General features: G+C 69.8%; 55 protein-coding genes and 1 pseudogene. 32 read left to right on the forward strand and 24 right to left on the reverse strand.

The window, feature by feature from the left end; translation table 11 throughout:
• Nucleotides 1-80: 80 nt before the first annotated feature.
• The gene (locus ACFWQC_RS23795) at nt 81-788 is read right to left on the reverse strand and encodes a GNAT family N-acetyltransferase (protein WP_378683797.1); all 708 of its coding nucleotides are present in this window, start codon (nt 786-788) and stop codon (nt 81-83) included.
• A gap of 69 nt (nt 789-857) precedes the next feature.
• Between ACFWQC_RS23795 and hemW the strand changes: the two genes are divergently transcribed.
• Nucleotides 858-2,069, forward strand: a complete 1,212-nt coding sequence (gene hemW / locus ACFWQC_RS23800) for a radical SAM family heme chaperone HemW (RefSeq protein WP_378683800.1) — start codon at nt 858-860, stop codon at nt 2,067-2,069.
• Nucleotides 2,070-2,159: 90 nt separating this feature from the next.
• Nucleotides 2,160-2,354, forward strand: coding sequence for a PspC domain-containing protein (locus tag ACFWQC_RS23805; protein ID WP_160028221.1), 195 nt, complete (start codon nt 2,160-2,162; stop codon nt 2,352-2,354).
• A 7-nt stretch (nt 2,355-2,361) separates the two neighbouring features.
• On the opposite strand, the gene ACFWQC_RS23810 is transcribed toward ACFWQC_RS23805, so the two are convergent.
• On the reverse strand, nt 2,362-3,210 hold the full coding sequence (locus ACFWQC_RS23810; RefSeq protein ID WP_378683804.1) for a DUF3097 domain-containing protein: 849 nt from the start codon (nt 3,208-3,210) through the stop codon (nt 2,362-2,364).
• A 19-nt stretch (nt 3,211-3,229) separates the two neighbouring features.
• Entirely contained in the window at nt 3,230-3,502 is a 273-nt protein-coding gene (locus ACFWQC_RS23815; protein ID WP_378683807.1) for a hypothetical protein, read from the reverse strand.
• A 197-nt stretch (nt 3,503-3,699) separates the two neighbouring features.
• Here ACFWQC_RS23815 and hrcA point away from each other — a divergent pair, with 197 nt between their 5' ends.
• The 9 genes from hrcA to ACFWQC_RS23860 all read left to right on the forward strand — a co-directional run bounded on the left by hrcA (nt 3,700) and on the right by ACFWQC_RS23860 (nt 11,612).
• Nucleotides 3,700-4,749, forward strand: coding sequence for a heat-inducible transcriptional repressor HrcA (hrcA, locus tag ACFWQC_RS23820; protein ID WP_378683810.1), 1,050 nt, complete (start codon nt 3,700-3,702; stop codon nt 4,747-4,749).
• 37 nt (nt 4,750-4,786) lie between these two features.
• Nucleotides 4,787-5,980: a molecular chaperone DnaJ gene (dnaJ, locus tag ACFWQC_RS23825; RefSeq protein ID WP_378683812.1), complete on the forward strand. Its 1,194-nt coding sequence runs from the start codon at nt 4,787-4,789 to the stop codon at nt 5,978-5,980.
• Nucleotides 5,981-5,997: 17 nt separating this feature from the next.
• Nucleotides 5,998-6,741, forward strand: coding sequence for a 16S rRNA (uracil(1498)-N(3))-methyltransferase (locus ACFWQC_RS23830; RefSeq protein WP_378683815.1), 744 nt, complete (start codon nt 5,998-6,000; stop codon nt 6,739-6,741).
• Nucleotides 6,742-6,800: 59 nt separating this feature from the next.
• Nucleotides 6,801-7,262, forward strand: a complete 462-nt coding sequence (locus ACFWQC_RS23835) for a Gmad2 immunoglobulin-like domain-containing protein (RefSeq protein WP_378683818.1) — start codon at nt 6,801-6,803, stop codon at nt 7,260-7,262.
• A gap of 15 nt (nt 7,263-7,277) precedes the next feature.
• On the forward strand, nt 7,278-8,330 hold the full coding sequence (locus tag ACFWQC_RS23840; RefSeq protein WP_378683821.1) for a winged helix DNA-binding domain-containing protein: 1,053 nt from the start codon (nt 7,278-7,280) through the stop codon (nt 8,328-8,330).
• Between the two features lie 91 nt (nt 8,331-8,421).
• A complete protein-coding gene (locus ACFWQC_RS23845) occupies nt 8,422-9,471 on the forward strand; it encodes a PhoH family protein (RefSeq protein ID WP_378683824.1) in 1,050 nt (349 codons plus the stop codon).
• Nucleotides 9,468-9,932: an rRNA maturation RNase YbeY gene (ybeY, locus tag ACFWQC_RS23850; protein ID WP_378683826.1), complete on the forward strand. Its 465-nt coding sequence runs from the start codon at nt 9,468-9,470 to the stop codon at nt 9,930-9,932. Before ACFWQC_RS23845 ends, ybeY begins: the two co-directional genes overlap by 4 nt.
• Nucleotides 9,933-9,949: 17 nt before the next feature.
• Nucleotides 9,950-11,293, forward strand: a complete 1,344-nt coding sequence (locus tag ACFWQC_RS23855; RefSeq protein WP_378683829.1) for a hemolysin family protein — start codon at nt 9,950-9,952, stop codon at nt 11,291-11,293.
• The gene (locus ACFWQC_RS23860) at nt 11,277-11,612 is read left to right on the forward strand and encodes a cytidine deaminase (RefSeq protein WP_378683831.1); all 336 of its coding nucleotides are present in this window, start codon (nt 11,277-11,279) and stop codon (nt 11,610-11,612) included. The genes ACFWQC_RS23855 and ACFWQC_RS23860 overlap by 17 nt, the downstream gene beginning before the upstream one ends.
• A gap of 15 nt (nt 11,613-11,627) precedes the next feature.
• Here ACFWQC_RS23860 and ACFWQC_RS23865 read toward each other — a convergent pair whose 3' ends face one another.
• On the reverse strand, nt 11,628-11,927 hold the full coding sequence (locus ACFWQC_RS23865) for a hypothetical protein (RefSeq protein WP_378683833.1): 300 nt from the start codon (nt 11,925-11,927) through the stop codon (nt 11,628-11,630).
• 122 nt (nt 11,928-12,049) lie between these two features.
• Here ACFWQC_RS23865 and ACFWQC_RS23870 point away from each other — a divergent pair, with 122 nt between their 5' ends.
• Together ACFWQC_RS23870 and ACFWQC_RS23875 are read left to right on the forward strand one after the other, a co-directional pair.
• Nucleotides 12,050-13,441 carry an FAD-binding oxidoreductase gene (locus ACFWQC_RS23870; RefSeq protein WP_378683836.1) on the forward strand — a complete coding sequence of 464 codons (1,392 nt, stop codon included), beginning with the start codon at nt 12,050-12,052 and terminating at the stop codon, nt 13,439-13,441.
• Nucleotides 13,438-14,763 (forward strand): class I SAM-dependent methyltransferase, encoded by a 1,326-nt coding sequence (locus ACFWQC_RS23875; RefSeq protein ID WP_378683838.1) that lies wholly within the window; start codon nt 13,438-13,440, stop codon nt 14,761-14,763. Before ACFWQC_RS23870 ends, ACFWQC_RS23875 begins: the two co-directional genes overlap by 4 nt.
• Before the next feature lie 62 nt (nt 14,764-14,825).
• On the opposite strand, the gene ACFWQC_RS23880 is transcribed toward ACFWQC_RS23875, so the two are convergent.
• The gene (locus ACFWQC_RS23880) at nt 14,826-15,587 is read right to left on the reverse strand and encodes a hypothetical protein (protein ID WP_378683841.1); all 762 of its coding nucleotides are present in this window, start codon (nt 15,585-15,587) and stop codon (nt 14,826-14,828) included.
• A gap of 434 nt (nt 15,588-16,021) precedes the next feature.
• Here ACFWQC_RS23880 and ACFWQC_RS23885 point away from each other — a divergent pair, with 434 nt between their 5' ends.
• Complete coding sequence (locus ACFWQC_RS23885) at nt 16,022-16,558, forward strand: pyridoxamine 5'-phosphate oxidase family protein (protein ID WP_378683843.1); 537 nt, start codon at nt 16,022-16,024, stop codon at nt 16,556-16,558.
• 1 nt (nt 16,559) lies between these two features.
• The gene (locus tag ACFWQC_RS23890; RefSeq protein WP_378683846.1) at nt 16,560-16,898 is read left to right on the forward strand and encodes a VOC family protein; all 339 of its coding nucleotides are present in this window, start codon (nt 16,560-16,562) and stop codon (nt 16,896-16,898) included.
• 31 nt (nt 16,899-16,929) lie between these two features.
• On the opposite strand, the gene ACFWQC_RS23895 is transcribed toward ACFWQC_RS23890, so the two are convergent.
• The gene (locus ACFWQC_RS23895) at nt 16,930-17,337 is read right to left on the reverse strand and encodes an isomerase (RefSeq protein WP_378683848.1); all 408 of its coding nucleotides are present in this window, start codon (nt 17,335-17,337) and stop codon (nt 16,930-16,932) included.
• An 86-nt stretch (nt 17,338-17,423) separates the two neighbouring features.
• Here ACFWQC_RS23895 and ACFWQC_RS23900 point away from each other — a divergent pair, with 86 nt between their 5' ends.
• From ACFWQC_RS23900 to era, 3 genes are read left to right on the forward strand one after another with little or no spacing between them, the layout of a single operon-like run.
• Nucleotides 17,424-18,224 carry a helix-turn-helix domain-containing protein gene (locus ACFWQC_RS23900; protein WP_378683851.1) on the forward strand — a complete coding sequence of 267 codons (801 nt, stop codon included), beginning with the start codon at nt 17,424-17,426 and terminating at the stop codon, nt 18,222-18,224.
• Nucleotides 18,225-18,276: 52 nt separating this feature from the next.
• Entirely contained in the window at nt 18,277-19,071 is a 795-nt protein-coding gene (locus ACFWQC_RS23905; protein WP_378683853.1) for a siderophore-interacting protein, read from the forward strand.
• Complete coding sequence (gene era, locus ACFWQC_RS23910; protein ID WP_378683856.1) at nt 19,068-20,015, forward strand: GTPase Era; 948 nt, start codon at nt 19,068-19,070, stop codon at nt 20,013-20,015. The genes ACFWQC_RS23905 and era overlap by 4 nt, the downstream gene beginning before the upstream one ends.
• A 36-nt stretch (nt 20,016-20,051) precedes the next feature.
• Here the strand turns inward: era and ACFWQC_RS23915 are convergent, their stop codons facing one another.
• The 4 genes from ACFWQC_RS23915 to ACFWQC_RS23930 form a co-directional block, all read right to left on the reverse strand.
• Nucleotides 20,052-20,870 carry a septum formation family protein gene (locus ACFWQC_RS23915; RefSeq protein ID WP_378683859.1) on the reverse strand — a complete coding sequence of 273 codons (819 nt, stop codon included), beginning with the start codon at nt 20,868-20,870 and terminating at the stop codon, nt 20,052-20,054.
• A gap of 2 nt (nt 20,871-20,872) precedes the next feature.
• On the reverse strand, nt 20,873-21,706 hold the full coding sequence (locus ACFWQC_RS23920; RefSeq protein WP_378683862.1) for a septum formation family protein: 834 nt from the start codon (nt 21,704-21,706) through the stop codon (nt 20,873-20,875).
• 61 nt (nt 21,707-21,767) lie between these two features.
• The gene (locus ACFWQC_RS23925) at nt 21,768-22,268 is read right to left on the reverse strand and encodes a flavodoxin family protein (RefSeq protein WP_378683865.1); all 501 of its coding nucleotides are present in this window, start codon (nt 22,266-22,268) and stop codon (nt 21,768-21,770) included.
• On the reverse strand, nt 22,268-22,666 hold the full coding sequence (locus ACFWQC_RS23930; protein ID WP_355018161.1) for a pyridoxamine 5'-phosphate oxidase family protein: 399 nt from the start codon (nt 22,664-22,666) through the stop codon (nt 22,268-22,270). The genes ACFWQC_RS23925 and ACFWQC_RS23930 overlap by 1 nt, the downstream gene beginning before the upstream one ends.
• Nucleotides 22,667-22,860: 194 nt before the next feature.
• Here ACFWQC_RS23930 and leuA point away from each other — a divergent pair, with 194 nt between their 5' ends.
• Entirely contained in the window at nt 22,861-24,621 is a 1,761-nt protein-coding gene (gene leuA / locus ACFWQC_RS23935) for a 2-isopropylmalate synthase (RefSeq protein ID WP_378683868.1), read from the forward strand.
• On the opposite strand, the gene ACFWQC_RS23940 is transcribed toward leuA, so the two are convergent.
• On the reverse strand, nt 24,602-25,564 hold the full coding sequence (locus ACFWQC_RS23940) for a DMT family transporter (protein ID WP_378683871.1): 963 nt from the start codon (nt 25,562-25,564) through the stop codon (nt 24,602-24,604). The two genes, leuA and ACFWQC_RS23940, sit on opposite strands and share 20 nt — an antisense overlap.
• A 67-nt stretch (nt 25,565-25,631) precedes the next feature.
• Between ACFWQC_RS23940 and ACFWQC_RS23945 the strand changes: the two genes are divergently transcribed.
• Nucleotides 25,632-27,008: a PLP-dependent aminotransferase family protein gene (locus ACFWQC_RS23945; protein WP_378683874.1), complete on the forward strand. Its 1,377-nt coding sequence runs from the start codon at nt 25,632-25,634 to the stop codon at nt 27,006-27,008.
• Nucleotides 27,009-27,014: 6 nt separating this feature from the next.
• On the opposite strand, the gene ACFWQC_RS23950 is transcribed toward ACFWQC_RS23945, so the two are convergent.
• A complete protein-coding gene (locus tag ACFWQC_RS23950) occupies nt 27,015-28,730 on the reverse strand; it encodes a protein kinase (protein ID WP_378683877.1) in 1,716 nt (571 codons plus the stop codon).
• A 78-nt stretch (nt 28,731-28,808) separates the two neighbouring features.
• Nucleotides 28,809-29,624 carry an ion transporter gene (locus tag ACFWQC_RS23955; protein ID WP_378683879.1) on the reverse strand — a complete coding sequence of 272 codons (816 nt, stop codon included), beginning with the start codon at nt 29,622-29,624 and terminating at the stop codon, nt 28,809-28,811.
• A gap of 123 nt (nt 29,625-29,747) precedes the next feature.
• Between ACFWQC_RS23955 and recO the strand changes: the two genes are divergently transcribed.
• The 3 genes and pseudogenes from recO to ACFWQC_RS23970 all read left to right on the forward strand — a co-directional run bounded on the left by recO (nt 29,748) and on the right by ACFWQC_RS23970 (nt 32,562).
• Nucleotides 29,748-30,476, forward strand: coding sequence for a DNA repair protein RecO (recO, locus tag ACFWQC_RS23960; protein WP_355018167.1), 729 nt, complete (start codon nt 29,748-29,750; stop codon nt 30,474-30,476).
• A 342-nt stretch (nt 30,477-30,818) separates the two neighbouring features.
• Nucleotides 30,819-31,628 (forward strand): annotated as a pseudogene (locus ACFWQC_RS23965) (YibE/F family protein); the annotation flags it as partial.
• A gap of 139 nt (nt 31,629-31,767) precedes the next feature.
• Nucleotides 31,768-32,562 (forward strand): isoprenyl transferase, encoded by a 795-nt coding sequence (locus tag ACFWQC_RS23970; RefSeq protein WP_378683882.1) that lies wholly within the window; start codon nt 31,768-31,770, stop codon nt 32,560-32,562.
• Here ACFWQC_RS23970 and ACFWQC_RS23975 read toward each other — a convergent pair.
• The 8 genes from ACFWQC_RS23975 to bioB form a co-directional block, all read right to left on the reverse strand.
• Nucleotides 32,559-32,981, reverse strand: a complete 423-nt coding sequence (locus tag ACFWQC_RS23975) for a Fur family transcriptional regulator (protein ID WP_378683885.1) — start codon at nt 32,979-32,981, stop codon at nt 32,559-32,561. The two genes, ACFWQC_RS23970 and ACFWQC_RS23975, sit on opposite strands and share 4 nt — an antisense overlap.
• A complete protein-coding gene (locus ACFWQC_RS23980) occupies nt 32,968-33,987 on the reverse strand; it encodes a metal ABC transporter permease (RefSeq protein ID WP_378683888.1) in 1,020 nt (339 codons plus the stop codon). The genes ACFWQC_RS23975 and ACFWQC_RS23980 overlap by 14 nt, the downstream gene beginning before the upstream one ends.
• On the reverse strand, nt 33,987-34,820 hold the full coding sequence (locus ACFWQC_RS23985) for a metal ABC transporter ATP-binding protein (RefSeq protein ID WP_378683891.1): 834 nt from the start codon (nt 34,818-34,820) through the stop codon (nt 33,987-33,989). The genes ACFWQC_RS23980 and ACFWQC_RS23985 overlap by 1 nt, the downstream gene beginning before the upstream one ends.
• Complete coding sequence (locus tag ACFWQC_RS23990; RefSeq protein WP_378683894.1) at nt 34,817-35,773, reverse strand: metal ABC transporter substrate-binding protein; 957 nt, start codon at nt 35,771-35,773, stop codon at nt 34,817-34,819. The genes ACFWQC_RS23985 and ACFWQC_RS23990 overlap by 4 nt, the downstream gene beginning before the upstream one ends.
• Nucleotides 35,774-35,784: 11 nt before the next feature.
• Nucleotides 35,785-36,432: a dethiobiotin synthase gene (gene bioD / locus ACFWQC_RS23995; protein ID WP_378683897.1), complete on the reverse strand. Its 648-nt coding sequence runs from the start codon at nt 36,430-36,432 to the stop codon at nt 35,785-35,787.
• A gap of 115 nt (nt 36,433-36,547) precedes the next feature.
• Entirely contained in the window at nt 36,548-37,666 is a 1,119-nt protein-coding gene (locus ACFWQC_RS24000; RefSeq protein WP_378683900.1) for an 8-amino-7-oxononanoate synthase, read from the reverse strand.
• A 1-nt stretch (nt 37,667) separates the two neighbouring features.
• A complete protein-coding gene (bioA, locus tag ACFWQC_RS24005) occupies nt 37,668-38,975 on the reverse strand; it encodes an adenosylmethionine--8-amino-7-oxononanoate transaminase (RefSeq protein ID WP_378683902.1) in 1,308 nt (435 codons plus the stop codon).
• Nucleotides 38,956-40,131 carry a biotin synthase BioB gene (gene bioB, locus ACFWQC_RS24010; protein ID WP_378683905.1) on the reverse strand — a complete coding sequence of 392 codons (1,176 nt, stop codon included), beginning with the start codon at nt 40,129-40,131 and terminating at the stop codon, nt 38,956-38,958. Before bioB ends, bioA begins: the two co-directional genes overlap by 20 nt.
• Nucleotides 40,132-40,249: 118 nt before the next feature.
• Here bioB and ACFWQC_RS24015 point away from each other — a divergent pair, with 118 nt between their 5' ends.
• The 3 genes from ACFWQC_RS24015 (at nt 40,250) to uppS (ending at nt 42,717) form a co-directional block, all read left to right on the forward strand.
• On the forward strand, nt 40,250-41,485 hold the full coding sequence (locus ACFWQC_RS24015) for an alpha/beta fold hydrolase (RefSeq protein WP_378683908.1): 1,236 nt from the start codon (nt 40,250-40,252) through the stop codon (nt 41,483-41,485).
• Between the two features lie 66 nt (nt 41,486-41,551).
• Nucleotides 41,552-42,025: a hypothetical protein gene (locus ACFWQC_RS24020; RefSeq protein ID WP_378683911.1), complete on the forward strand. Its 474-nt coding sequence runs from the start codon at nt 41,552-41,554 to the stop codon at nt 42,023-42,025.
• Complete coding sequence (uppS, locus tag ACFWQC_RS24025; protein ID WP_378683913.1) at nt 42,022-42,717, forward strand: polyprenyl diphosphate synthase; 696 nt, start codon at nt 42,022-42,024, stop codon at nt 42,715-42,717. The genes ACFWQC_RS24020 and uppS overlap by 4 nt, the downstream gene beginning before the upstream one ends.
• Nucleotides 42,718-42,726: 9 nt before the next feature.
• Here uppS and ACFWQC_RS24030 read toward each other — a convergent pair whose 3' ends face one another.
• A complete protein-coding gene (locus ACFWQC_RS24030) occupies nt 42,727-43,629 on the reverse strand; it encodes a hypothetical protein (protein ID WP_378683915.1) in 903 nt (300 codons plus the stop codon).
• Nucleotides 43,630-43,789: 160 nt separating this feature from the next.
• Here ACFWQC_RS24030 and ACFWQC_RS24035 point away from each other — a divergent pair, with 160 nt between their 5' ends.
• Complete coding sequence (locus ACFWQC_RS24035; RefSeq protein WP_378683917.1) at nt 43,790-44,446, forward strand: HAD family hydrolase; 657 nt, start codon at nt 43,790-43,792, stop codon at nt 44,444-44,446.
• Between the two features lie 3 nt (nt 44,447-44,449).
• Here the strand turns inward: ACFWQC_RS24035 and ACFWQC_RS24040 are convergent, their stop codons facing one another.
• Together ACFWQC_RS24040 and ACFWQC_RS24045 are read right to left on the reverse strand one after the other, a co-directional pair.
• Entirely contained in the window at nt 44,450-44,782 is a 333-nt protein-coding gene (locus ACFWQC_RS24040; protein WP_378683920.1) for a hypothetical protein, read from the reverse strand.
• 152 nt (nt 44,783-44,934) lie between these two features.
• Entirely contained in the window at nt 44,935-45,804 is an 870-nt protein-coding gene (locus ACFWQC_RS24045; RefSeq protein WP_378683922.1) for a hypothetical protein, read from the reverse strand.
• A 183-nt stretch (nt 45,805-45,987) separates the two neighbouring features.
• Between ACFWQC_RS24045 and ACFWQC_RS24050 the strand changes: the two genes are divergently transcribed.
• The 5 genes from ACFWQC_RS24050 to ACFWQC_RS24070 all read left to right on the forward strand — a co-directional run bounded on the left by ACFWQC_RS24050 (nt 45,988) and on the right by ACFWQC_RS24070 (nt 51,793).
• Complete coding sequence (locus tag ACFWQC_RS24050) at nt 45,988-47,388, forward strand: glycine--tRNA ligase (RefSeq protein WP_378683925.1); 1,401 nt, start codon at nt 45,988-45,990, stop codon at nt 47,386-47,388.
• 94 nt (nt 47,389-47,482) lie between these two features.
• Nucleotides 47,483-48,166 carry a hypothetical protein gene (locus ACFWQC_RS24055; protein ID WP_378683928.1) on the forward strand — a complete coding sequence of 228 codons (684 nt, stop codon included), beginning with the start codon at nt 47,483-47,485 and terminating at the stop codon, nt 48,164-48,166.
• 51 nt (nt 48,167-48,217) lie between these two features.
• A complete protein-coding gene (gene dusB / locus ACFWQC_RS24060) occupies nt 48,218-49,369 on the forward strand; it encodes a tRNA dihydrouridine synthase DusB (RefSeq protein WP_378683931.1) in 1,152 nt (383 codons plus the stop codon).
• A 234-nt stretch (nt 49,370-49,603) separates the two neighbouring features.
• A complete protein-coding gene (locus ACFWQC_RS24065; RefSeq protein ID WP_378683934.1) occupies nt 49,604-50,509 on the forward strand; it encodes a mucin-2 protein in 906 nt (301 codons plus the stop codon).
• A gap of 300 nt (nt 50,510-50,809) precedes the next feature.
• Nucleotides 50,810-51,793, forward strand: coding sequence for a mucin-2 protein (locus ACFWQC_RS24070; protein WP_378683937.1), 984 nt, complete (start codon nt 50,810-50,812; stop codon nt 51,791-51,793).
• The last annotated feature ends 117 nt before the right edge of the window (nt 51,794-51,910 follow it).

Genomic DNA, 51,910 nt, shown 5'->3' on the forward strand with positions numbered 1-51,910 from the left:
GGCGGCGCCGCCCGCCGCGCGGCGCCGCCCCCCGGGCCCGGGCGCCCCCCCCCCCCCCCGACGGGGGTGACGCCTCGGTGCTAGCCGGTCGCGCCGAAGAGCTCGAAGGTCGTACGCCGCCGCTCCTCGAACCCGAGACCGAGGTAGACCGAGATGGCGCCGGTGTTGGCGACCGAGGCGTGCATCAGCGCGCGAGAGCCGCGGGCGTGGATGTCGGCGGTGACCGCCAGGACGAGGCGGCTGGCGAGGCCGCGGCCGCGTGCCTCGGGCGCGGTGCAGACGGCGCTGATCTCGATCCAGCCGCCCGGGTGCATCCGCTGGCCGGCCATCGCGACGAGGCGGCCCTCGTGGCGCAGCCCGAGGTACGTACCCATCGTGTGGGTCGACTTCTCGAACGGTCCCGGCTCGGTGCGGGCGACGAGGTCGAGCATCTCGGGGACGTCGGCATCCCCGAGCACGACCGCCTCGGGATCGGGCGCGGCAGCGACCCGCGCCGTCTCGACGAGCTGGACCCCTTCGCCACCGCCGACCAGTTCCCACCCGTCCCCGCAGACACCGGCGGCTCCGGTGATCAGCGCGGTCCCACCGGGACCGACCGCCGCGGCCAGGTCGCGCCATGCCTGAGCCGAACTCGGGTCGGAGACGGCGGCGAAGGGCGAGACGTTGGGACGGTAGCGACGAGCGAGTCCCGAGCCCTCGGCGAGCGAGGCGTGCGCACCGGTCAGCGAGTGCCAGACCGGGTTGTCGAGAACATCGTCGAGAAGAAGATCAGGCTGCGAGACGGGCACGCCGGAATTTTCCCACCACCCCTCCCGTGACGGTTAACCCTTTTCGACAGGTGGATCGATAATGGAGGGGTGCCTTCTGCTCTGCCTCCCGGCGACCCCGCCCCCACCGACGGGTCACTGCCGGCCGAATCGCTGAGCACGCTGGGGGAGAAGGGGCTGGGCTTCTACGTCCACGTCCCGTTCTGCACGGTCAGATGCGGCTACTGCGACTTCAACACCTACACCGCGATCGAGCTTGGCCCCGGCGTGAGCCGTCAGACGTACGCCGACCAGGCCATCGAGGAGATCCGGCTGGCGCGCCGCGTGCTGGGTGAGAGTGACAAGCAGGTCGACACCGTCTTCTTCGGCGGCGGCACCCCGACCCTCCTCCCGGCGCAGGACCTCACCAGCGTCCTCGGTGCCATCAAGGACGAGTTCGGTCTCGCCGACGACGTCGAGGTGACGACCGAGGCCAACCCCGACTCCGTCGACCTGGACTACCTGCGCACGCTGCGCGAGGGCGGCTTCACCCGGCTCAGCTTCGGCATGCAGTCGGCCGTCCCCCACGTACTGAAGACCCTCGACCGCACCCACGACCCCGAGCGGGTCCCGCTGGTCGTGGAATGGGCGCGCGAGGCGGGCTTCGAGCAGGTCTCCCTCGACCTCATCTACGGCACCCCGGGCGAGTCGGTCGACGACTGGCGCACCAGCCTCGACACCGCGCTCGCCAGCAACCCCGACCACGTCTCGGCCTACTCCCTCATCGTCGAGGACGGCACCGCCCTGGCCCGAAGAGTCAGAAGAGGCGAGATCGAGATGCCCGACGAGGACGACCTCGCCGACAAGTACGAGCTGGCCGACGCCACCCTGCGAAAGCACGGCCTGACCTGGTACGAGGTCTCCAACTGGGCCGCCGGCGAGTCCCAGCGCTGCCGCCACAACATGCTCTACTGGCAGGGCGGCGACTGGTGGGGTGTCGGTCCCGGCGCCCACAGCCACGTCGGCGGCACCCGGTGGTGGAACGTCAAGCACCCCAAGGCGTACGCGGACCGCATCGGCGCCGAGCAGAGCCCCGCCCACGCCCGCGAGATCCTCGCCGAGGAGGACCGGCGGGTCGAGCGCGTCCTGCTCGAGCTGAGACTCGCCGACGGCCTCCCGTCAGACGCCCTCGACGACGAGGGCCGCGCCGCTGTTCCGGAGCAGGTACGCCGCGGTCTGGTCACCGTCGCCGACGACACGATCTTCCTCACCGAGACCGGCAGGCTCCTCGCCGACGCGGTGGTCCGAGACCTGCTCCCCTGAGTGTCCCTGAGTCCCGGGACCTTGGTCCTGATCGAAGGATCAGGGGTGATCCTGATTGGTAAAGGGCACTCGACAGGGGAGAGTGGAGCCATGGCAACCACAACTCTTTCCCGTCCCAGCAACGACAAATGGATCGCCGGTGTCTGCGGCGGCCTCGGCCAGCGTTTCGGCATCAACTCGAACCTGATCCGGCTGGCCTTCGTCATCTCCTGCCTGCTCCCCGGACCGCAGTTCATCGTCTACATCGTGCTGTGGATCATCATGCCGAAGAAGTCGTCCTACTGAGGGAGCGTCAGACGGGCTCGGTCACGAAGTCGATCAGCTCCTCGACCCGCCCGAGCAGGGCGGGCTCCAGGTCGCCGAACGAGTTCACCCGTCCCAGGATGTGCTTCCAGGCCCGGGCGATGTCGGCCTGATCGCGGTGGGGCCAGCCCATGTGCTGGCAGATGCCCTTCTTCCACTCGATCGACCGCGGCACGTTCGGCCAGGCCTCGAGCCCGAGCCGGCCCGGCTTGACCGCCTGCCACACGTCGATGAACGGGTGACCGACGATCAGCACGTGCTGGCCGACCGCGGAGCGCCGGATCGACTCCGCGATCCGGGCCTCCTTGGAGCCTTTGACCAGGTGGTCGACGAGCACCCCGACCCGCCGCTGCGGTCCAGGCTTGAACGAGACCAGGTGGTCGGCGAGGTCGTCGACACCGCCCAGATACTCGACGACGACGCCCTCGATCCGCAGGTCGTCACCCCAGATCTTCTCGACCAGCTCGGCGTCGTGACGCCCTTCGACGAAGATCCGGGACTCGCGCGCGACCCGCGCCTTGACGTTGTCCACGGCGACCGAGCCCGACGCGGTGCGGGTCGGCTTCGCCGGCGCCGTGCGGGTCACCGGGGGAGTGAGGATGACCGGCTTGCCTTCGAGCCAGAAGCCCGGCCCCAGCGGGAACGTACGCCGCTTGCCTTTTCGGTCCTCCAGGGTCAGCGTGTGCAGGTCGCGGTCGATCCGCACGATCTCACCGACGAAATCGGTCTCGACCTCCTCGACCACGGCGCCCAGCTCTGCGGGAGTCTCGACGGCACGCCCGTTCTTGGGCTTCTTCCAGTCTCCGGCCAGGACGTCGGAGCCGTAGCGATCGCTCATCCGGAGAACGCTACAAGGTTCAGCAGCGAGAACCGGTGAGCACGCGCCCGAGCTGCTCGAGAACCTCGTCCGGCGTGGCCGCGGTCTCCGGGAACCGGAAGGTCACGTGGTGGCCGCCGTCGAGGGTGATCCAGGAGACGTCGACGCTCTCGGCGGTGAGGTTGGAGAGGCGTACGCCCACGATGTGACGCGGCCGCAGCCCGAGTCGCGCCGAGAGCGAGCGGCACAGGTCCGCCTGGTGCTCGTCGTTGGTGTGGGCCGTGATGCGGACCAGCAGATCGTCGGCGATCATAGGACTCTCCAGTGGGGCGGAAACAGTGCAGCGAATGGCTCTAAGGTCAGCCTAACCTAAGGCTATCTCGATAGCGAGAGAAGTAATCCGTTCCACAGAGCGGAGCGGCCACCGGAAACTGGTGCCTGTGACGCGAACCGGTAGGATTGGCACTCGCACGGAATGAGTGCCAGGCAGCCAGGACGATAGGAGGGCAGATGCAGAACGAACGCAGGCTCTCCGTCCTCAGGGCGATCGTCGAGGACTATGTGAAGACCGAGGAGCCGGTCGGCTCCAAGGCGCTCGTGGAGCGTCACGGTCTCGGTGTCTCCCCGGCGACGGTACGCAACGACATGGCCGCGCTGGAGGAGGAGGGCTACATCACCGCCCCCCACACCAGTGCCGGCCGGGTGCCCACCGACAAGGGCTACCGGCTCTTCGTCGACCGGCTGACCACGGTCAAGCCGATGACCGCGGCCGAGAAGCGGGCGATCGCCGGCTTCCTCGAGGGCGCGGTCGACCTCGACGACGTCGTCAGCCGCTCGACCCGGCTGCTCTCCCAGCTCACCCGCCAGGTCGCGGTGGTGCAATACCCGACCCTGAGCCGCTCGACCGTCCGCCACGTGGAGCTGGTCGCGCTGGCCCCGACCAGGCTCCTCCTCGTGCTCATCCTCAGCACCGGCCGCGTCGAGCAGCGACTGCTCGAGGTGACCGAGGAGGTCTCCGAGGAGACCCTGGCCACGCTGCGCGCGAAGATCAACACCGCGGTCGCCGGCGCCGTCATCGCCGACGCAGGCGAGGCGCTGCGCGTGATCGCCCAGCCGGCCGACGCGCCCGCGGACGCGCCGCAGACGGATACATTGAAGGATGGGCTCGCCTCCGCTGTGGCGGAGGCCCTGATCGAGGCGATGAACGACCACCGCTCCGACGAGCGGATCTCCATCGGCGGCACCAGCAACCTGGCCCGCTTCGGCGACAGCTTCGACACCGCCGTACGCCCGCTCCTGGAGGCCCTCGAGGAGCACGTCGTCCTGCTCAAGCTGATGGGCGAGGCGACCGCGGGCGGACTGGTCACGGTGCGGATCGGTGCCGAGGGCCCCTACCAGGAGCTGTCGCAGACCAGCGTGGTCGCGACCGGCTACGGACCTGGTGACGAGGCGCTGGCCACGCTCGGCGTGGTCGGCCCCACCCGGATGGACTACCCCGGATCCATGGCGGCGGTGCGCGCGGTGGCGCGTTACCTCTCCCGGATCCTCGACGAGGCTTGAGCAGCAGACTCGACTTAAGAAAGAACGACGAACTTCGATGGCAGGAAGACGGACGTTGGACCCCTATGAGCTCCTCGGTGTCGACAAGGACGCCGACGACGCAACGATCAAGAAGGCGTACCGGAAGCTGGCGCGCCAGTACCACCCTGACGTCAACCCCGACGCCGAGTCGCAGGAGAAGTTCAAGGAGATCTCCCACGCCTACGAGGTGTTGAGCGACCCGCAGAAGCGGGCTGCGTACGACCGCGGTGGCGACCCGTTCGCGGGCGGTTTCGGCGCACAGGGCGCAGGCTTCTCGTTCACCGACATCATGGACGCCTTCTTCGGCGGCGCCGGTGCCGGCACCGGAGGCGCGGGGCGTGGCCCCCGTCCGCGCGTACGCCGCGGGCAGGACGCCCTCATCCGTCTCGACATCGACCTGGCCGAGGCCGCCTTCGGTGTCACTCGCGACCTCAAGGTCGACACCGCCGTCGTCTGTGACACCTGTGGTGGCGAGGGGGCCGCGGAAGGCTCCCACCCGATCCCGTGCGAGACCTGCCACGGCCAGGGTGAGGTCGCGGTCGTGCAACGCTCCTTCCTGGGCGAGATCCGCACGCTGCGCCCGTGCTCGGCCTGCAACGGCTTCGGCACCGTCATCCCCGACCCGTGCCGCGACTGCAGTGGCGAGGGCCGGGTGCGCTCCCACCGCACCCTGACCGTCAAGATCCCGCCGGGCGTCGACGACGGCACCCGGGTGCAGCTCGCCGAGCAGGGCGAGATCGGCCCCGGCGGCGGCCCTGCCGGCGACCTCTACGTCGAGATCCACGTCGCCAAGCACGCCACCTTCACCCGCAGGGGCAACGACCTGCATTGCACCGCGAAGGTGCCGATGACCGCGGCCGCGCTCGGCACCACGCTCAACCTGCCGACGCTCGAGGCCGACCTCGTCGGCGAGGGCGCCGACCAGATCGACCCCGAGGACGCCTCGATCCAGATCGACCTCAAGCCCGGCACCCAGTCCGGCACCGACCACGTCCTGCGTGGCCGCGGTGTCCCCGGTCTGCGGGGCGGTCGCGGCGACCTGATCGTGACCATCAACGTGGAGACCCCCACCAAGCTCGACCTCGAGCAGGAGGCGCTGCTGCGCCAGCTCGCCGAGATGCGCGGTGAGGAGTCCGTCCAGGGCCAGCTCAAGGCGGCCCACAAGGGCGGCGTCTTCTCCTGGTTCAAGGACACCCTCAACGGCCACTGAGCAAGCGCGGAGCTGACATGACCCTTCCCGTCCACCTCGTCGAGTCGCTCGTCGGCACCCGTGTCGGCGACGTCATCGAGGTGAGCGGTGACGAGGGCCACCACGCGGTCGTCGTACGCCGCCTCCGGGTCGGCGAGGAGGTCGTGCTCACCGACGGTGCCGGCGAGGGCGTCACCGGCACGATCGCGCAGACCACCAAGAAGTCGATGACCGTACGCGTCGACGAGATCATCCTCGGCGACGCGCCGCCCGAGCCCGCGCTGACGGTCGTCCAGGCGCTGCCCAAGGGCGACCGCGGCGAGCTCGCCGTCGAGATGCTCACCGAGATCGGCGCCGCCAGCATCGTCCCGTGGGCGGCGACCCGCTCGGTCGCCGTCTGGAAGGGCGAGCGTGCGGTCAAGTCCCTGGCCCGCTGGCGGGCCACCGCCCGCGAGGCCGCCAAGCAGTCGCGCCGGATGTGGCACCCCGAGGTCGAGCCGCTGGCCACCACCGACGCCGTCGTGGCCATGATCGAGGCGGCCGACGTCGCCGTCGTGCTCCACGAGGAGGGCACTCTCCCGCTCGGCGCGGTCCCCGTCGTCGACGAGGGCACCCTCCTCGTCGTGGTCGGCCCCGAGGGCGGTCTGACGGAGGAGGAGATCTCCCTGTTCGAGAAGGCCGGCGCCACCACCATCCGTCTCGGCGGTGAGGTCCTGCGCACCTCCACGGCAGGCGTGGCGGCGAGCGCCGCCCTCCTGGCCCGCACCCGCCGCTGGGACTGACCGCCGACTGCCCGGCGTGGTGGGTTCCTCCATCGGAGGTGCCGGGTGAGTATGGACGCATGAGGAGCACACGTACGCGTCCGGCGGGCGCCATCATCGCTCTTGCTCTCTGCGGCGTACTGGCTGGTGGGTGCGGAGGCAACGATGCTGTCGCCGAGGATCCAGAGGTGTCGGCAGAGCCGTCCGAGGAGCCGTCGACGCTGCCACGCACCTCCGGCCTGATCACGCTGGCGGCGCCGGCCGAGGGAGCAACCGTCGAAGGCAGCTTCGAGGCCTCGGGCAAGGCCAACTCCAATGAGGCGAACGTGCCGTGGGAGGTCCGCGACACCACCGGCGAGACGGTCCTCGAGGGAGCTGCGACCGCCGAGGGCTGGGTGGACAAGCTCTACCCGTGGAAGACCACGGTCGACGTCTCCGAGCTCGAGCCGGGGACGTACCTCTTCATCGCCCGCACCGACGACACCTCCGACGGCGAGGGGAAGCCTTCCGAGGAGGTTGGCGCCCGGATCACCGTCGAGTAGGAGATCATCGCTACCGTGATCCTCACCGAACGGCAGCTCAACCGGACCCTCCTGCTCCGCCAGCACCTGCTGTCGCGGGCCTCGATCACCCCGGCCGCGATGATCGAGCATCTGGTCGGCCTGCAGGCGCAGGAGTCGCTGCCGCCGTTCTTCGCGCTGGCCGCCCGGCTGGAGTCGTTCGACCCCTACGCGCTCAGCGCCCAGCTCGAGTCGAGCGCGCTGGTGCGGCTCTCCTCGCTGCGGTCGACGATCCACATGCACACCGCCGCCGACGCCGCGCTGATCAGGGCCTGGACCCAGCCGGTCCACGACTTCTACACCCAGCGGGTCGAGATCGTCCGCCCGGCGGCGCAGCTGGAGGGCTTCGTGGAGGCCGCCGAGGACGTACTCGCTCTCGGAGCGCTGCCCAACGCGGCCCTCGAGGCCGGTCTGGTCGAGCACTTCCCAGGTGTCCCGGCCAAGGCGCTCGGCCTGCGGGCGCGCAACGAGCTGCCGCTGGTCCAGCTGCCGCCGCGAGGCCTGTGGAAGGGCTCGGGCGGGCTCGTCTACGACCTGCTCCCGCGCTGGACGGGCGTGTCGCCGGTGGAAGTGGACGATGTCGTCCCGACGCTGGCGCCGGAGATCGTACGCCGTTACCTGCTCGCCTTCGGGCCGGCGACCGCCGCCGACCTCACCACCTGGTCGTCCCTGACCCGCCTGGGCCCGGTGGTCAAGCGGATCGAGGGGCTGGTGACCTACCGCGACGAGGCCGGCAAGACCCTCTACGACGTCCCGGACGCCCCGCTCGCCACCGGCGAGGAGCACGCCCCCGTGCGGCTGCTGGGGAGGTTCGACAACGTCTGGCTCTCGCACGCCAACCGGGAGCGGATCACCGCCGACGGGACCCGGAAGGAGTGGGGCATCGGGGGCGGCGGCGCGGTCATCATCGGCGGCGGCCACCTCATCGGTCTCTGGAAGCCGGTCGACGGCAAGGTCGAGGTCGTCAAGCTGCTCCGCGACCTCACCCCGGACGAGCGCGACGAGCTCGCCGAGGAGACCGTACGCGTCGAATCGCTGCTGGCGAGCTGACGCCGGAACTATCCAGTAGGAGAGCGGCCGAGCGCCCGCGTACCATGGACGCATCAGCCTCGCGACGAGAAAGGGCCCGCCCCGGGCATCCATGACCGATCGACACCCAAGTCCGCTTCCGACCGACACCTCCGACCAGGGGGTCACCGCGACCACCAAGCACACCGTGGTCGTTCCGAACAGCGTCGACATGGTGACCGTCCTCGGTCCGGCCGATGAGCACCTCGGGATCATCGAGGCCCACTTCGACGCAGACGTGCACGTGCGCGGCAACCGGATCACCCTCCACGGCGCCCCCAGCGAGATCGCGATGATCGAGCGGGTCCTGGAGGAGCTGGTCCAGATCATCCGCACCGGCCAGGGCGTCAGCGGCGAGACGGTCGAGCGGGTGATCGGCATGCTCCAGGCCGACACGACCGAGAAGCCGGCCGACGTGCTGAGCCTCAACATCCTCTCCAACCGCGGCCGCAGCATCCGTCCCAAGACGCTCAACCAGAAGCGCTACGTCGACGCGATCGACAAGCACACGATCACCTTCGGCATCGGCCCGGCCGGCACCGGCAAGACCTACCTGGCGGTCGCCAAGGCGGTCCAGGCGCTGCAGACCAAGCAGGTCACCCGGATCATCCTGAGCCGTCCGGCGGTCGAAGCCGGCGAGAAGCTCGGCTTCCTGCCCGGCACCCTGACCGAGAAGATCGACCCCTACCTGCGCCCGCTCTACGACGCGCTGCACGACATGATGGACCCGGAGCTGATCCCCAAGCTGATGGCGTCGGGGACCATCGAGGTCGCTCCGCTCGCGTTCCTCCGCGGGCGAAGCCTCAACGACTCCTTCATCATCCTCGACGAGGCGCAGAACACCACGCCCGAGCAGATGAAGATGTTCCTGACCCGCCTCGGCTTCGGCTCGAAGATCGTGGTCACCGGTGACGTGACCCAGACCGACCTCCCCAACGGCCAGAAGTCTGGGCTCCGGGTCGTGGAGGGCATCCTCGACGAGGTCAAGGACATCAGCTTCAACAACCTGACCAGCCACGACGTCGTACGCCACCGGCTGGTCGCCAAGATCGTCGCCGCCTACGAGGAGCACGACGTGCAGAGCCAGGCGCAGCGCGAGCGGGCCGCGGGAGACCCTCGGTGAGCACGGAGATCATCAACGAGTCCGAGCAGGAGATCGACGTCGAGCACGTCGCCAAGCTCGCTCGTTTCCTGCTCGAGCAGCTGCGTGTCCACCCGCAGGCCGATCTCCGGATCAAGTTCGGCGACGAGGCCACGATCACCGAGCTCAACGAGCGCTACTTCGACACCGAGGGCCCGACCGACGTGCTCTCCTTCCCCGGTGACGAGCTCCTCCCCGGCCGCCTCGACGAGGAGCCGGAGGAGGGCGACCTGGGCGATATCATCATCGCCCCGACGATCGCGGCCAAGCAGGGCGAGGCAGCCGGCCACGGCACCGTGGCGGAGATCGAGCTGCTGACCACCCACGGCATCCTCCACCTGCTCGGCTACGACCACGTGGACCCCGACGAGCACACCGAGATGTTCGGGCTGCAGGCCAAGCTGCTCAAAGCCTGGGGCTCCTCGGCCACCGCACCCGAGTAGGAGCACCACCACCACCCATGGACGATGCGAGGCTGCTGATCGCAGCCGCAGTTCTGGTCCTGATCGCCGGCGTCTTCTCAGCCGCCGACGCGGCGCTCAGCGCCTTCTCCCGCGCCCGGGCCGCGGAGCTGGTCTCCGAGGGCCGTGCCGGCGCCAAGCGCCTGGTGGCGGTGGTCGGCGACCCCGCCCGCTACGTCAACACGGTCCTGTTGCTCAGGATGCTGTGCGAGATCGGCGCGACCGTGCTGGTCGCGCTGTGGGCGTACGACCTCTACCGGGGGCACTGGTGGCCGACGGTGCTCACCACGACCGGGACGATGACCGTGGTCTCCTTCGTGGTCATCGGCGTCGGTCCCCGTACGCTGGGGCGCCAGCACCACGAGGGCATCGCCCTCGCGGTCGCCGGCCCGATCGGAGCGATCACCGCCATCCTCGGCCCGATCCCGAGCCTGCTGATCATGCTCGGTAACGCGCTCACCCCCGGCAAGGGGTTCCGCAAGGGCCCGTTCTCGACGGAGACCGAGCTGCGCGAGCTGGTCGACATCGCCGAGGCCTCCGACCTGATCGAGGCCGACGAGCGCCGGATGATCCACTCGGTCTTCGAGCTCGGCGACACCCGTGCCCGCGAGGTGATGGTGCCTCGCGGGGACATCGTCTTCCTGGAGCGCCGCAAGACCCTGCGCCAGGCGCTGTCGCTGTTCCTGCGCTCGGGCTACTCCCGAATGCCGGTGATCGACGACAGCCTCGACGACATCATCGGGATGGTCTACCTCAAGGACGTCGTCGCGCGAGACTTCGAGGCGCCGGAGGTCGAGACCACCCAGCGGGTCGAGTCGCTGATGCGCAAGCCGACCTGGGTCCCCGACTCCAAGCCGGTCGACGAGCTGCTGGCCGAGATGCAGCAGCACCGCCAGCACATCGCGGTCGTCGTCGACGAGTACGGCGGCACCGCCGGCCTGATCACCATCGAGGACATCCTCGAGGAGATCGTCGGCGAGATCACCGACGAGTACGACATCGAGGACCGCGAGCCGCTCCACCTCGGCGACGGTTCCTGGCGGGTGCCCTCCCGCTTCCTGGTCAGCGACCTCGAGGAGCTCATCGGCGTCCCCGTCGAGGAGGACGACGTCGACTCCGTACGCGGCCTGATGGCCAAGCATCTCGGCCTGGTGCCGATTCCGGGGACCGAGGTCGAGGCCCACGGGCTCTGTTTCGTGGCCGAGGAGGCTGCCGGCCGGCGGAACAAGATCGGTACCGTACGGATCAGCGTCGTCGTCCCGGCCGAGACCGAGGCCGACGACGAGGACGAGCAGAGCGAGAAGACGGACAGGAAGAAAGAGGCCCATGCACGAGCAGAGTGAGCTCTCCGCGGAGGACCGCAAGCTGGTGACCCTGGCTCGCGCGACGCGTGCCCGGACCGGCGCGGCCGAAGGAGCAGCCGTACGCGACCTCGACGGCCGCACCTACGCCGCCGCCACCGTGGACCTGCCCTCGCTCGAGGTCTCCGCGATCGGCGTCTGCGTGGCGATGGCGTTGGCCTCCGGCTCCAAGGGCCTCGAGGCCGTGGTCGTGCTCGGCGAGGCCGAGGAGGCCTCCGCGAACGACCTCTCGATCGTCAAGGAGTTCGCGGGCGAGGACGTCCCGGTCCTCGTCGGCGACCCGCGCGGCAGCCTCCGCTGAGCCCTCGCGGGCTGCTCAGCGAGCGGCTCGGTGACCGCCGGTGCCGCCGGGCCCGCCGGACTCGGCGAGGAGCGGAAGGGTGCCCAGCTCGATCGTGACGTGGATCCCGTCCTCGTCACGGTAGGCGGTGAGGCCGTTCATGGTCGCCATGTCGACGCCCTTCTCACGCATGTGCACGACGATCTGGTCGATCGCCAGCGCGAGCCGGGCCTGGGAGACGGACTTGTTGCGCCACTTGACCTGGTTCTCGGTGAAGTAGGGGGTTGCCTTCTCGGCGAGCGTGGAGACAGCGTCACGATGGGCAGCACTGGACATGGGGACCCTCCAGGGTGCACGAGATGGGGGCGCTCGACGGGAGCAGTCGGCGCTGGTGACTGTAAGCGACCGAACGTGAAAATCGAAACCCGAGATCCCAGGGCGCGAGTAAAGTGCGTGGAGTGACGGGTGAGACTGGTTGGCAACGACACACCGAGGCCGTCGAGCGCCTGACGGCTTCCTACGCGAGGATTCCTGACGGCGCTCCTGTCAGACTGGCCAAACGCACCACCAACCTCTTCCGGGCCCGGGCGGCGACCGATGCCCCCGGTCTCGACGTCTCCGGCCTGGGCGGCGTGATCGAGGTCGATGCCGAGGCGGGCACTGCCGACGTACAGGGGATGTGCACCTACGAGGACCTCGTCGACGCCACCTTGGCGCACGAGATGATCCCGTACGTCGTCCCGCAGCTGCGCACGATCACGCTCGGTGGCGCGGTGACCGGGATGGGCATCGAGTCCACCTCGTTCCGCAACGGGATGCCGCACGAGTCGGTGCTGGAGATGGACATCTTGACCGGGGCGGGCGAGATCGTCACGACCCGACCCGGGGACGACCTCTTCGACACCTTCCCCAACTCCTACGGCTCCCTCGGCTACGCCACCCGGCTCAAGATCAAGCTGGAGAAGGTGCCGGGCTACGTCGCGCTGCGCCACGTACGTTTCGACGACCTCGGCCTGCTCACCAAGACGATCGCGCAGATCACCGAGAGCAGGAGGTACGAGGGGGAGCGGGTCGACGGGCTCGACGGTGTCGCGTTCGAGCCGGGGGAGTACTACCTGACCCTCGCGACCTGGACCGAGAAGGCCACCCGGACTCCCAGCGACTACGGCGGCCAGCAGATCTACTACCGCTCGATCCAAGAGCGTGAGACTGACCTGCTGACGACCTACGACTACCTGTGGCGCTGGGACACCGACTGGTTCTGGTGCTCGGGCGCCTTCGGCGCGCAGAACAAGTACCTCCGCAGGGTGTGGCCGCGCCGGCTGCGGCGCTCGGACGTCTACATGAAGCTGGTCGGCCTGGACCGGAGGTTCGGCATCGCCGACAAGCTCGACGCGCGTGCCGGACGACTCCTGCGGGAACGGGTGATCCAGGACATCGAGGTCCCGGTGGAGAACCTTCCGGCGTTCCTGGAGTGGTTCGACGCCGAGATCGGGATGCGGCCGGTGTGGCTGTGTCCGCTGGTCTCCCAGGGGACGGGGCCACTTCGTTCAGACCCAGGAGGGAAATGGCCGACCTACCCGCTCGAGGCGGGCCGGACGTACGTCAACGTCGGTTTCTGGGGCACGGTCCACGTCGGCCCCGGAGCCGTCAACGCCCCCAAGAACCGTGCGATCGAGGAACAGGTCCACGAGCTCGGCGGGCATAAATCGCTCTACTCCGAGGCGTTCTACGACAAGGATGTCTTCGACGCTCTCTATGACGGGGACAACCTCGCTGCCGTGAAGGCGAGGTATGACCCTGGCAACCGGTTGACCGATCTGTACAGCAAGGCGGTGAAGAGACTGTGAACCACATTGCAGAGACCATCAACGAACTCTTCGAGGGTGGGCTGCCCATCAAGCTCACCGCGTACGACGGCAGTGTCGCCGGCGACAAGGACTCTCCCTTCGGGATGGAGATCCTCAACCCGCGCGGGCTCGCGTTCCTGCTGACCGCGCCGGGAGACCTCGGGCTGGCACGTGCCTACGTCAGCGGTGACATGGCCCTGCACGGCATCCATCCGGGCGACCCCTACCCGCTCCTGGACCTGATCCTGGACAAGACCGACTTCAAGCGGCCAAGCCCTCGGGAGACGGTCGACATGGTGCGCGCGCTCGGGGTGAAGAACTTCGTCCCGCCCAAGCCACCGCCGCAGGAGCACCTGCCGGCATGGCGGCGGCGGGCCGAGAACGTACGCCATCTCTCCGGTCGCGCGATCAGCGCGCTGCCGTGGACGCGGCACTCGCCCGAGCGCGACGCCGACGCGATCCACCACCACTACGACGTCTCCAACACCTTCTACGAGTACGTCCTCGGCCCGTCGATGACCTACACCTGTGCGCTCTACCCGACCGATGACGCCACGCTCGAGGAGGCGCAGGCGGCCAAGTACGACCTGATCTGCCGCAAGCTCGGGCTCGAGCCAGGCATGCGGCTGCTCGACATCGGCTGCGGCTGGGGCGGGATGGTGCGCCACGCGGCCAAGCACTACGGCGTCAAGGCGCTCGGTGTCACGCTCTCGCGCGAGCAGGCCAGCTGGGCCCAGAAGGCGATCAAGGCCGATCGTCTCGACGACGTCGCCGAGGTGCGCTTCTCCGACTACCGCGACGTGGGCGAGGGGGACCCTTCGACAGGCTCAGGACATCGCTTCGACGCGGTCAGCTCCATCGGGCTCACCGAGCACATCGGCGTGGCCAACTACCCGGCTTACTTCGGCTTCATCAAGAGCAAGCTGCGCGACGGGGGCCGGCTGCTCAACCACTGCATCACCCGTCCCGACAACGCCTCCCGGGCGACCGGTGCCTTCATCGACCGCTACATCTTTCCCGACGGCGAGCTGATCGGCTCGGGCACCATCGTCTCCGCGGTCGAGAACGCCGGGCTCGAGGTGCAGCACCACGAGAACATCCGGGTCCACTACGCCAAGACGCTCACGGCGTGGAACGACAACCTCCGCGACAACTGGGACGCCTGCGTCGACGAGGTCGGCCCCGGCACCGCGAAGGTCTGGGGCATCTACATGGCCGGTTCCCGGATCGGCTTCGAGCGCAACAACATCCAGCTCCACCACGTGCTCGCGACCAAGACGGTCGACGGGCTCTCCGGCTACCCGCTGCGGCACGCCTTCTGAGTAGCTGAGTGGGCGAAAGTGGCAGTTCGGACCGCGGTCCGGCTGCCACCTTCGCCCACTCGCTATGAGACTTCGGGCAACCGCCATGCGCGTCGCATGGCCGCCGTTCCGGTCTTCGAGAAGAGTGACCCCTCCAGGAGCTTCCACCATGGTCGGATGTCATCGACGGTGAGCTCTCGGCCGAGCGCATCCATCGCCGCCCGGAGGATCAGCCAGCTGTCGTGGCGGACCTGGCTCGCGATCCATCCGTGGCGTACGTATTCGGCCTTGGCGAGGTCCGCATCCCTTCCCCTGTCGCGGCGGTACTGCCCGCGCTCACGGTGCTGTGCTCCGTCGTACTCCTGCAGCGTTCTGGTCCCGGTCACCACGAGATCGGCTCGCCCGATGAAGACGCCACGGGCGTCGTGGATGTCCACCTGTGGCTCGACGTCGACCCCGCACGCGGTGTGCAGGATCCGCAGGACGGACTCCCAGGCGGACTCGGAGCGCCGGTCGCACCAGCGCAACGCCTCGCTCAGCCGACGTGAGCCCGGTCGACCAGTGGCTGCGGCGGCCTGGAGATCGGCGAGCGTGCACTTCTCCAGATGGAGGGCGCTGTCGATCAGGACCACCAGATCCAAGACGCCGAGGTCGCGTGCGCAGGCCAGAGCTGCATCGGGCACCGGCGCGACCCGAAGATCGTCGAGCGAGATGGCTGCCGGTGGCCGCGGGTGTCGGCTGATCCGCAACTCGGGCCGGCGTATCCGCGCGGACGACTCGTGGAGCGCCACGAAGACCGGCAGATCGTCGGGCGCCGGCGGGAGCCAGAGGTCGTGAAGCCGCATGGCGGTCAACCCGGTGAGAACGGCCGAACCGGGAAGAACATCTGTCCATGCCGCCAGCTCGGCTCGCCACCGGGAGTCACCGTCGAGCCCCGCTGGCACGTACACGCCGTTCCCGACCCGCTCCCAGGTCGGACCTCGCCGCCGAGGTTGTCGCGGACGCCGTCGGCGGGTGGTCTTTCGCGGTGCGTCGCCCGTGAAGACCGTCGATGTGTCCTCAAGGCGTTGACCTTCGGTATCGATGAGATCCATGGGGCTCAGCATCGCTGTGACCACCGACACCCCTGGTCGACGGCCATCGAGAGTGGGCGAAAGTGGCAGGTTGGAGCGCGGTCTGGCTGTCACCTTCGCCCACTCGTTTGTGGCACGGTGTCGGAATCGGCCTTTTCTGTTCGTGGAGTAGGTGAAACATCCTGTTCCAGCCGAAGGAGACAGTCATGGAGACCCACAACCTCGCCGAGATGTACGACGCCCCGCCGATGTCCTGGGCGGAGGTGACCGCTCGCCTGGACCAGGGCTTCAACCAGGGGCCCGGGTCGCAGGAGGGTGAGCCCGGGCGCTACACGACCTGGGTGAGCACGATCAACGCCGACGGCGGTCCGCACGTGAACGCCGTCGGCGCGATCTGGCTCGACGGCAGCTTCTACCTGGTCACGGGGCCTGGAACGCGGCGTGGCCGCAACCACGCCCGCGATCCCCGCTGCGCGCTGTCGCTCTCGGTCCGTGAGTTCGACCTGGTCGTGGAGGGCCGCGTGGCGCGGGTCCTCGGCGACGAGCTCGAGCGCGTGGCCAAGCACTACCACGACGACGAGGGCTGGCCGGCCGAGGTCGACGAGTCGGGCGAGGCCGTCACGGCGCCGTTCAACGCGCAGAGCGCCGGCCCGGCGCCCTGGCACGTCTTCCGCATCGACGCGACCTCCGCCCATGCGGTCGCGACCGTCGAGCCCTACGGCGCGACCCGCTGGAGGTTCTGAGATGACCGACCTGTTCGCCGGACTTCCGGTAGCGGACCTGGCCCGAGCGGCCCGTTGGTACGAGGTGCTGCTCGGTGGCCCGCCGGCCTTCTACCCCAACGACGCCGAGGCCGTCTTCGAGGTGGTCGAGCACGGCTACCTCTACGTCGAGGTGAGGCCGGAGCTCGCAGGCCGTGGCTTCGTCACCCTCTTCGTCGACGACCTGGACGCCCGCCTCGCCGCGATGGCCGACCGCGGCCTGCGGCCGGAGTCGCAGGAGACGTACGACAACGGGGTCCGCAAGACCATCTTCCGCGATCCTGACGGCAACGAGGTCGGGCTCGGCGGTGGCCCCGCCTGATCAGGCCGGGACCGGGAGACCGTGGAACACCTCAGGCCTCCTCGTGGTGGGCGTCGGGATCGAAGCCGGCGGGGGCGCGATCGATGAACGCGGTGATCGCGGCGATCCGTCCGGACCCGTCCAGATCGAGGACGTCGGTGCCCTCGGCGAACGAGCCCTCCTCCTTGCGGATCTCCCAGCGCACGCGGACGTGCTTGTGGTGCGAGTCGGGCTCGGCGCGGGCCACGAACGTGTAGTCGCCGACGCCCTCGGTGAACTGGCGGGTGAAGTCGATCAGCGCCTCGAGGCCGGCGGACTCGCCGATCGGGGTGGAACGAGCGACGTCGTCGGCGAACAGGGTGGCGCCGAGGGTGCGCTGCTCCTCGGCGGAGAGGTTCCAGAACGAGACGTACGCCTCGGCGGTGGCGGCAGGTGAACGGGGTGTGGTTTCAGTCGTCATGGCCAAGACGATCCGCCTTCGGGTGAGCCCTGTCGATTACCTCTTGGGTAGTTGCCGCACCGCGCTCCGCCCGGCAGCCTGGGTGCATGACAACGGCCCAGCTGAGCGTCGGAGAGCTGCTTCGGGACTGGCGTGAGCGGCGCCGCCGCTCGCAGCTCGAGGTGGCGATCGCGGCCGACGTGTCGGCCCGCCACCTCAGCTTCATCGAGACCGGACGGTCGGGGCCGAGCCGGACGATGATCGAGCGGCTCTGCGAGGAGCTCGAGGTGCCGCTGCGCGAGCGCAACCGGCTCTATCTCGCTGCGGGGTTCGCGCCCGTCTACCAGGAGCGGCCGCTCGACGACCTCGGGGTCGCCAGGTCCGCGGTCGAGGCGGTGCTCACCGCCCACGAGCCCTATCCGGCCTGTGCGGTCGACGTGCGCTGGGACATGGTGGCGACCAACCGGCCCATGGAGCTCTTCCTGGCTCCGCTGTCGGAGGCGCTGCGGCAGCCGCGGCTCAACATGCTGCGCGCGACGCTGCATCCCGACGGTCTGGCGGCGCAGATCCGCAACTACACCCAGTGGCGGGCCCACGTCGTCGGCCGCATCCGCCGGCAGCTCGACCGCACCGCGGCCGAGGGGCTCGTCGAGCTCCTCGAAGACGTGGAGGGCTATCCGGTGCCACCCGGGGCCGACGTGGCGGCGCCGGCGGTCACGGCGAGGGACGGCGCCTTGCCGGTGCTGCCGCTGCTGCTGCGTACGGGCCTCGGAGATCTGTCCTTCCTCTACGTCCTCTCCGTGATCGGCGCGCCTCGTGACGTGACGGTCGACGAGATCGCCGTGGAGGCGATGTTCCCGGCCGACGACGCGACTCGAGAGGCTCTGCTCGCCATCAGCCACGAATGAGTGCGGCGCTGATGCGGGCGGGCCGCGTCTGCGCGGATAACCTTGAGGCGATATGAGTGTCAAGGCCCAGCAGTACGCCGCGGAGGTGCTGCGGCGCGAGCAGATCACGCCCCACCTCGTACGTCTGGTGCTCGGCGGTCCCGGCCTGGCCGGGTTCGAGTCCACCGGGATCCCCGACGAATGGGTCGGGCTGATCGTCCCGGGGCAGTTCCAGTCGCGCTACTACACCGTCCGGTCGTGGGCTCCGTCCGATTCTGGGGTTGGCGAGCTGACCCTCGACGTCGTCGTCCACGATGTCGGTCTGGTGACCGAGTGGGCCACGCGCACCGACCCCGTGGGGCAGACGGTCACGATCACCGAGCCCAAGGGCTCCTACGCCGCGCCCGAGGGCGCGCAGTGGCTGCTGCTGGTCGGCGACCTGACCGCGATGCCGGCCATGGCGCGGATCGCCGAGAGCACCACGCTGCCGACGCGGATCTGGGCCGAGACCCCCGACGACCTGCCCGGATATCTCCCGGAGACCGCCGAGGTCACCTGGTCCACGCCGCCGTCGGAGACCTCCTCCGACCTGGCGGCGGCCGTGGAGAAGATCGAGTGGCCCGAAGGCGACGGCTACTTCTGGATGGCCGGTGAGTCCAGCCAGATGCGGGCGATCCGCAAGCATCTGATGCGCGAGCAAAAGCTCGACTCCCACGCCTACGACGTGATGGGCTACTGGCGCGGTGGCGGCCAGAAGCGGCAGCCGCGCTCGGTCGATCCCGGACCCGTGTGGCGTGAGGGCAAGGCCCAGGGGCTCACCGATGAGCAGATCTGGCAGCGATACGACGAGCAACAGGAGCAACAGTGACCGAGCCGAGCCCGGCGCCGCCAGCACCAGAATTCCGGAGCGGCTTCGTGTCGTTCGTCGGACGCCCCAACGCGGGCAAGTCCACCCTGACCAACGCGCTGGTCGGCACCAAGGTGGCGATCACCTCCGACAAGCCGCAGACCACCCGCACCGTGGTCAAGGGCATCGTCCACCGGCCCGACGGCCAGCTGATCCTGGTCGACACCCCGGGCATCCACCGGCCGCGTACGCTGCTCGGCGAGCGCCTCAACGACCTCGTCGAGGCCACCTGGACCGAGGTCGACGTGGTCGCGATCTGCTTCCCGTGCAACGAGAAGATCGGCCCCGGTGACCGCCGGATCGCGGAGAACGCCAACAAGCTCAAGAAGGGCATCAAGCGGGTCGCGATCGCCACCAAGACCGACCTCGCCACCCCCGAGCAGATCGGCGAGCACCTGATGTCGATCCAGACCCTTGGGGCCGAGCTCGGCATCGAGTGGGCCGAGATCGTCCCGGTCTCCAGCGTCGGCGGCGACCAGGTCGACCTCCTCGGTGACCTGCTGATCAAGCTCCTCCCCGAGGGACCGCCGCTCTACCCCGACGGCGAGCTCACCGACTCTCCCGAGGAGATCATCATCGCTGAGCTCATCCGCGAGGCAGCCCTGGAAGGCGTACGCGACGAGCTTCCGCACTCCATCGCCGTCGTCGTCGAGGAGATGCGGCTTCGTGAGGACCGCGCGGAGGACAAGCCGCTGATGGACATCCACGCCTTCCTCTACGTCGAGCGCGACTCCCAGAAGGGCATCGTGATCGGCCACAAGGGCTCACGGCTCAAGGACGTCGGTCAGCGCGCGCGCCTGCAGATCAAGGAGCTGCTCGGCATGCCCGTCTACCTCGACCTGCACGTCAAGATCGCCAAGGACTGGCAGCGGGATCCGCGGCAGCTGAGGAAACTCGGCTTCTGAACGTGCGCCGACTCGGCGTTTCCCGGCTTCGCTTCGCTACGCCGGGGCCCAGCAGATCCCGTAGGTCTGCCCGCCCTGCCACTGCTCGGCGCTGGGGAACTCCCAGGACCACTCGTACTTGAGCGGGTCGTCGGCGACCTCGGCGGCAGCGGCCTTGCAGTCCTCGGCGCCGGCGCTGTTGACCTTCGCCTCGCCGGGGTACTTCCCGGAGCCGAGGTCGATGACCGACAGGGCCCGCCAGGTGTGCTTGAGGGAGCATGGGACGCGCTTGAAGGATTCGGACTTCGGCGAGGCCGTGCCGCACATCCTGAACGGCTCGGCGGTGTCGGAGTCGCCCAGGACGCCCTTCATGTTGCCCTTGAGGGTCATCAAGGCCTTGGGGCCGGCGATGCCGATGATGTCGCAGCGGAACCAGTTGGCGCCGGCCTCGGACTCCTTGATCGTCGGCGTGAACCAGACCGGGCGCAGCATCGAGAGGCGCAGGTCGTCGGCGTCGCCACCGAGGTACTTGGTGACCTTGTTGGGGCACGCCTCGGCCACCTGGGCCGCGACCTGCTCCGAGTCGACGGCGACGAGGTGGCCGTCGACGACGTTCCTCAGCCGGCCGACGGCGTACGTCTGGGTGGTGTGCTTGCCCTTGCAGGTGACCGCGGTGCCGCCGGCGGTCGGGGCCAGCGCCTCGTCGTAGGTGAGGTTGTAGCAGGCCCCCTCCTTCGGGGCCGGCGCCGCAGATGCGGAGGCGGAGGGAGGCGCCGACGAGGGCGACGGGGCCGACTTCGGCTCGCCTCCGCCGCAACCGGCGAGAACCATGGCCCCCACGACGACGAGAGCCCCCCACAGCCTGTACGAAACCATGCTCACTCCTCGGTCACCGCCCAGCAGACCGCCCAGCGGTTGCCGGCGTTCCACTCCTTCTCTCCAAACCATGTGTACCCGTAGTCGAAGCTTTCCGGGTAACCCAACCAGGCCTGGACCGAGCCCTTGCAGTACTGCGTGGCCTTCTTCTTGGACTCCGCGACACCGAGGAACTTGGTCTTGGCCTCGCCCAGCTTGATGGTCGTGACCGCGCGCATCTGGTGCGGCTCGGAGCAGGGCACCTTCGGGGAGGCGACGCTCTTGCCTGCGGCGCACACCATCCAGCGGTCCTCGACGTCCTCGACCTTCTTGACCTTGAGGAGGTTGCGGGTGGTGGTCGGCAGGTCGACGTACTCGGCGCCCTGCTGGCCGCCGCCGACCACGTCGCAGCGGATCCAGCGAGCGCCCTCCTCCCAGGCCTTCTCCGAGGGTCCGAAGTAGACGTGGGAGAGCATCGAGCGCATCAGGAGGCTCTGGTCGGAGCCGACGTACTTCTCCAGCAGCTTGCGGCACTGGCTGAAGGCCCACTCGTTGACCTTCTCGTCGCCGTACTCCGCGTCCTTGAACTCGTCCGGGAGCGGTCCGGCGCCGAAGGTCTCGGCGTTGTGCGGCTCGTCGCAGGCGACGTACTTGTCGAAGTTGTAGGCCTCGGCAACATCCTCGTGGGTGAGGTTGCGGCACTTGCCGACCTCGGGCAGCGCGGTCGAGTCCACCTGCTTCGGGTCCTCGCCCTTCGCAGCCGCCCGGTCACCGCCGCAACCGCTGAGCGCGAGGACGGCGAGCACCACGATCAGGAGCGACAGAGATGTCGTACGTCTGGGGGTATGGCCGATCACGGGAATCGACTCTACTTGCGAATCCATGAGCAGGCCGAAAGCCCAGAGCAGAAAGCACAGCTCAGGCGAGGACCGCGGCCAGTGTGGCTCCCAGCTCGTACGCCGCCTCGACATGCGCGTCCTCGACGTCTCCCAGGACGTCGAGGATGTCGTAGGACTGGGCCCACCCGAGCGCACCGACGATGGACTGCACCGAGCGGATCGCGCCGGTGGTGTCGTAGCGGCCGTGGACATAGAAGCCATAGGGGCGTTTGGCGGTGGCCCCGGCCGCTGATCCGTCTCCTGGCCCGGCTCCGCCTGAGGGGTCGAGCGAGCCGCCCACGTCCAGGAAGATCGAGTCGAAGAAGTGCTTCAGGGCGCCCGACATGTAGCCGAAGTTGGCGCTCGTGCCGAGCACATAGCCGTCGGCGGCCAGGACATCCTCGGCCGTCGCCTCCAGAGCTGGACGTACGACGACCTCGACGCCCTCGATCTCGGGATCGTTGGCGCCGGAGACCACCGCATCGGTCAGGCGCCGCAGCGACCGGGTGGGGGAGTGGTGGACGACGAGCAGGCGAGGCATCAGCCGTCAGCGCCCAGACGGCGGCCGGTGACCTCCTTGGGGCGCAGCCGCACCCACAACGGACGAGGGCCGGCCGGCCAGGGGTGGAGGTTCTTGACGAGGTCGGGGATCTGGTCCTCGCGGTAGAGGATCTCCGCGCGTCCCTTGAACAGCGCCGACCAGCCCACATGGGTGTCGGGGTCGAGGTCGTCGACCAGCAGCGCGACGGCGCTCTCGTCGATCTGCTCGGCCATCGAGGAATGGGCCGAGGTGCGGATCCAGAGCGCCTCCTCGTGCACGACGTGGTTGACCGGCAGCACCACCGGGCCGCGCGGGCCGTTCCAGCCGATCCGGGAGACCTGGATGTCCGCCGCGAGCCGCCAGGACTCCTCGACCGTGAGCTCTGCCAGTTGGGCCACGCCCGTTCCTCCCATTCGTTGTCGTCCGGTGCCAGTCTGCCAGTTCTGTTCTGTTATTGTTACCGAGTCATGATGCGCAGCCTCCTCCTTAGCTGCCGCAGCGGGGTCTACAGCGTTTGATTCTGGGCCGGGACTCCCCCGCTGCGGAGGTTCGACGTGCGCCGGCACTCGCTTCCATCTGATGAGGATTCCGCATGACCAACCTGAGCAACTCCAGCAACCAGCAGAAGCCGTCGGGGATGCCGTTCGAGCGCTACCGCGCGTTCGTGCCCGTCGACGTACCTGATCGCACCTGGCCCGCCAAGAAGATCACCAAGGCTCCGCGCTGGCTCTCCACCGACCTGCGTGACGGCAACCAGGCCCTGATCGACCCGATGACGCCGGCCCGCAAGCTGCGGATGTTCGAGCTGCTGGTCGCGATGGGCTACAAGGAGATCGAGGTCGGCTTCCCGTCGGCGTCGCAGACCGACTTCGACTTCGTGCGCAAGCTGATCGAGGACGATCGGATCCCTGATGACGTACAGATCTCGGTCCTGACCCAGGCCCGCGAGGACCTCATCTCACGCACGGCGGAGTCGATCGCCGGCGCCCCGCGCGCCACGATCCACCTCTACAACGCCACCGCCGAGCTGTTCCGCCGAGTCGTGTTCAACGTGACCCCGGCCGAGTGCATCGGGATCGCGGTCCGCGGCACCGAGATGGTGATGAAGTACGCCGAGGAGCACGTCCCCGAGCTGATCGGCACCGAGGACTTCGGCTACCAGTACAGCCCGGAGATCTTCACCCAGACCGACACCGACTACGCGCTCGAGGTCTGCGAGCGGGTCTCGGACGTGTGGCAGCCGGAGGCCGGCCGGGAGATCATCCTCAACCTGCCCGCCACCGTGGAGATGTCCACCCCGAACACCTACGCCGACCAGATCGAGTACTTCGGCCGGGGCCTGACCCGCCGCGAGCACTCCGCCATCAGCCTCCACCCGCACAACGACCGCGGCACCGCGGTCGCGGCCACCGAGCTCGGTCTGATGGCCGGCGCCGACCGCGTCGAGGGCTGCCTGTTCGGCCACGGTGAGCGCACCGGCAACGTCGACCTGGTCACCCTGGGCATGAACCTCTTCTCCCAGGGCATCGACCCGCAGATCGACTTCACCGTCGGCGGCGGTATCGACGAGATCCGCCGTACGGTCGAGTACGTCACCAACATCAACGTCCACCCGCGCCACCCCTACGCCGGCGACCTGGTCTACACCGCCTTCTCCGGCTCCCACCAGGACGCCATCAAGAAGGGCCTGGAGGACCTCGACCGGATCGCCGCCGAGGCCGGCAAGCCGACCAGCGAGATCCCGTGGGAGGCGCCCTACCTGCCCATCGACCCCAAGGACGTCGGCCGTACCTACGAGGCCGTCATCCGGGTCAACAGCCAGTCCGGCAAGGGCGGCGTGGCCTACCTGCTCAAGACCGAGCACTCCCTGGACCTGCCGCGCCGTGCGCAGATCGAGTTCAGCCGCGTGGTCCAGCAGCACACCGACTCCGAGGGGGGCGAGGTCAGCCCGGAGGAGATCTGGTCGATCTTCTCCGCCGAGTACCTCGAGCGCGAGGAGCCGTACGCCCTGGAGAGCTGGTCCTCGGTGACCGACGCCGAGGGCGGCGACGAGCAGATCGTCGACCTGCGGGTGCGCGGTGAGGTTCGCACCTACAAGGGTGTCGGCAACGGCCCGGTGGCCGCGTTCGTCGACGCGCTGAAGGATGCCGGCGCCGAGATCCGGGTCCTCGACTACGCCGAGCACGCGCTCTCCGCCGGCGGTGACGCGGCAGCGGCTGCGTACGTCGAGTGTGAGATCGCCGGCGAGATCGTGTGGGGCATCGGCATCCACGAGAACATCGTCACCGCCTCCCTGCGGGCCGTCGTCTGCGCGGCCAACCGCGCCCAGGCGGTCACGATCCCGCGCGGCTGACCTCGGTGCCGCTGCGGGGGCGACCCCGCAGCGGCGTGCCGCGCAGCCCGATCACCAGACCCAGTGCGACCACCGCGGTGCCCAGCCACACCATCGGGCCGGGAACGATGCCGTTGAGCGGTACGCCGAGGGCGGCCGCGGACACTGGCACCAAGCCGGTCAGCAGGCCGGCACGGCCGGAGCCGAGGCGCCTGACCGCGGTGAACCAGAGCAGGAACGCCAGCGTGGTGACGACCGCGGCCAGATGGAGCGCCGCGAGCAGGTCGACGGTGTCGAGCGTGGTGACCGCGGCCGGTCCCTCGGTGGCGACACCGATGACGGCCATCCCGGCGGTGGCCATCCACACCGAGTGGAACGAGACGCCGAAGGCGCCCAGGCGCGGAAGGACGGGCACCGCCAGGAGCGTGAAGCCCGCCTCGCAGACCAGCACCAGGAGCGCGTAGCCGACCCCGGCCGCATCGGTCCTCCCGAAGCCCTCGACCACGACGGCCCCCGCGGTCACGACCATGGCCCCGATGATCACGGTGCGAGCCGGGAGGGTGCGGGTCGCGACCGCCGGGACGACCGCGAGCAGCATCGGGACAGCGGCGACGGCGACGCCGATCACCGCAGGTTCGGCATGGGCGACGCCTCGGACGACGCCGACGTTGAAGAGCACCAGGCCGGCGGTCGCCACCCCGGCCAGCCAGAGCCACTCGCGACCACGCGGCCGCGGCACCCGCCAACCCGTGACCCGCGCGACGGCGAGCAGGAGGAGGGCGGCGAGGGCGTACCGGACGCTCTGCAGGGTGAAGAGCGGGGCGTCGGTGATCGCGGCCGAGACGGCGACGCTGCTGCCGACGCAGACCATCCCGGCCGCAGCGAAGACGATGCCGAGCAGGGTGCCGCGGTTCGGTGCTGCTCCGCCGGCGGTATCGGGGTGTGGGAGGGCTTCGGTGGTCATGTCTACGAGGTTCGCCCGAACTTGGTCTGGCAGACAGATCCAAACCTGACGTGGCAGAGTGGACCAAATGACGGGCGCGGACTTCCTTCAGCTCGACCCGGCCGGAGTGCCGGCGGGCGGGCTGGCGGCCTGGCTCACCGGTGCGCTGCGAGACGCGGTCGCCGATGGCCGGCTCGCGGTCGGGGCCCGGGTGCCGGCGTCGCGCACCCTCGCCACCCAGCTCGGCGTCTCGCGCGGGGTCGTGGTCGAGGCGTACCAGCGGCTCACCGACGAGGGGCTGCTCTCGGCCCGCAGCGGCGGCGGCACCCGGGTGAGCGCGGTCCCCGGAGCCGTACGCCGCCTCGGAGCCGCCACTCGGCTGCCGACTCCCGATCTGGACCTCTCCCCGGGAGTGCCCGACCTCTCGGCCTTTCCGCGGGCCGCATGGGCGAAGGCGTCGCGGGAGGTGCTCACCGAGATCGGCAGCGCCGACCTCGGCTACGGCGACCCGCGCGGCGTACCGGCGCTGCGGGAGGCGCTCGCGGTCTGGCTGGGCCGCACCCGCGGCCTCACGGTCTCGCCCGACGAGATCCTGGTGATCAACGGCGTCGCCCAGGGGCTCGTGCTCCTGGCGCGCTGGCTGGAGGAGCGTGGCCGGACCACTGTCGGCTTCGAGGAGCCGGGGTCGTACGGCGGCCGCGTGCACCTGCAGCGGTGGGGGATGACGACGGTGCCGGTGCCGGTGGACGGTGACGGTCTGGACGTGGCGGCGCTCGATGCCAGCGGTGTCGATGCCGTCGTGGTCACGCCCGCGCACCAGTTCCCGACCGGGGTCGTGCTCTCCCCGCAGCGGCGCCGGGAGCTGGTCGAGTGGGTCCGGGCGGTGCCGCACCGGCTGGTGATCGAGGACGACTACGACGCCGAGCACCGCTACGACCGGCCGCCGGTCGCGGCCGTGAAGGTGCTCGCACCCGACCGGATCGTCCACCTCGGCAGCGTCTCCAAGACGCTCGCGCCCGCGATGCGGATCGGCTGGCTGGTCGCCCCGTCCGGCATGCAGGAGGAGCTGGTCGAGGCGCGCTACTGGCTCGATCTGGCCAGTCCGGCGCTACCCCAGATCACCCTGGCGCGGATGCTCACCTCGGGTGCCTTCGAGCGACACTTGAGACTGGTCCGGCAGCGACACAAGGCTCGCCGCGACGCCCTGCTCGAGGCGCTCGCCGAGCACCTGCCGGCCGTTCGGGTCGGAGGCGTCGCGGCCGGATTGCACGTCCTGGCGACGCTGCCCGAGGGAGTCGACGACGCGGCTCTCGCCACGGCCGCGCTCGAGGCGGGAATCGCCGTCCACCCGTTGAGCCGGCACCGCGAGGGTCAGGGGCCGCCCGGCCTGGTGATCGGCTACGCGGCGACGACCCCTGACCGCCTCCGGGAGGCGGTCAGGCGGCTGGCGCCTCTGGTCTCCTAGGCGTCTCTAGGACTCGACGTCGTACTTCGCGCAGAGACCCAGGCGACTGCCGGCCATCCAGGCGGTCCGGAACGGCGCCTTGAACATCGTCGCGTCCGACGGGCAGCCGCCCAGCCCCTGGATGTTGGTCTCGCTCTGCTCGGGGTAGGCGTCGCCGGTCATCTCGAAGGTGTCGACGATGATGTAGTCGTGGGTGGTCCCGCAGCGGACGACCTTGTCGATCTTGCTGTCGATGCAGGCCCGCAGGTCGGCCGGGAACGGGTCGGGCACCGGGTCCTCGGGCAGGTCGATCATCGGCGCCCCCTGGACCGTCACCCCGACATCGCACCGTACGTAACGGTCGCCGTCGTTCCAGGTGGCCTCCGAGGGCCAGTACCAGCTCACGATGTAGGCGGTGCGGGCCAGCGTCTCGGGGTGCAGTCCGAGGCCGGTCTCCAGGCGGGTGAAGCAGGCGGCCCCGGCGGCCTCGTTGTCGTTGTAGGCCTTCACGTCGGTGGCGACGTGGAAGGTGTAGAGCGTGTGCGGCTCGGCGCAGTCCACCGGCTCCGTCTCATCGACGAACTCGGTCGCCGCGGCGTAGTCGAGATTGCGGCACTCACCGGCCTCGGGTACGTCACTTCCCCCATTGGTCACGAAGAAGATCAGCCCGGCGACGAGCCCGACGACCACCACCGCGGCCAGGCCACCGACCAGGAGCCCGGTGCGCTTCCGCTTCGGCGGGTGCTGCGTCGCGATGCTCGTGGGCACCGTCGTCGGCTGCTCGAAGGGCGATCCGGTCGGCGGGCCGCTGGGTGGACCGCTCGGCGGCCCGCTGGGCGGGGCCGCGGACTTCTGCCACGGCGAGGTGGGCGGGGGAGGCTGGGGCGGGGAATGAGGCTGCGGCCCGGGGGCGACGGGGGTGCCCTTGACCGCGCTGCGGAGCCCGTCGGCGAACGAGCGCGCGTCGGGCCAGCGGTCCTCGGCCCGGGGCTCCAGCGCCCGGGCGATGGCCTGGCTGATCGGGGCCGGGAGGGGACGTACGGAACCTGCCTCGGGCACCCGGGAGGTGAGCCCGAGAGCGGGGGCGGGGGAGCGGCCGGCGAGCAGGGCCCAGGCGACCGCGCCCAGGGCCCGTACGTCGGCGCGGTGGTCGATCGGCAGTGACGGGTCGAGCTGCTCGGGTGCCATGTAGGACGGGGTGCCGATGTCGCGGGTGACCTCGTTGAGCGAGTCGAGCGAGCGGGCCACGCCGAGGTCGGCGATCATCACCCGGCGAGCGCCGGCGGTGCCGCCGGAGGTCTCGGAGGTGAGCAGCAGGTTGGCGGGCTTGATGTCGCGGTGGATCACCCCGCGAGCCTTCAACGCCATGAGTCCGTCCGCGGCCTGCGCGACGATGTCGGCGACCTCGGGCACGTCCAGGCCGCCGGGGGAGCGCTTGAGCAGGTCGGCGACCGAGCCGCCGTCGGCGTACGACATCACGAAGAAGGGGATGCCGGTGCTCGTCTGGCCGATGTCGTAGACACGCACGACATGGGGCGAGTCGACCGAGCGGAGCAGCCGTGCCTCCTGGAGGAAGCGCTTGTGGATCTCCGGGTTCGACACCCACCCGGGGGAGAGCGCCTTGACCGCGACGTGGGAGTCGAGATCGGGGTCGTAGTAGAGCCACACGGAGGCGAAAGCGCCGGCGCCGATGTGGCGGACCTGTTGTAGCCGCCCGAGACTGGTCGGGAAGGTCGCGCTCATGGCGGAATCATGCCCTGAATCCGGCCCGGTGGACTGCGGTGACACCTACTTCAGCGGGTTTCGCAAAGAAATCGAGACCTACTTGCCGAACCGCTCCTGATCCCGCCTGACCGCGGCGTGATCGTCAGAGCCGATGTTCTCCCGCAGTTCCTTGGCGGACTCGCGGATGGCGTCGGAGATGATGTCGTGGACCCGCGGGTCGGCCAGGCCCTGGTCGACCAGGCGCAGCACCGTGTCGGCCACGAGCCGGACGACGTCGTCGTGGAAGGGGAGGTACCTCAGCTTCCCGGCTGCCTGGTCCTGACGGATGAGGTCGATGATGAGGGTGTCGATCTCGGCGCGGTTCTCCTCGATCGCGCTGGAGATGTGCCGGGTGTAGTTGCCGGTCTGGATCACCGCGATCACCTCGTCGAGCACCGCGACCGTGATCGGCTTGCGGATCGCGTCGACGATCGACGCGGAGAACCTTCCGACGACGTACGCCGAGACCCGGTCGCCGAAGGCACGGTCGGCGGCACGCATCAGCCGCACGAAGATGACGACCACCCTCAGCAGCCGGAAGGCGCGGAAGGCCGGGTCCGAGAGCGGGATCATGCCGAGGATCTCGTACCAGTAGAGCGCCAGGAACTTCCAGCCCAGCCCGGACCTGCTCCACCGGAAGCAGAACTCGACGAAGAAGATCCCGCAGATCACGTAGTCGGCGATGATCACCCGGCGCTCCCAGGGCTGGGGCACATCCCAGAAGGTGATCCAGACCAGCAGCGCGACCGAGACGATGGCGAGCACCAGCATCAGCCAGTCGACCACCGTGACCGGCGGTCCGGCGGCGGTGCCGGGCTCGCGGTCGTCGTGCGCGGGGCGGGTCGGCACGGTCGCGATGCCTGCTGAGCTCATGACCGGCACGATAGGAGACGCATCCACCAAAGGCGACGACCCACACGCCTCGTTGCTGTCATGTGGGCCATCAGTCGGTCTGTCGCTGCCGTGGTTGTCGGTGCCGCGCGGCAGAATGGGGTCGTGCCCCTCTACCGCGACGAGGCCATCGTGCTTCGCACCCACAAGCTTGGTGAGGCCGATCGCATCATCACCATGCTCACCCGCCACCACGGACGGGTGCGTGCGGTGGCGAAGGGCGTGCGGCGCACCACCTCGCGGTGGGGTTCGCGGCTGGAGCCGTTCACCCACGTCGACCTGCAGTTCGCCGAGGGGCGCAACCTCGACACGATCACCCAGGCCGAGACGCTCACTCTGTTCCATGCCGGCATCGGGCTGGACTACGACCGCTACACCGCCGGCACCGCGATGCTGGAGACCGCCGACCGGCTGGTCCACGAGGAGGGCGAGCCGGCGCCCCAGCAGTATCTGCTGCTCGTCGGCGGGCTGCGGGTGCTCGCCCAGGGCGACCGGCTTCCCCGCCACGTCCTCGACTCCTACCTGCTCCGCTCGCTGGCTGTCGCCGGCTACGCGCCGAGCTTCGAGGCCTGCGCGCGCTGCGGGCTGGAGGGCCCGCACCGGTGGTTCAACGTGTCCATGGGCGGCGCGCTGTGCACGACCTGCCGGGTGCCGGGCTCGGCGACGCCCTCGCCCGAGACGCTCGGTCACCTCGGTGCGCTGCTCTCAGGTGACTGGGATACCGTCGGCGGCGCCGAGGACCGGACCAGCAGGCAGGCGAGCGGGTTGGTCGCCGCGTACCTCTCCTGGCATCTGGACCGCAACCTGCGCTCGCTGGAATACGTCGAGAGCTGAGGAACGATGGCCCACTCCCACGGCCACTCCCACGGTGGGCACGACGCCGAGGTGGAGGTCGAGGCCCTGCCGCGGATGGTGCTGACCGTCTCGCTCGTGCTCGTAGCCGTCATCACCGTCGTCGGAGCGGCCCTGTGCTGGCCAGACCGTGCCGCGGTCGAGAAGCTCCAGGGGTCGCAGGAGTTCGTCGCCGACGGCGTCGTCTTCGAGACGGCCGAGGTGACCTCGGTCGCCGAGCCGTGCGGCGCCGAGGGCACGCCCAAGGGCTGCAACACCGCCACCGCGACGCTCACCAGCGGACCCGACACCGGCACCGAGGTCGCAGTGGAGATCTCGACTCCGATGGCTCGCTCCGGGCTGGAGACCGGCGACGAGGTCGAGCTGTCCCGCACCGAGAAGGAGGGGGAGGCGACGTACGCCTTCTTCGACGTCAAGCGTGGGCCGCCGCTGCTCCTGCTGGTCGGCCTCTTCGTCGCGTGCGTCGTCGCCGTCGCGCGCCTGCGCGGGCTGATGGCGGTGCTCGGCCTCGGGTTCGCGGGGGCGGTGGTGTGGCTGTTCCTGCTGCCCGCGCTGCTCTCCGGCGAGCCGGCGGCGTGGGTCGCGCTGGTCTCCTCGGTGCTGATCCTCTACGTGGTGCTCTACACCACCCACGGGTTCTCTGTGCGTACGTCGGTGGCGCTCGCCGGCACCCTGGCCGGGGTCGCGGTGACCGCGCTGATCGGCACCTTCGCGATCGGTGCGAGCCGGCTCAGCGGGCTGGGCTCGGAGAGCGGCCAGACGCTCTCCTCGCTCGACGCCGCGCTCGACCTGCAGACCCTGCTGGTCGCCGCGGTGATCATCGCCGGCCTCGGCGCGCTCAACGACGTGACCATCACCCAGGCCTCCGCGGTGTGGGAGCTGCGCGCCGCCGGCCCGGACACCTCACGCTGGGACGTCTTCCGCGGCGCGATGCGGATCGGCCGCGACCACGTCGCCTCGACGATCTACACGATCGTGTTCGCCTACGTCGGCAGCGCGCTCACCCTGCTGCTGGTGATCCAGCTCTACGACCGCACCTTCCTCTCACTGCTGACGACTGAGCAGATGGCCGGCGAGATCGTCGCCACCATGGCCGCGGGCATCGGGGTCGTCCTGGCGATGCCGATCACCACGATCATCGGCGCCCTGACCGTCCCCGGTCCGGCCGGACGACCTGAGGAGATGGAGTACGACGCGCCCCGGCGCCAGCTGGTCCCGCCGAGGCCGCAGCCTCCCGGGCCGCAGCCGCCTCCTGGCTATCGCCCGACTAGGGTTGCACCTCGTGAGCAAGCCGGTCCGTACCCCAACACCCCACCCGTCCGGGGCTACCCCGCCCCCGGTCCCCAAGGACCTCGTCCCGCACCACGTGGCGATCATCATGGACGGCAACGGCCGATGGGCCAAGGAGCGTGGCCTCCCCCGGACCAGGGGCCACGAAGAGGGTGAGTCCTCGCTCTTCGACGTCGTCGAAGGAGCCATCGAGATCGGCGTGAAGGCCATCTCGGCCTACGCGTTCTCCACCGAGAACTGGTCGCGCTCGCCCGACGAGGTGAAGTTCCTGATGGGCTTCAACCGCGACGTCATCCGCCGCCGCCGCGACGAGATGAACGAGCTCGGGGTCCGGGTCCGCTGGGCCGGTCGTGCCCCGCGGCTGTGGAAGTCGGTCATCAACGAACTGAAGATCGCCGAGGAGATGACCAAGGACAACACCGTCTGCACGCTGACGATGTGCGTCAACTACGGCGGTCGCGCCGAGCTCACCGACGCCGTGCGGGCGATGGGCGAGGACGTACGCGCTGGTCGCCTCAACCCGGCCAAGATCACCGAGAAGACGATCGAGAAGTATCTCTACGTCCCCGAGCTCCCCGACGCCGACCTCATCTGGCGCACCTCCGGCGAGCAGCGCCTGTCCAACTACATGCTCTGGCAGGCCGCATACTCCGAGTTCGTCTTCACCGACGTCCTCTGGCCCGACGTCGACCGCCGCCACCTGTGGCACGCCATCGAGACGTACGCCTCTCGGGACCGCCGCTACGGCGGCGCGCTGCCGAACCCGGTGCAGCTCTAGCGGCAGTCGGTGCAGGTGCCGAAGATCTCCAGGGTGTGGGAGACGTCGGTGAAGCCGTTGTCCTCGGCCATGGTCTTGGTCCAGCGCTCGACAGCGGGGCCCTCGACCTCGACGGTGCGGCCGCACTGACGGCAGACCAGGTGATGATGGTGGGTGTCGGAGCAGCGGCGGTAGATCGTCTCGCCGTCCTCGGAGCGCATCGCGTCGACCGCGCCGGCCTCGGCCAGCGCGGTCAGTGTGCGGTAGACCGTGGCCAGGCCGACGGCGCCGTCGAGCCGGGAGTGGATCTCCTGGGCGGAGTGGAAGCCGTCGTACGTCCGTAGCGCCTCGGCTACGGCGAGCCGCTGCTTGGTGGGACGCAGGGAACCGGAAGCCTCGGTCGCCAAAGGATCAATCGCCAAAGGATCAGTGCTCGTCATAGTGCTCTCCCTCCGCGCCGACGTGCGCCGCGTGCCGGTGGCCGTCGTGGATGTAGTCGACGTGGTCGCCGTGCTCGACCGCTACGTGGCCGCACTTCTCGCCGTGGTGGTGCGGGTGCTCTTCGTCGACAGGCTTCTCCACGGGCGCGGTCTCCGGGAACGGCGCCACCAGCGCCCGACGGCGGCGTAGCCACGCGCCGATCGGCCACACCAGGAAGAACCCGGCCAGCGCGACCAGCACGATGCTGGGGCCGGGCTGGACGTTGGCACCGGTGCGGGAGAGGGCGGCCGCCAGCCCGAGGCCGCCGACCGAGGCGACCAGACCGGCGCCCATCGCACCGAGCAACGTCATCCGGAACGACCGGGTCAGTTGCTGCACGATCGCGACCGGCACGACCATGAGGGCGGAGACGAGCAGCAGCCCGACGGTGCGCATCGCGATCACCACGCTCAGGGCGGCGAGCACGGCGACGAGGATCGAGTAGAACCGCACCGGCAGCCCGGCGACCTTCGCGTAGTCGGCGTCCTGGGAGACCGCGAACAGCTGCGGCGAGAGGCCGACGCAGATCACGATCAGCACGACCGCGAGGGCCATCGTCACGAGCAGGTCGTCGACCGAGATGGTCAGGATCGAGCCGAAGAGGAACTCCTGGAGCCGGGAGGCGCCGGTGCCGGCGAGCCCGGTGACGAAGACGCCGCCGGCGAGACCGCCGTAGAAGAGCATCGCCAGGGCGACGTCGCCCTCGGCGTGGCCGCGCTCGCGCACGATCTCGATCACCACGGCCCCGGCGATGGCCACGATCACCGCGGCCCAGGTCGGCGAGGTCTGGGTCCACAGACCGATCGCGACGCCGGTGACGGCGACGTGGCCGATGCCGTCACCCATCAGAGCCAGCCGTCGCTGCACGATGTAGGTGCCGACCGCCGGCGCCGCGATCCCGACGAGGAACGCCGCGATCAGGGCCCGCTGCATGAACGGCACCGAGAAGAGCTCGAGGAGAGTCATCAGAGCTCCTTGAGTGGGGTCGGGACGGCGGCGTTGGGCGCGGCGGTCGAGCCAGCTGAACCGAGCCCGGTGTCGCAGTGGACGTGCCCGGCGTCGAAGCCCTGGGCGTGGACGTCGGCGTCGGAGAGCGGCGGGCCGTCGTAGGCCTTGCGGCCGTCGCGCATGACGACGGCGCGGTCGACCAGCGGAGCCAGCGGCCCGAGCTCGTGGGCGACCAGCACGATCGTGGCGCCGTCGTCCTTGAGCCGGCCGAGCGCCCCGGCCAGCGCGTGCTGGTTGGGCAGGTCGACGCCGGCGGTGGGCTCGTCGAGCAGCAGCAGCTCGGGACGGCCGGCGAGCGCCCGCGCGATCAGCACCCGCTGGTGCTGACCGCCGGAGAGCTGGGCGACCCCGCGGTGGGCGTACGCATCCATCCCGACCACCTCGAGCGCGGCCCGGATCGCGGCGCGGTCGGCGCTGCGCAGCGGCCGCAGCAGCTTGCGGTGGGTGAGCCGCCCGGAGGCGACGACCTCCCAGACCGAGGCGGGTACGCCGCCGGTCGCCGTGCTTCGCTGCGGCACGTAGCCGACCCGCGACCAGTCGTGGAAACCGGCCAAGGGGCGGCCGAACAGCTCCAGGCGACCGGTCGAGAGCGGGTTGAGGCCGACCAGGGTGCGTACGAGCGTCGACTTGCCGGAGCCGTTGGCACCCATCAGCGCGACGAACTCACCGCGCTTGACGGTCAGATCCACCTCGCGAAGGACGGGACGTCCGGACAGGGCGACATCCCCGTGCAGGAGCTGCACGGGGACATCGGCGGGGACAGTGCTGCTTCCGGTCCCTGATCTGGTCACTGACAACCGTTGGCCGCCTTCAGGGCGTCGAGGTTCTGGCGCATGAGGGAAAGGTAGTCCTCTCCCTCGGTGTCTGCCGAGAGGCCCTCGATCGGGTCGAGCACGGCGGTCTTGAGACCGAGGTCGTCGGCGAGGGTGTCGGCGAGCGCGGTGCTGACCAGGCGCTCGGAGAAGATCGTGGTCACGCCGTGCTCCTTGGCGTGCTCGCCGATCTCGGCGAGCTGGGCCGGGTTGGGCTCGGCGTCGGGGGTCAGGCCGGCGATCGACTCGAACTCCAGGCCGTACTTGTCCAGGTAGGCGAAGGCGTCGTGGGAGACGACGACGTCCTTGATCTTGCACTGCGCCAGGCCGGTCTTGAACTCCTCGTCGACTCCGGTGAGGTCCTCGGTGAGGGACTTGGCGTTGGCCTCGTAGGTCTCGGCGTTGTCGGGGTCGGCCTCGACCAGAGCGTCGCGTACGCCCTCGGCGTACTGCGCCATCAGCAGCGGGTCGTGCCAGAAGTGAGGGTCGGACTCGCCGTGGGCGTGCTCGTCCTCAGCCTCCTCGCCCTCGGCGTGCTCGTCGTCGTGGCCTTCCTCGGCCTTGCGGAGCTCGACGACCTTCTCGACGTCGACGACCTCACCCTTGACGTCCTGCTCGACCGCGTCGTCGACGGCGGGCTGGAAGCCGTGCTCGGTGAGGATCAGATCGGCGCTCTGCAGCGCGGCGGTCTGGTTGATGCTGAGCTCGAGGTCGTGCGGCTCGACGCCCGGCTTGGTGAGGGGCGTGACCTCGGCGAGGTCGCCCGCTACTCGCTTCGCGACGAACTCCAGCGGGTAGAACGCGGCTGCGATCTGGACCTTCCCCGAGTCGGAACCGGAGGAACCGGAGTCGTCGGAGAGGGCGGCGCAGCCCGAGGTGAGCAGGAGTGCGCCGGCGGCAAGGAGGCCGGCGGAGCGGGTGGTGGGGGTCATGAGAACCATTCTCAGGCTAGTTGAGAATGGTTGTCAATTCCTTCCGGGATGCCGAACAGCAGGGGTACGCCGGTCACCCGGGGCAGGTCGAGACGGTTGCACCGCTCGGCCAGCCCTGGATCGCCCGGCCAGGAGCCGATGATCAAACCCTCGGGCTCGTGCCCACGAGCGCGCAGCGCGGCCACGGTCAGCTCGGTGTGGTTGAGGGTGCCCAGGCCGGCCGCGGTGACGACGACGAAGGAGGTGGGTACGCCCTCGGCGAGCAGGGCGTCGGCCAGGTCCAGGAGCGTGCCGCCGTCGGTGTCCAGACGCACCAGAAGACCACCTGCGCCTTCGACGAGCAAGAGGTCGTTCTCCCTGGTCAGAGCCGAGATCGTCGGAGCGTACGCAGCGACCGGCGGGATCTCCACCCCGGCCCGTCGGGCAGCGGTGTCGGGTGCGAGCGGCTCCTCCAGGCTGGTGAGCTCGTGGACCTCGATCCCAGTCAGCCGGTGGATCTCGGCGGCGTCGCAGTCGCCCTCGGCGGTCCCGGTCTGCACCGGCTTCACGATCGCGACCTTCTCACCGTTGGTGCGTGCCCGGGAGGCCAGCGTCGCCGTCGCGACGGTCTTGCCGACGCCGGTGTTGGTGCCGGTGACGATGACGACCCGCCCACTCATGCTTCGCCCCGGGATGCAGACCGAGTTACCTCGGTATCGGTGCACTTTCTTCGTTGAGTTCCGCGAAGGAAGTGAGCGCTGACCGAGTTACCTCGGTGAACATTCGGCGACCCGCTCACCGGACCTCACCCACGATCGTGTCGATGGCCTTGGTGGCCCTGTCCCAGTCGTCGTCGCTGACGCCCGCTCCGGAGGTCACCCTCAGCCGGGAGACACCGTCGGGGACCGACGGCGGGCGGAAGCAGCCGACGCGTACGCCCTCGGCGAGCAGGTCCGCCTGTGCTGCGAGCGCTGCCTCGGGCGACGACATCGGCACCGACAGCACCGCGCCGGCGGGGACCGGGACGCCCAGGGTCCGGGCCAGCCCGGAGACCCGGGCGCGGATGGTGTCGGCGAGGTCCGGGCGCGACCGCGCCACCCGTGCGGCGGCCAGCGCGGCGGCGGAGGAGGCGGGGGCCAGACCGGTGTCGAAGATGAACGGGCGGGCGGTGTTGACCAGATGGTCGAGGACGGCTCGTGGCCCCAGTACGGCTCCGCCCTGGCTGCCCAGGCTCTTGGAGAGCGTCGCGGTGACGAGCACATCGGGCCGCCCGGCGAGGCCGTGGCGGTGGACGAGCCCCGGCCCGTGCACGCCGACGCCGTGGGCCTCGTCGACGACGAGCAGCGCGCCCTGCTCCGCGCAGACTTCGGCCAGGTCGGTCAGCGGTGCCTCGTCGCCGAGGACGGAGTAGACGGACTCGGCCAGCACCAGGCTGCGTACGCCCGGACGCGCGGCGAGCGCCGCCCGGACCGCCGACACGTCGTTGTGAGGCACGACCGTCAGCTGGGCCCGGGAGAGCCGTACCGCGTCGATCAGCGAGGCATGGATGTGCGCGTCGGAGACGACGTGGGCGGTCCGGTCGGCCAGTGCGCCGACGACCGAGAGGTTGGCGTGGTAGCCGGTCGAGAACGTCAGCGCGCCCGGCTGACCGAGCCAGTCGGCGAGCTCGGCCTCCAGGTCGCCGTGCAGGGTCAAGGTGCCCGTGACGAGCCGAGACGCACCCGCGCCGCCGCCCCAGAGCATGGCCGCCTCAGCCGCGGCGCGGCGTACGTCCGGGTGGCCGGACAGGCCCAGATAGTCGTTGCCGGCCAGATCGACGACGCTGTCGTCAGGCCCGCGCGGCCGCAGCCGCCGGGTCAGCCCGGCCTCCTCTCTTGCGGTAGCCGCTTCCTCCAGCCAGTTCTGCCAACCCATGTCAGGCCACCTCCGCGGCCGCGGCGACTGCTCGGCAGATGCGGGCGAGGTCGTCCTCGCCGGTGATGTAGGGCGGCATCGTGTAGATCAGGTCGCGGAACGGCCGGATCCAGACGCCCTCGCGCAGCGCGGCGTCGGTGGCCTTGGCGACATCGACCGGATGGTCGAGCTGGACCACGCCGACGGCGCCGAGGACGCGGACCTGGCTGACACCGGGGGCAGCGGTCAGCGGGGTGAGGCCCGTCGAGAGTGCGGCGGAGACCCGGCGTACGTCCTGCTCCCAGCCGCGGGCGGCCAGCAGGTCGAGCGAGGCCAATGCCACCGCGCAGGCGAGTGGGTTGCCCATGAAGGTCGGCCCGTGCATGAGCACGCCCGACTCGCTCCGGGAGATCGCGTGCGCGACCTCGGTGGTGGTCAGCACCGCGGCCAGGGTCATGTAGCCGCCGGTGAGCGCCTTGCCGAGACAGAGGATGTCGGGGGTGACCAGCGAGGCCACGAAGAGGTCGCCGGTGCGGCCGAGGCCGGTGGCGATCTCGTCGAAGATCAGCACCAGTCCGTGCTCGTCGGCGATCTCGCGGAGCACGACCAGGCAGCGGTCGTCATAGACCCACATCCCGCCCGCGCCCTGGAGCCGCGGCTCGAGGATGATCCCGGCGAGCTCGTGGGCGTGCTCGGCCGCGAGGCGGCGTACGCCCGCGGCCCATGCCTCCACGTCGCCGCCCGGCGCCGGCGGGCGCTCGGCGAAGACCTGCGGTGCGAGCATCTCGGTGAACATCGAGTGCATCCCGCCGACCGGGTCGCACGTGCTCATGCAGCCGAAGGTGTCGCCGTGGTAGCCGCCGCGCACGGTCAGCAGGCGCGTACGCTCCGGCCGCCCGCGGCCGCGCTGGCTCTGCAGCGCCATCTTGATCGCCACCTCGACGCTCACCGACCCGGAGTCGGCGAGGAAGACGTGCTGAAGGGGGTCGGGGGTGACCGAGACGAGCCGCTCGGCGAGGTCGATCGCCGGGGCGTGGGTCAGGCCGCCGAACATCACGTGCGCCATCCGGCCGGCCTGCTCGGCGAGCGCGGCGTCCAGCTCGGGCACCCGGTAGCCGTGGACGGCCGACCACCACGACGACATCGCGTCGACGACCTCGAGACGCTCACCGCCGTCGTCGAGATGGAGGCGTACGCCCTCGGCGCCGGTGACGAGCCGCACCGGCGCCGGGTCGGTCATCGAGGTGTAGGGGTGCCAGATGTGCTCGCGGTCGAAGGCGAGCAGATCGTGGGTCCGATCAGCGCCCACATCAAGCGTTGGCAGCGACATCGGTCCCCGCTCCGCGGCGCCGGATCACCGGGCCGTCCTGCTCGTCGTGGCCACCACAGGCACCGCCGGAGGCACTGCCGCAGCCGTCGCCACAGCTGCTGCCGCAGCCACCGCTCGCCACGCGGCCGGCGGCCTTGGTGCGGTGCTCCTCGATGAGATCGTCGAACGCGCTCTCGTCCATGCCGAGGATGATGAAGCCGTTGTCGCGCAGCATCTCCAGATCGGCCAGCGCGTCCTGCCCCTCGGAGGTCAGGTAGTCGCCGAGGAAGATCGAGTTGGCGACCTGCAGCGCCGTGGCCTGCAGCGAGCGCAGGTGCATCTCGCGCCCGCCCGCGATCCGGATCTCCTTGTCCGGGCAGACGAAGCGCGCCATCGCCAGGATCTTCACGCATCGGGTGGGGGAGAGCTCCCAGGTGTTCTCGTACGGCGTCCCGTCGAACGGCATCAGGAAGTTCACCGGGATCGAGTCGGCGTCGAGATCCTTGAGCGCGAAGAGGGCCTCGGCGAGCTGCTCGTCGGTCTCGCCCAGCCCGGCGATCAGGCCGGAGCACGGCGAGAGGCCGGCGTCCTTGGCCTTGCCGATCGTGTCGACGCGGTCCTCGTAGGTGTGGGTCTGGACGATGTTGTCGTGGTTGGACTCGGCGGTGTTGATGTTGTGGTTGTACGCATCCACGCCCGCCGCCTTGAGCCGCTCGGCCTGCCCACCCTTGAGCAGCCCGAGGCAGGCGCAGACCTCGACGTCCTCGTGCGCGTCCTTCAGTGCGGAGGTCATCTCGACGACCTTGTCGATGTCGCGGTCGGAGGGTCCGCGGCCCGAGGAGACCATGCAGACGCGGGTGGCGCCACCGCGCAGCCCGGCGCCGGCCTGCTCGAGGGTCTCGTCCTTGGAGAGCCAGGAGTACTTCAGGACCGGTGCCTGCGACCCGAGCGCCTGGCTGCAGTAGTTGCAGTTCTCCGGGCACAGCCCCGACTTGAGGTTGACCAGGTAGTTCACCTTCACGGTGTTGCCGAAGTGCTCGCGCCGCAGTCGTCCTGCCGCGGCGACGACGCTCATCAGCTCCGAGTCGGGGGTACGCAGAACGGCCACCGCGTCCTCCGTCGTGGCGGCCCCGCCGGACAGGATCCGGTCGGCTAGCTGGTCGAAGGCTGTCGTCATGCGGGAGTCTCCTCGGGATGGCTACCTGAACAACGTTCAGTTGAACGGTGTTCAGGTTAGGTTCTGCCGGGCCGTACCGCAACGTCGCTGTCCATCCGAGCCGCACTAGGATCGGCGAATGCACCTCGAGACGATCCCCGGACTGGTCCTGATCGAGCACGAGATCGAGGTGCCGCTCGACCATCTCGGCAGCGGGTCCGAGACGCTGACCGTCTTCGCCCGCGAGGTGCGTCGTCCGGGCGATCGCGACGACCGGGACGCGCTGCTCTTCCTCCAGGGCGGCCCCGGCGGGGAGAGCCCACGCCCGATCGACCTCCCGATGGCGCCGGGCTGGCTCGAGCGGGCGCTCCAGGACTATCGGGTGATCCTCCTCGACCAGCGGGGGACCGGACGGTCGACACCGCTCACCGCGATGACCGGGATGAGCCCGCAGGAGCAGGCCGACTATCTGGCCCATTTCCGCGCCGACTCGATCGTCGAGGACGCCGAGCTCCTCCGCTCGTCCCTGGGGATCGAGCGCTGGTCGCTCCTGGGCCAGTCCTTCGGCGGCTTCTGTTCGCTGCGCTACCTCTCGACCCATCCCGAGTCGCTTCGTGAGGTGATGTTCACCGGGGGAGTGCCGCCGGTCGGCCTGCCCGTCGACGAGATCTACGCCGCGACCTTCGCCCGCACGATCGAGCTCACCGAGCGTCACTACGCCCGATTCCCCGGCGACCGCGACCGGATGCGGGCGCTGGTCGATCGTTGCGACGCCGGTGAGATCCGGCTCCCGCACGGCGGTCTGCTCTCCGCCCGCCAGGCGCGCTGCATCGGCAGCCTGCTCGGGATGACCGGCGGCTCCGAGCGGATCCACTACCTCCTCGAGCGCGACCCGGCCGGACTCGGCTTCGGCCACGAGGTCGCGTCGCTGCTGCCCTTCAGCGGACACTCGCCCCTCTATGTACTCGTCCACGAGGCCTGCTACGCCGATGCCCAGGCGACCCGCTGGGCCTCCGCGCGCGTCCAGCCCGCGGCGTACGAGGACCCGACCCTCCTCACCGCCGAGCACCTCTTTCCGTGGCACCTGACCGAGGACCCGCTGCTGGCTCCCTTCACCGAGACCGCGGACCTGCTGGCCGAGCGTGAGTGGCCGAGCCTCTACGACCCGAGCGCGCTCGCCGCCGTCGACGTCCCGTGCGCCGCGGCCGTCTACTACGACGACCCGTACGTCCTGCGCGAGCACTCCCTCGCCACCGCCGAGCTGGTCCCCACCCTCCGCCCGTGGGTCACCAACGCCCACCTCCACAACGGCGTCCAGGTCGCCCCCGAGGAGGTCCTGGACCGCCTCATCGGGATGGTCCGCGGGCGCGTCTGACGACGGTTCGTCAACGAAGCGCCAACATCCGCGGCCGCGCGCGGCGGTGCCGGGCATCATGAGCACATGAGTCTGCCCGTGACCGCCGTTCGCGCCGCCTCCTTCGTCGTCACCATGGTGCTCGTCGGGCTCGCCTACCCGGTCCTCGCCGGGTTGGTCTACGTCGGCCTCCTGGTCGCCTCCGCGACCGGCGACCAGGGGATGGGCGGGCCGCTCGCGGGGCCGGTGCTCGTCCTTCTCGGCGCGGCCGTCGGGGCACTCTGTGTGGCCATCGCGGCGCCCGCGGCCCTCGCTGCGCGGGTCGTGGGTGGCCTCACGGGTGCACTGGCCGGCTCCGCGACCCTCGTGTTCCTGACCGCCGGAGCCACCTGGCTGGCCTGGCTCCTCTTCGGTCTGTCAGGGAGCCCGGCGGTCACCGCCGGGGTCCTGGTCGCCGCCGCGACCCCGGCGGTGCTCGTCCTCGCGCTCTCCGACGCCGTCGCCCGGTTCGTCACCGGCCTGCGCCTCCGGCCTCGGCCTTTTGCCGCCGAAGCCTCGTGACCACCGAGACGATCGCGCTCCACCCGCTGCCCACCCATGTCGGCGTGGTGATGGACGGCAACCGCCGCTGGGCGAAGAAGGCAGGCTTCGCGAACCCGGGCGCCGGGCACGACGTCGGCGCCGACCATGTCGAGGACCTGCTGGCGTGGTCCACGCGATGGAGGATCGACCACCTCACCTCGTACGTCCTCTCCGCCGACAACATTCGGAAACGGCCGAAGTCTCAGGTCGACCACCTGTTCGGCATCCTGGCCGACAAGCTCCCGCAGACCGTCGTACGCAGCGACCGCTGGGCCCTCCACGTCTCCGGTGACCTCTCCCTGCTGCCCGCGGATGCCGCCGAGGCCCTGCGCGCGGCCGAGCGCGAGACCGCCGACCGACCCGCACACCTGACGATGGCGATCGGCTACGACCCGCACGGCGACATCGTCGAAGGCATCCGCCGGGCGATCGCCGCGGGCGCCACCGAGATCGACGAACAGACCATCACCGCCGCCCTGCCCGGCGGCCCGGTCAAGGAGATCGACCTCGTGATCCGCACCAGCGGCGAGCAGCGCCTCTCCGGCTTCTTCCCCTGGCAGACCTCCAACGCCGAGATCGTCGTCAGCGAAAAGCTTTGGCCCGACTTCACCGAGGCCGACTTCGCCGAAGCCCTGGAGCTCTATGCCAGGCGCCGGTCCGTCGCCCTGTAGACCACAGCGTCAGGGATGGGCGCAGAGGCTGGTGACCTCGATCTCGCCGATGCGCTCTTCGTGCCCGAGGTGGGCGCTGAGGTGTGGGTAGGCGACGAAGGCGACGTAGTACTCGCCCTTCATCATGTCGTAGGTGCCGCTCGGTCCGGTCCACGCCTCGACGATGGCCGCAGAGGCCTCCTCGTTGGCGTGGAGGATGCTGTTGAAGTCGGCGTCGTCCCTCGCCGTGGCGAAGTCGCGTGTGGTGAAGCGGCCGGTGAGGCTCAGGACCTGCCCACCTCCACAGGGTGATGAGACGACCTGCGGCCGGACAGGCCACAGGGTCCCGGTCGGCACCGCTTTCATAGCGTCGGCAGCAAGCACTTCCAGCTGCTTTCGTACGTCGGCGGGCGTCGGGGTGGGTCCTGGACTCGGCCCATCGAGGTGGGACGCCTGCTGGCGCGCATGCTCGGCGGCAGTAGCGACCGACGCCCGGATGGCAGCGCGTGCCGGTTCGTCCCGGGCTGCCATCACGGCCCCGGTGGCTCCCGCGATCAGGATGAGGACCAGTGCGATCCGGTTGGCCGGGGTCCAGATCGTCGGGCCCCGCGTACGACCGAGCATGACGGCCAGTGATGCACACAGCAGGGTTGCGGTGAGCAGCGTGACCAGCTCAAGTCCGTTCCGGATGGGGATCGTTGCGGTCGCGACGCCCTGCTCGATGCACCAGCCCTGCGGCGGGAACGAGCGGGATACGTAGACCGAGGCCGGCGAGTATCGGCAGCCTTCTCGGTCGGCCGCGACGAGCAACGCCAACCACGCCCACAACATCAGCGCACCGATACCGAACAACACCGCCAGCAGGACGTACGGCCAGGTCCGACGGCTGCGTCGTGCCGACTCGATGCTCGACATGTCGACGGCATCACTCACGCGCAGGGAGCGTACGGCACGCAGGTTCGCGCCGCGGTCCCTCCCAGCGGGCCGGATGCGACAACCGTGCATGTGCGGGGAAGTCGAGAGGTGACTCGTCCATCGGCGTGTCAGAACCATGCATGTGCACCGTTCTTGCAGCGGCAATAGAGTCTCGGCCGTGCTGCGCGCGATCCTCTTCGACCTCGACGACACCCTGGTCGACCAGGCAGAGGCGGCGCGGAGAGCCGTGGTCGGGTGGGCCGCGGAGCACGGGATCACCGGGGACGTCGGGGCACGGTGGGACGCGGTCTCCGGGCCGCACTACCAGCGCTACCAGCGCCGTGAGATCAGCTTCCAGGAACAGCGGCGGGCGCGGACGCGAGAGTTCCTCGGGGTCGAGGTCGACGACGCGGAGGCGGATGCGCTGTTCGCCGGATACCTGAGGAGGTACGAGGCCCAGTGGGTCGCCTTCGACGACGCCGTCCCGACGCTGCGCAGGGTGCGTGACGCGGGGCTCCGAACGCTCGTCCTGACCAACGGCGACGACGCCCACCAGCGACTCAAGCTCGACCTGACCGGCCTGGCCGCGGAGATCGACCTGCTCGTCTCCACGTCGACCCTGCCCGCGAGCAAGCCCGACCCGCGGGCCTATCTGCTCACCTGCGAGCGCGCCGGCATCGCGCCCGCGGAGGCACTGATGGTCGGCAACAGCCTGGCGCATGACGTACTCAGTCCCATCGACGCAGGCCTCGACGCCGTCCTTCTCGACCGCCACGACGCCCACCCCGACGAACCCCTACGCCGCATCAGCCCCCTTCACGACCTGCGCTGGTGACGCTCAGAGGCGAAGGGCGTGGGCAGCCATCCGGTAGGCGACCGCAGCAGCCTCGGGGTCGTGCAGCGATCGGTCGGTCAGCGCCACCTCGGCGTGTGCGCGGACGCTTGCGGCGGGGTCGCCGGCGAGCAGGTCTGCACACAGACCTGCGACCACCCCCTGCGCGTCGTGAGGGTCGAGCTCGTCGAGAACCTGTCCGAGGTCCAACAGCATCGCGGCTTCCTCGAAGATCTCACGCAACGTCTCCTCGTCGACGCCGACGCCTGGTCGTGCCGCCGCGACCCTGGCCAGGTCGAGGATCGGTGTGAGCTTGGGGTCGAGGTCCTGCATCGCCATGGTGTCCAGCATGAGCCCCCGGGTCGTGGGCTCTCAAGGGGATTCCGCCGACGTGGGAGTCCTGAGGTCACCTGATGACATCGGGACTCCCACGTCGACGGGGAGACATGCCGAGTCGAACTCAGCCGCGGTGTGATCGAGGAGGTCGCGGCTCATCTGGTGGCGTCGTCGAGATCGAGCCCCATGGGGGACTGGTTCGGGATCTCGCCGGAGGCGACGACAGCCTTGGTGAGCGGGCGGAGGAGGGTGATGAGCTCGTCGACCTCGGCCGGCTCCAGGGCGGCGTACGCAGTGGCTGCGAGCGCATCGGTCTGCGACTCGATCCGGGCCTTGGTCTCCAGGCCGGCCTCGGTGAGGGAGGCGCCGTCGTCGGTGACGAGCCCACGGGAGCGCAGGCCGGCGACGAGGGAGTCCCACTCGGTCTCGTGGATGTTGCGGGAGGTGGCATAGACCGCGGGGGAGGTGCCGTTGGCGAGCGCATGGAAGACGTGCGACTCGCGGCCGCCGATCCCAGCGGCGAGGAGGGTGGCGACGTGACCGTCGCCGCGGTGCTCCCGCAGCAGCGTCGCCGCGTCCCACAGGAGGGTCAGCGGGTCCTCGGAGACGGGGAGCGATCGCAGCGCGGCGTACAGGGCCCGTCCCTCCGCCGGGGCGCTGAGAGCGGCTCGCGAGGCGAGCGAGGCGGCCCGGGTCAGGTCGTCGGAATCGGCGAGCGGGCCGAGGTGACGGCGGAGCGCGGCGACGGCACCGGTGCGGCGGGCCTCGTGCGCGGTCTCGGGCGGAGCGAACGTCCAGGCGTCGGGAAGCGCCCGGGAGACGTGTGAGAAGGCGAAGTTGTAGAAGACGGCATGGATCACCTCGGCCGGAACGGTCCCGAGCGGAGCGGACCGGGCAGCGAAGTAGCCCATCCAGTAGCCGCGGTAGCCGGCCTCCTTGAGCAGGGCGATCGGTTCGGGTGAGAAGTAACCCACCGCATGGATCGGCTCGAGCAGCTTCCACAGACGACGCGCGTTCGACTCCATGTCCAGCGACGCTATCGGCAGATGCCCGGGCCGCCGAGCGATTTGGCCGAGCGAATTGGCCCCGCGGGCGGCGTACATAACAAGATGACACCGTGGATAGGATTTCCCTGTCCCGTCAAGCACGGCCCCTCAACACCGGGCCCGGCAGCCGGCCGGGCTCACCTCGAGCAGAGAGCATTCATCGTGGCAAAGCCGCCAGCATCGACCCTTGACCTCGTCGTCTCCCTCGCCAAGCGGCGCGGATTCGTCTTCCCCAGCGGCGAGATCTACGGCGGCACCCGGAGTGCCTGGGACTACGGCCCCCTCGGTGTCGAGCTCAAGGAGAACATCAAGCGCCAGTGGTGGAAGGCGATGGTCCAGCAGCGCGACGACGTCGTCGGCCTCGACTCGAGCATCATCCTGCCGCGTCAGACCTGGGTCGCCTCCGGCCACGTCGAGACGTTCAACGACCCGCTGGTCGAGTGCCAGTCGTGCCACAAGCGCTACCGCTTCGACCACCTCCAGGAGGAGTACGCGGAGAAGAAGGGCATCGAGGACCCCGACACCGTCGTCCTCAACGAGGTCGTCGCCTGCCCGAACTGCGGCACCCGTGGCGCCTGGACCGAGCCGCGTGAGTTCTCCGGCATGCTCAAGACCCACCTCGGTGTCCTCGAGGACGAGTCGGGTCTGCACTACCTGCGTCCGGAGACCGCGCAGGGCATCTTCGTCAACTTCGCCAACGTGGTCACCTCGACCCGCCAGAAGCCCCCGTTCGGCATCGCTCAGACCGGCAAGAGCTTCCGCAACGAGATCACGCCGGGCAACTTCATCTTCCGCACCCGCGAGTTCGAGCAGATGGAGATGGAGTTCTTCGTCAAGCCGGGCGAGGACGAGCAGTGGCACCAGTACTGGATCGACGAGCGCATGCGGTGGTACACCGACCTCGGCATCAACCCCGACAACCTGCGTCTCTACGAGCACGCCCAGGAGAAGCTGAGCCACTACTCCAAGCGCACCGTCGACATCGAGTACCGCTTCGGCTTCACCGGTAGCGAGTGGGGCGAGCTCGAGGGCGTCGCCAACCGCACCGACTTCGACCTCGGCACCCACATGAAGCACTCCGGCCAGGACCTGCAGTACTTCGACCAGGCCAACAACGAGCGCTACCTGCCCTACGTCATCGAGCCCGCGGCAGGTCTGACCCGCGCCCTGATGACCTTCCTCGTCGACGCGTACGCCGAGGAGGAGGCCCCCAACGCCAAGGGCGGTGTCGACAAGCGGGTCGTGCTCCGGCTTGACCACCGGATCGCGCCGGTCAAGATCGCCGTGCTCCCGCTCAGCCGCAACGAGGCGCTCTCGCCGAAGGCGAAGGCGCTCTCGGCCGAGCTGCGTGCCAACTGGGCCGTCGACTTCGACGACTCCCAGTCGATCGGCAAGCGCTACCGCCGTCAGGACGAGATCGGCACTCCGTACTGCGTCACCGTCGACTTCGACACCCTCGAGGACAACGCGGTCACCATCCGCGAGCGCGACACCATGAAGCAGGAGCGGATCCCGCTCGAGGGCGTGAGCCGCTACTTCGCCGAGCGTCTGATCGGCGCCTGAGGCAGTAGTTCACCGCCGGGCCGTTACCACCTCGTAAACCTTGCAGGGGGCGTCCTGCTGCGCGATCTGGAGAAGCGTGCGGCAGGATGTCCCCATGCAACGAGCGGGGTCCGTACTCGCCGCATCCGTCACGGGTGCGGTCATGGCCATGTCAGTGATGGGGTGCAGCGGCACCGCGCCGAGGACGAACGCGCCCAAGCCGTCCGAGAGCGCATCCGCCTCGGCCTCCGCGTCACCCTCGGCGTCGGCCTCGCCCTCCGCCGGGGCGCTCACCGAGCCCGGTGCCGACCGCGAGCTGGGTGAGACCGCGACCGTCGAGTGGACGCCCAAGGACGGTGTCGACGGCAAGCTCTCGATCACCGTCACCAAGCTCGAGTCGACCTCCTACAAGCAGACCTTCGCCGGCTGGAAGCTCGACGAGGCGACGCTGGCCCGCGCTCCCTACTTCGTACGCGCCACCATCAAGAACGACGGCAAGACCGACCTCGGTGGCTACGACGTACCGCTGTGGGGCCTCGACGACCGGGGCAGCCTGGTCGAGGCGGCCGCGTTCAAGGAGCCGTTCAAGCCCTGTGACGGCAAGACGTTCCCCAAGCCATTCGCGCCCGGCGCCAGCGTCAACGCCTGCCTGGTCATGCTCGTCCCCGACCAGGGCAAGCTCGTCGGCGTGAGCTTCCGGCCCTATGAGGAGTTCGACCCGATCACCTGGGAGAGCGAGCCGACGCCGTACGTTGCGCCCAAGCCCTCCCGATCGCCGTCCGCCTCGCCGACTTCTTGACGCCGACCGCTTGATTTCGTACGGCACGCCGCTGGCCGGACAATGGAGGGCATGTCCGTCCTTACTGCGCCCATCTCCGGAGGTCTCAAGCTCGGCAACCTGACCGTCGACACCCCTGTGGTGCTCGCGCCGATGGCCGGCGTCACCAACGCCGCCTTCCGGCGGCTGTGCGCCGAGCAGGGCGCCGGCCTCTACGTCTGCGAGATGATCACCTCGCGCGGCCTGGTCGAGGGTGACCAGCACACCAAGGACATGCTCGTCTTCGACGAGGCCGAGACCGTACGCAGCGTGCAGCTCTACGGCACCGACCCGGTCTACGTCGGCAAGGCGACCGAGATCCTCTGCGCCGACTACGGGGTGGCGCACGTCGACCTCAACTTCGGCTGCCCGGTGCCCAAGGTGACGCGCAAGGGCGGCGGGGGAGCGCTTCCCTACAAGCGCGGTCTGCTCGGCGAGATCCTGGAGCATGCCGTACGCGCGGCGGAGCCCTACGGCGTGCCGGTGACGATGAAGACCCGCAAGGGCATCGACGACGCCCACCTGACCTACATGGACGCCGGCCGGATCGCCCAGGAGAGCGGCGCCGCCGCGATCGCGCTGCACGGGCGTACGGTCGCCCAGGCGTACTCCGGCACCGCCGACTGGGACGCGATCGCCGAGCTCAAGGCCTCGGTCGACATCCCGGTGCTCGGCAACGGCGACATCTGGGAGGCGGCCGACGCGATCCGGATGGTCGAGGAGACCGGTGTCGACGGCGTCGTCATCGGCCGCGGCTGCCTCGGACGTCCCTGGCTCTTCCGCGACCTGGCGGCCGCTTTCGCCGGTGAGAAGGTCAACGTCCTGCCGAATCTCGGCGAAGTGACCGACATCATGCGGCGCCACGCCGAGCTGCTCTGCGAGCACATGGGCGAGGAGCGTGGCTGCAAGGAGATCCGCAAGCACATCGCGTGGTACCTCAAGGGCTTCAGCGCCGGTGGTGAGCTGCGCCGGACCCTCGGCCTGGTGAACAGCCTCCAGGACCTCGACGAGATGCTCGCCAAGCTCGACCGGAACGAGCCTTTCCCCTCGTCACAGCTGGGTGCGCCGCGTGGGCGGCAGGGTGCGCCGCGGGACAAGGTGGTCCTTCCGGAGGGGTGGCTCGACGACGCCGACGGTCGCGGTTGCGGGTTCGCCGAGAACGTGTCGGAGACCTCCGGCGGCTGAGCCTCCGGGCCCGTTCGGACGGGTCTCGAGGCGCTTTGGGAGCCTTCGGAATCAGTCGCTCGACAGGTACAAAACTACGCAAAAACTCGGTAAGGGAATTGGAATACCCCCTGTCGTGTGTGTTGTACTCATTGCCGTGCCGAGCCCCCACCAGCACAACCCTCGACGGGTTTCATCCGTTGAAACCGTGGGAGAACTCGGGCACAGACCATGTAGTCGAGCAAAGGATTGCGTGTGGCCGGCAGCCACAGAGGCGACACTCGGGCCGTCCGTAAGACCAAATCCATAGTTGTCAGCGCAGGGGTCGCGGTTCTCGCGACAGGCGCCGCAGTCGGCGCCGGAGCCGCTTTCGCGGAGCCGACCTCCACCCTGATCGCCAAGAACGCAGGCGCATCCGTCTCCTCGTCCAAGGCCAACGTGCCGAGCACTCGTGACGACGCGCGCGTCGCCGGCGACCGTCGCGAGACCGTCGTCAGCCGTGACGGAGGGGACCGCGAGTCGGTCTCCTCGGTCGAGACCCTGACCAAGGGCCCCGAGCAGGTCGAGACCGGCACCGCCAAGGCGGTCAAGCGCTGGACCGACGAGACGCTCAACCTCTGGTCCGCCTACGGCAAGCACGCCACCCAGTCCGGTGAGATCGAGGCCGGCGAGCTGGTCTACGCGACCGGCCGCACCGAGTCCGGCCGCGACGAGATCCTCGTCGATGGCGAGGTCGCCTGGGTGACCGCCGGTCACCTCGTCGACGAGAAGCCCGAGGAGACCGGTGTCGCAGCCGGCGTCAGCACGGCCGCGTGCGGAGACCCCTCGGTCGAGAGCGGTCTGGTCTCCGACGCGGTCACCGTCTACCGCGCGGTCTGCAACGCGTTCCCCGAGGTCGAGTCCATGACCGTCGGTGGTTGGGACGGCCACGGTGAGCACTCCTCGGGCAAGGCGCTCGACTTCATGACCTCCGACAAGGCGCTCGGCGACTCGATCGCCGCCTACCTGCAGCAGCACGCAGCGGAGCTCAACCTCTACGACATCATCTGGTACCAGCAGATCTGGACGCCGGTGCGTGCCTCGGAGGGCTGGCGCTACATGGAGGACCGCGGGTCCACCACCGCCAACCACTACGACCACGTGCACGTCTCCACGAACTGACGCGACAACTGACGCGACTGGCCTCGAAGACAGGTCGGCCCGGGCTCTCGAAGCCCGGGCCCACCGGGGGTTTTAGGGCGGCCGCCGATAAAAAACGTAGCAAAAGGGTCCGACCCAACGTGGGGTACCCCCGGAGGGGGGGGGATGAAACAGGCGCTGTGCCCGGGCTCACGACCCAGCTTCAGCGGAAGTGGCGAAGGGCGTTCTCGGGCGATACCCCCACATTGTCGAGCGAAGGATTGCGCAGTGGCCACCAGCCACAGAGGCGATTATCGAGCTGTCCGTAGAACCAAGAATGCCGTGGCGACCGCAGGGATCGTGACGTTCGCGACCAGCGGTGCGATGGCCGCCGGGGCGGCCGCGGCGAACCCCGGCGTCGTGATCTCCGAGGTGGAGGAGAAGTCCGGACTCCGGCTGCCATCACTGGCCGATCGGCGCATCGAGGCCGAGGCCAAGGCGGCGGCGAAGATCCCGGCGCTGCCGACGACCCGGGAGGACACCCGGATGTCGAACGACCGCCGCGAGGTCACCGGCCGGGAGACGACGGTCAGCCGCAGCGGCGAGCGTGGGGGAGAGGCGGCGACCAACGCCCTGAGCGAGGTCGCCACGATCGAGTCGCTGATCGAGCGGCCGACCTCGGTCAGCGGCGGTGCCCAGAAGGCGGTGCTGCGCTACGTACAGGACGACGTCACCGTCTACGCCGCCTACGGCAAGCGCGCCAAGGAGCTCGGCGAGCTGAAGCTGGGGCGCGCGGTCTACTACACCGGTCGCGACGAGGGTGGCCGCCAGGAGATCGTCCTGGAGGGCAACCCGGTGTGGATCCCCGAGGGCAACCTCGGCAAGACCAAGCCCGAACCCCCGCCCGAGCCCACTCCCACGCCGACCCCCTCCCCGACGCCGTCCGAGGACGCCCCGGCAGGCCTCGACTTCTCGGCCTGCGGTGACTCCTCGGTCGAGGACGGTCTGGTCTCCGACGCGGTCGACCTCTACCGCGCCGTCTGCAATGCCTTCCCCGCGGTCGGTTCCGGCACCACGTACGGCTACGACCCGCACGGCGAGCACATCAACGGCAAGGCGCTCGACTTCATGACCGACGACAAGGAGCTCGGCGACGCCATCGCCGCCTTCGTCCAGGAGCATGCCGGGGCGCTGAACATCTACGACATCATCTGGTACCAGCGCATCTGGACCCCGGTCCGAGCCGACGAGGGCTGGCGCCCGATGGATGACCGCGGAGACCCCACAGCCAACCACTACGACCACGTGCACGTAGCCGTCAACTAGATCGCCGAGCCGGCGCGTCATGACGCGCCGGCTCGGCGGGATCTCCGGTCAGAACGTGCCGACTCGGCGGGGGCTGGCTGCTCCTCAGACCAGGGCGGGGAGGGGAGTTGGCTTTCG

The sequence above is a fragment of the Nocardioides sp. NPDC058538 genome, from assembly GCF_042719275.1.
Taxonomy (GTDB): Bacteria; Actinomycetota; Actinomycetes; order Propionibacteriales; family Nocardioidaceae; genus Nocardioides.

Coding starts and splice junctions, on each gene's coding strand:
- ACFWQC_RS23805 (WP_160028221.1), top strand. CDS start 2,160: ATGGCAACCACAACTCTTTCCCGTCCCAGCAACGACAAATGGATCGCC.
- ACFWQC_RS23810 (WP_378683804.1), bottom strand. CDS start 3,210: ATGAGCGATCGCTACGGCTCCGACGTCCTGGCCGGAGACTGGAAGAAG.
- ACFWQC_RS23815 (WP_378683807.1), bottom strand. CDS start 3,502: ATGATCGCCGACGATCTGCTGGTCCGCATCACGGCCCACACCAACGAC.
- hrcA (WP_378683810.1), top strand. CDS start 3,700: ATGCAGAACGAACGCAGGCTCTCCGTCCTCAGGGCGATCGTCGAGGAC.
- dnaJ (WP_378683812.1), top strand. CDS start 4,787: ATGGCAGGAAGACGGACGTTGGACCCCTATGAGCTCCTCGGTGTCGAC.
- ACFWQC_RS23830 (WP_378683815.1), top strand. CDS start 5,998: ATGACCCTTCCCGTCCACCTCGTCGAGTCGCTCGTCGGCACCCGTGTC.
- ACFWQC_RS23835 (WP_378683818.1), top strand. CDS start 6,801: ATGAGGAGCACACGTACGCGTCCGGCGGGCGCCATCATCGCTCTTGCT.
- ACFWQC_RS23845 (WP_378683824.1), top strand. CDS start 8,422: ATGACCGATCGACACCCAAGTCCGCTTCCGACCGACACCTCCGACCAG.
- ACFWQC_RS23855 (WP_378683829.1), top strand. CDS start 9,950: ATGGACGATGCGAGGCTGCTGATCGCAGCCGCAGTTCTGGTCCTGATC.
- ACFWQC_RS23860 (WP_378683831.1), top strand. CDS start 11,277: ATGCACGAGCAGAGTGAGCTCTCCGCGGAGGACCGCAAGCTGGTGACC.
- ACFWQC_RS23865 (WP_378683833.1), bottom strand. CDS start 11,927: ATGTCCAGTGCTGCCCATCGTGACGCTGTCTCCACGCTCGCCGAGAAG.
- ACFWQC_RS23880 (WP_378683841.1), bottom strand. CDS start 15,587: ATGCGGCTTCACGACCTCTGGCTCCCGCCGGCGCCCGACGATCTGCCG.
- ACFWQC_RS23885 (WP_378683843.1), top strand. CDS start 16,022: ATGGAGACCCACAACCTCGCCGAGATGTACGACGCCCCGCCGATGTCC.
- ACFWQC_RS23890 (WP_378683846.1), top strand. CDS start 16,560: ATGACCGACCTGTTCGCCGGACTTCCGGTAGCGGACCTGGCCCGAGCG.
- ACFWQC_RS23895 (WP_378683848.1), bottom strand. CDS start 17,337: ATGACGACTGAAACCACACCCCGTTCACCTGCCGCCACCGCCGAGGCG.
- ACFWQC_RS23900 (WP_378683851.1), top strand. CDS start 17,424: ATGACAACGGCCCAGCTGAGCGTCGGAGAGCTGCTTCGGGACTGGCGT.
- ACFWQC_RS23905 (WP_378683853.1), top strand. CDS start 18,277: ATGAGTGTCAAGGCCCAGCAGTACGCCGCGGAGGTGCTGCGGCGCGAG.
- ACFWQC_RS23915 (WP_378683859.1), bottom strand. CDS start 20,870: ATGGTTTCGTACAGGCTGTGGGGGGCTCTCGTCGTCGTGGGGGCCATG.
- ACFWQC_RS23925 (WP_378683865.1), bottom strand. CDS start 22,268: ATGCCTCGCCTGCTCGTCGTCCACCACTCCCCCACCCGGTCGCTGCGG.
- leuA (WP_378683868.1), top strand. CDS start 22,861: ATGACCAACCTGAGCAACTCCAGCAACCAGCAGAAGCCGTCGGGGATG.
- ACFWQC_RS23940 (WP_378683871.1), bottom strand. CDS start 25,564: ATGACCACCGAAGCCCTCCCACACCCCGATACCGCCGGCGGAGCAGCA.
- ACFWQC_RS23945 (WP_378683874.1), top strand. CDS start 25,632: ATGACGGGCGCGGACTTCCTTCAGCTCGACCCGGCCGGAGTGCCGGCG.
- ACFWQC_RS23950 (WP_378683877.1), bottom strand. CDS start 28,730: ATGAGCGCGACCTTCCCGACCAGTCTCGGGCGGCTACAACAGGTCCGC.
- ACFWQC_RS23955 (WP_378683879.1), bottom strand. CDS start 29,624: ATGAGCTCAGCAGGCATCGCGACCGTGCCGACCCGCCCCGCGCACGAC.
- ACFWQC_RS23975 (WP_378683885.1), bottom strand. CDS start 32,981: ATGACGAGCACTGATCCTTTGGCGATTGATCCTTTGGCGACCGAGGCT.
- ACFWQC_RS23980 (WP_378683888.1), bottom strand. CDS start 33,987: ATGACTCTCCTCGAGCTCTTCTCGGTGCCGTTCATGCAGCGGGCCCTG.
- ACFWQC_RS23990 (WP_378683894.1), bottom strand. CDS start 35,773: ATGACCCCCACCACCCGCTCCGCCGGCCTCCTTGCCGCCGGCGCACTC.
- bioD (WP_378683897.1), bottom strand. CDS start 36,432: ATGAGTGGGCGGGTCGTCATCGTCACCGGCACCAACACCGGCGTCGGC.
- ACFWQC_RS24000 (WP_378683900.1), bottom strand. CDS start 37,666: ATGGGTTGGCAGAACTGGCTGGAGGAAGCGGCTACCGCAAGAGAGGAG.
- bioA (WP_378683902.1), bottom strand. CDS start 38,975: ATGTCGCTGCCAACGCTTGATGTGGGCGCTGATCGGACCCACGATCTG.
- bioB (WP_378683905.1), bottom strand. CDS start 40,131: ATGACGACAGCCTTCGACCAGCTAGCCGACCGGATCCTGTCCGGCGGG.
- ACFWQC_RS24015 (WP_378683908.1), top strand. CDS start 40,250: ATGCACCTCGAGACGATCCCCGGACTGGTCCTGATCGAGCACGAGATC.
- ACFWQC_RS24020 (WP_378683911.1), top strand. CDS start 41,552: ATGAGTCTGCCCGTGACCGCCGTTCGCGCCGCCTCCTTCGTCGTCACC.
- ACFWQC_RS24040 (WP_378683920.1), bottom strand. CDS start 44,782: ATGGCGATGCAGGACCTCGACCCCAAGCTCACACCGATCCTCGACCTG.
- ACFWQC_RS24045 (WP_378683922.1), bottom strand. CDS start 45,804: ATGGAGTCGAACGCGCGTCGTCTGTGGAAGCTGCTCGAGCCGATCCAT.
- ACFWQC_RS24055 (WP_378683928.1), top strand. CDS start 47,483: ATGCAACGAGCGGGGTCCGTACTCGCCGCATCCGTCACGGGTGCGGTC.
- dusB (WP_378683931.1), top strand. CDS start 48,218: ATGTCCGTCCTTACTGCGCCCATCTCCGGAGGTCTCAAGCTCGGCAAC.